The sequence below is a fragment of the uncultured Bradyrhizobium sp. genome, from assembly GCF_936928535.1.
Classification (GTDB): Bacteria; Pseudomonadota; Alphaproteobacteria; order Rhizobiales; family Xanthobacteraceae; genus Bradyrhizobium.
In genome coordinates, this window is sequence record NZ_CAKZHY010000096.1 from 115,039 (window position 1) to 167,366 (window position 52,328).

49 protein-coding genes and 2 pseudogenes (1 of these 51 running past the window's edge) are annotated in these 52,328 nt (G+C 63.8%); 28 read left to right on the top strand and 23 right to left on the bottom strand.

All coding sequences use genetic code 11. The features are described from left to right. The 3 genes from Q0687_RS19135 to Q0687_RS19145 all read right to left on the bottom strand — a co-directional run. Window positions 1-41, bottom strand: the start of a protein-coding gene (locus tag Q0687_RS19135; protein WP_298879760.1) for an ABC transporter permease. Its footprint begins 919 nt before the window's first position; only the first 41 of its 960 coding nucleotides appear in the window; it begins with the start codon at window positions 39-41; its stop codon lies off the left edge, out of view. Between the two features lies 1 nt (window position 42). Further along, window positions 43-1,023 (bottom strand): ABC transporter permease, encoded by a 981-nt coding sequence (locus tag Q0687_RS19140; protein ID WP_298879763.1) that lies wholly within the window; start codon window positions 1,021-1,023, stop codon window positions 43-45. Window positions 1,024-1,138: 115 nt separating this feature from the next. Further along, window positions 1,139-2,740: an ABC transporter substrate-binding protein gene (locus tag Q0687_RS19145; RefSeq protein ID WP_298879766.1), complete on the bottom strand. Its 1,602-nt coding sequence runs from the start codon at window positions 2,738-2,740 to the stop codon at window positions 1,139-1,141. Between the two features lie 373 nt (window positions 2,741-3,113). On the opposite strand from Q0687_RS19145, the gene Q0687_RS19150 reads away from it, so the two are divergent. The 6 genes from Q0687_RS19150 to Q0687_RS19175 all read left to right on the top strand — a co-directional run bounded on the left by Q0687_RS19150 (window position 3,114) and on the right by Q0687_RS19175 (window position 10,838). After that, window positions 3,114-3,371 (top strand): DUF6489 family protein, encoded by a 258-nt coding sequence (locus tag Q0687_RS19150; protein ID WP_188097842.1) that lies wholly within the window; start codon window positions 3,114-3,116, stop codon window positions 3,369-3,371. Further along, window positions 3,371-4,171: an alpha/beta hydrolase gene (locus tag Q0687_RS19155; protein WP_298879775.1), complete on the top strand. Its 801-nt coding sequence runs from the start codon at window positions 3,371-3,373 to the stop codon at window positions 4,169-4,171. The genes Q0687_RS19150 and Q0687_RS19155 overlap by 1 nt, the downstream gene beginning before the upstream one ends. 47 nt (window positions 4,172-4,218) lie before the next feature. Further along, window positions 4,219-5,769 carry a wax ester/triacylglycerol synthase family O-acyltransferase gene (locus tag Q0687_RS19160; protein WP_298879776.1) on the top strand — a complete coding sequence of 517 codons (1,551 nt, stop codon included), beginning with the start codon at window positions 4,219-4,221 and terminating at the stop codon, window positions 5,767-5,769. 18 nt (window positions 5,770-5,787) lie between these two features. Then, window positions 5,788-6,783 (top strand): alpha/beta hydrolase, encoded by a 996-nt coding sequence (locus Q0687_RS19165; protein WP_298879778.1) that lies wholly within the window; start codon window positions 5,788-5,790, stop codon window positions 6,781-6,783. A 113-nt stretch (window positions 6,784-6,896) separates the two neighbouring features. After that, a complete protein-coding gene (locus Q0687_RS19170; protein WP_298879781.1) occupies window positions 6,897-10,133 on the top strand; it encodes a cytochrome P450 in 3,237 nt (1,078 codons plus the stop codon). A gap of 30 nt (window positions 10,134-10,163) precedes the next feature. Next, entirely contained in the window at window positions 10,164-10,838 is a 675-nt protein-coding gene (locus Q0687_RS19175; RefSeq protein ID WP_298879784.1) for a spermidine synthase, read from the top strand. Here the strand turns inward: Q0687_RS19175 and Q0687_RS19180 are convergent. Continuing rightward, complete coding sequence (locus Q0687_RS19180; RefSeq protein ID WP_298879787.1) at window positions 10,835-11,299, bottom strand: nuclear transport factor 2 family protein; 465 nt, start codon at window positions 11,297-11,299, stop codon at window positions 10,835-10,837. The two genes, Q0687_RS19175 and Q0687_RS19180, sit on opposite strands and share 4 nt — an antisense overlap. Window positions 11,300-11,422: 123 nt before the next feature. After that, a complete protein-coding gene (locus tag Q0687_RS19185) occupies window positions 11,423-12,382 on the bottom strand; it encodes an alpha/beta hydrolase (protein ID WP_298879790.1) in 960 nt (319 codons plus the stop codon). Between the two features lie 130 nt (window positions 12,383-12,512). On the opposite strand from Q0687_RS19185, the gene Q0687_RS19190 reads away from it, so the two are divergent. From Q0687_RS19190 to paaX, 7 genes and pseudogenes are all read left to right on the top strand, one after another. Continuing rightward, window positions 12,513-12,890, top strand: a complete 378-nt coding sequence (locus Q0687_RS19190; protein ID WP_298879792.1) for a hypothetical protein — start codon at window positions 12,513-12,515, stop codon at window positions 12,888-12,890. Beyond that, window positions 12,887-13,969, top strand: a complete 1,083-nt coding sequence (locus tag Q0687_RS19195; RefSeq protein ID WP_298879795.1) for an alpha/beta fold hydrolase — start codon at window positions 12,887-12,889, stop codon at window positions 13,967-13,969. The genes Q0687_RS19190 and Q0687_RS19195 overlap by 4 nt, the downstream gene beginning before the upstream one ends. Continuing rightward, window positions 13,966-14,544 (top strand): annotated as a pseudogene (locus Q0687_RS19200) (GNAT family N-acetyltransferase); the annotation flags it as partial. The gene Q0687_RS19195 and the pseudogene Q0687_RS19200, both read left to right, overlap by 4 nt. 256 nt (window positions 14,545-14,800) lie before the next feature. Next, window positions 14,801-15,256 carry a phasin gene (locus Q0687_RS19205; protein ID WP_298879799.1) on the top strand — a complete coding sequence of 152 codons (456 nt, stop codon included), beginning with the start codon at window positions 14,801-14,803 and terminating at the stop codon, window positions 15,254-15,256. A 177-nt stretch (window positions 15,257-15,433) separates the two neighbouring features. After that, complete coding sequence (locus Q0687_RS19210) at window positions 15,434-16,720, top strand: DUF445 domain-containing protein (protein WP_298879802.1); 1,287 nt, start codon at window positions 15,434-15,436, stop codon at window positions 16,718-16,720. A 200-nt stretch (window positions 16,721-16,920) separates the two neighbouring features. Beyond that, the gene (locus Q0687_RS19215; RefSeq protein WP_298879804.1) at window positions 16,921-17,691 is read left to right on the top strand and encodes an alpha/beta hydrolase; all 771 of its coding nucleotides are present in this window, start codon (window positions 16,921-16,923) and stop codon (window positions 17,689-17,691) included. A gap of 214 nt (window positions 17,692-17,905) precedes the next feature. Further along, a complete protein-coding gene (gene paaX / locus Q0687_RS19220) occupies window positions 17,906-18,772 on the top strand; it encodes a phenylacetic acid degradation operon negative regulatory protein PaaX (protein WP_298879806.1) in 867 nt (288 codons plus the stop codon). Here paaX and Q0687_RS19225 read toward each other — a convergent pair. From Q0687_RS19225 to Q0687_RS19235, 3 genes and pseudogenes are all read right to left on the bottom strand, one after another. After that, window positions 18,769-18,987, bottom strand: a pseudogene (locus Q0687_RS19225) (IS5/IS1182 family transposase); the annotation flags it as partial. The gene paaX and the pseudogene Q0687_RS19225 sit on opposite strands and share 4 nt — an antisense overlap. 76 nt (window positions 18,988-19,063) lie before the next feature. Further along, window positions 19,064-20,077, bottom strand: coding sequence for a methyltransferase (locus Q0687_RS19230; RefSeq protein ID WP_298879808.1), 1,014 nt, complete (start codon window positions 20,075-20,077; stop codon window positions 19,064-19,066). Between the two features lie 8 nt (window positions 20,078-20,085). Further along, a complete protein-coding gene (locus tag Q0687_RS19235) occupies window positions 20,086-21,051 on the bottom strand; it encodes a tripartite tricarboxylate transporter substrate-binding protein (protein WP_298879810.1) in 966 nt (321 codons plus the stop codon). A gap of 129 nt (window positions 21,052-21,180) precedes the next feature. Here Q0687_RS19235 and Q0687_RS19240 point away from each other — a divergent pair, with 129 nt between their 5' ends. From Q0687_RS19240 to Q0687_RS19285, 10 genes are all read left to right on the top strand, one after another. Continuing rightward, entirely contained in the window at window positions 21,181-22,122 is a 942-nt protein-coding gene (locus Q0687_RS19240; RefSeq protein ID WP_298879813.1) for a LysR family transcriptional regulator, read from the top strand. Between the two features lie 341 nt (window positions 22,123-22,463). Next, window positions 22,464-23,456 (top strand): 1,2-phenylacetyl-CoA epoxidase subunit PaaA, encoded by a 993-nt coding sequence (gene paaA, locus Q0687_RS19245; protein WP_298879816.1) that lies wholly within the window; start codon window positions 22,464-22,466, stop codon window positions 23,454-23,456. Window positions 23,457-23,466: 10 nt separating this feature from the next. Further along, entirely contained in the window at window positions 23,467-23,754 is a 288-nt protein-coding gene (paaB, locus tag Q0687_RS19250; protein ID WP_008136594.1) for a 1,2-phenylacetyl-CoA epoxidase subunit PaaB, read from the top strand. 138 nt (window positions 23,755-23,892) lie between these two features. Continuing rightward, window positions 23,893-24,669: a 1,2-phenylacetyl-CoA epoxidase subunit PaaC gene (paaC, locus tag Q0687_RS19255; protein ID WP_298879876.1), complete on the top strand. Its 777-nt coding sequence runs from the start codon at window positions 23,893-23,895 to the stop codon at window positions 24,667-24,669. Continuing rightward, window positions 24,663-25,166: a 1,2-phenylacetyl-CoA epoxidase subunit PaaD gene (gene paaD, locus Q0687_RS19260; RefSeq protein ID WP_298879878.1), complete on the top strand. Its 504-nt coding sequence runs from the start codon at window positions 24,663-24,665 to the stop codon at window positions 25,164-25,166. Before paaC ends, paaD begins: the two co-directional genes overlap by 7 nt. Before the next feature lie 133 nt (window positions 25,167-25,299). Continuing rightward, window positions 25,300-26,382 (top strand): 1,2-phenylacetyl-CoA epoxidase subunit PaaE, encoded by a 1,083-nt coding sequence (gene paaE / locus Q0687_RS19265; RefSeq protein ID WP_298879880.1) that lies wholly within the window; start codon window positions 25,300-25,302, stop codon window positions 26,380-26,382. Between the two features lie 55 nt (window positions 26,383-26,437). After that, on the top strand, window positions 26,438-26,887 hold the full coding sequence (gene paaI, locus Q0687_RS19270; protein WP_298879882.1) for a hydroxyphenylacetyl-CoA thioesterase PaaI: 450 nt from the start codon (window positions 26,438-26,440) through the stop codon (window positions 26,885-26,887). 33 nt (window positions 26,888-26,920) lie between these two features. Then, complete coding sequence (gene paaK, locus Q0687_RS19275; protein WP_298879883.1) at window positions 26,921-28,252, top strand: phenylacetate--CoA ligase PaaK; 1,332 nt, start codon at window positions 26,921-26,923, stop codon at window positions 28,250-28,252. A gap of 237 nt (window positions 28,253-28,489) precedes the next feature. After that, complete coding sequence (locus Q0687_RS19280) at window positions 28,490-29,494, top strand: zinc-binding alcohol dehydrogenase family protein (RefSeq protein WP_298879934.1); 1,005 nt, start codon at window positions 28,490-28,492, stop codon at window positions 29,492-29,494. Between the two features lie 87 nt (window positions 29,495-29,581). Further along, window positions 29,582-30,637, top strand: coding sequence for a YeeE/YedE family protein (locus Q0687_RS19285; protein WP_298879885.1), 1,056 nt, complete (start codon window positions 29,582-29,584; stop codon window positions 30,635-30,637). On the opposite strand, the gene Q0687_RS19290 is transcribed toward Q0687_RS19285, so the two are convergent. Further along, window positions 30,616-31,533 carry a DMT family transporter gene (locus Q0687_RS19290; protein WP_298879887.1) on the bottom strand — a complete coding sequence of 306 codons (918 nt, stop codon included), beginning with the start codon at window positions 31,531-31,533 and terminating at the stop codon, window positions 30,616-30,618. The two genes, Q0687_RS19285 and Q0687_RS19290, sit on opposite strands and share 22 nt — an antisense overlap. 100 nt (window positions 31,534-31,633) lie before the next feature. Here Q0687_RS19290 and Q0687_RS19295 point away from each other — a divergent pair, with 100 nt between their 5' ends. After that, window positions 31,634-33,061 carry a PLP-dependent aminotransferase family protein gene (locus Q0687_RS19295; RefSeq protein WP_298879936.1) on the top strand — a complete coding sequence of 476 codons (1,428 nt, stop codon included), beginning with the start codon at window positions 31,634-31,636 and terminating at the stop codon, window positions 33,059-33,061. On the opposite strand, the gene Q0687_RS19300 is transcribed toward Q0687_RS19295, so the two are convergent. The 5 genes from Q0687_RS19300 to Q0687_RS19320 form a co-directional block, all read right to left on the bottom strand. Beyond that, entirely contained in the window at window positions 33,058-34,281 is a 1,224-nt protein-coding gene (locus Q0687_RS19300; protein WP_298879888.1) for a bifunctional alpha/beta hydrolase/OsmC family protein, read from the bottom strand. The genes Q0687_RS19295 and Q0687_RS19300 overlap by 4 nt on opposite strands. A gap of 24 nt (window positions 34,282-34,305) precedes the next feature. Continuing rightward, entirely contained in the window at window positions 34,306-34,965 is a 660-nt protein-coding gene (locus Q0687_RS19305; protein WP_298879889.1) for a sulfite oxidase-like oxidoreductase, read from the bottom strand. A gap of 17 nt (window positions 34,966-34,982) precedes the next feature. Then, window positions 34,983-36,305: an MFS transporter gene (locus tag Q0687_RS19310; RefSeq protein ID WP_298879891.1), complete on the bottom strand. Its 1,323-nt coding sequence runs from the start codon at window positions 36,303-36,305 to the stop codon at window positions 34,983-34,985. A 33-nt stretch (window positions 36,306-36,338) separates the two neighbouring features. Then, the gene (locus Q0687_RS19315) at window positions 36,339-37,559 is read right to left on the bottom strand and encodes a cytochrome P450 (RefSeq protein ID WP_298879893.1); all 1,221 of its coding nucleotides are present in this window, start codon (window positions 37,557-37,559) and stop codon (window positions 36,339-36,341) included. Between the two features lie 75 nt (window positions 37,560-37,634). Further along, window positions 37,635-37,844 carry a ferredoxin gene (locus tag Q0687_RS19320; protein WP_035710743.1) on the bottom strand — a complete coding sequence of 70 codons (210 nt, stop codon included), beginning with the start codon at window positions 37,842-37,844 and terminating at the stop codon, window positions 37,635-37,637. Between the two features lie 156 nt (window positions 37,845-38,000). Between Q0687_RS19320 and Q0687_RS19325 the strand changes: the two genes are divergently transcribed. Beyond that, a complete protein-coding gene (locus Q0687_RS19325; RefSeq protein ID WP_298879899.1) occupies window positions 38,001-38,648 on the top strand; it encodes a TetR/AcrR family transcriptional regulator in 648 nt (215 codons plus the stop codon). Here Q0687_RS19325 and Q0687_RS19330 read toward each other — a convergent pair. The 4 genes from Q0687_RS19330 to Q0687_RS19345 form a co-directional block, all read right to left on the bottom strand. After that, window positions 38,645-39,295 (bottom strand): aspartate/glutamate racemase family protein, encoded by a 651-nt coding sequence (locus Q0687_RS19330; protein WP_298879901.1) that lies wholly within the window; start codon window positions 39,293-39,295, stop codon window positions 38,645-38,647. The genes Q0687_RS19325 and Q0687_RS19330 overlap by 4 nt on opposite strands. Window positions 39,296-39,441: 146 nt before the next feature. Then, complete coding sequence (locus Q0687_RS19335; RefSeq protein ID WP_298879903.1) at window positions 39,442-40,455, bottom strand: amino acid ABC transporter substrate-binding protein; 1,014 nt, start codon at window positions 40,453-40,455, stop codon at window positions 39,442-39,444. Window positions 40,456-40,467: 12 nt separating this feature from the next. Further along, a complete protein-coding gene (locus tag Q0687_RS19340; RefSeq protein WP_298879905.1) occupies window positions 40,468-41,817 on the bottom strand; it encodes an aspartate aminotransferase family protein in 1,350 nt (449 codons plus the stop codon). Window positions 41,818-41,820: 3 nt separating this feature from the next. After that, window positions 41,821-42,693: a MurR/RpiR family transcriptional regulator gene (locus Q0687_RS19345; RefSeq protein ID WP_298879908.1), complete on the bottom strand. Its 873-nt coding sequence runs from the start codon at window positions 42,691-42,693 to the stop codon at window positions 41,821-41,823. 87 nt (window positions 42,694-42,780) lie between these two features. On the opposite strand from Q0687_RS19345, the gene Q0687_RS19350 reads away from it, so the two are divergent. Both Q0687_RS19350 and Q0687_RS19355 read left to right on the top strand, forming a co-directional pair. Further along, entirely contained in the window at window positions 42,781-43,968 is a 1,188-nt protein-coding gene (locus tag Q0687_RS19350) for an ABC transporter permease subunit (RefSeq protein ID WP_298879911.1), read from the top strand. A 2-nt stretch (window positions 43,969-43,970) separates the two neighbouring features. Then, a complete protein-coding gene (locus Q0687_RS19355; RefSeq protein WP_298879914.1) occupies window positions 43,971-45,077 on the top strand; it encodes an amino acid ABC transporter permease in 1,107 nt (368 codons plus the stop codon). A 163-nt stretch (window positions 45,078-45,240) separates the two neighbouring features. Here Q0687_RS19355 and Q0687_RS19360 read toward each other — a convergent pair whose 3' ends face one another. Together Q0687_RS19360 and Q0687_RS19365 are read right to left on the bottom strand one after the other, a co-directional pair. Further along, entirely contained in the window at window positions 45,241-46,659 is a 1,419-nt protein-coding gene (locus Q0687_RS19360; protein WP_298879917.1) for an amidase family protein, read from the bottom strand. Between the two features lie 118 nt (window positions 46,660-46,777). Next, complete coding sequence (locus Q0687_RS19365; protein WP_298879920.1) at window positions 46,778-47,554, bottom strand: SDR family oxidoreductase; 777 nt, start codon at window positions 47,552-47,554, stop codon at window positions 46,778-46,780. Window positions 47,555-47,710: 156 nt separating this feature from the next. Here Q0687_RS19365 and Q0687_RS19370 point away from each other — a divergent pair, with 156 nt between their 5' ends. Next, window positions 47,711-48,784 (top strand): tartrate dehydrogenase, encoded by a 1,074-nt coding sequence (locus Q0687_RS19370; RefSeq protein WP_298879922.1) that lies wholly within the window; start codon window positions 47,711-47,713, stop codon window positions 48,782-48,784. Window positions 48,785-48,988: 204 nt separating this feature from the next. Here the strand turns inward: Q0687_RS19370 and Q0687_RS19375 are convergent, their stop codons facing one another. Genes Q0687_RS19375 through Q0687_RS19385 form a run of 3 tightly spaced genes read right to left on the bottom strand, consistent with a single transcriptional unit; the run spans window position 48,989 to window position 52,248 of the window. Next, window positions 48,989-50,062: a malate/lactate/ureidoglycolate dehydrogenase gene (locus tag Q0687_RS19375; protein ID WP_298879924.1), complete on the bottom strand. Its 1,074-nt coding sequence runs from the start codon at window positions 50,060-50,062 to the stop codon at window positions 48,989-48,991. 11 nt (window positions 50,063-50,073) lie between these two features. Further along, window positions 50,074-50,985, bottom strand: coding sequence for an NAD(P)-dependent oxidoreductase (locus Q0687_RS19380; RefSeq protein ID WP_298879926.1), 912 nt, complete (start codon window positions 50,983-50,985; stop codon window positions 50,074-50,076). Between the two features lie 12 nt (window positions 50,986-50,997). Further along, window positions 50,998-52,248, bottom strand: a complete 1,251-nt coding sequence (locus Q0687_RS19385) for a Zn-dependent hydrolase (RefSeq protein WP_298879929.1) — start codon at window positions 52,246-52,248, stop codon at window positions 50,998-51,000. Window positions 52,249-52,328 lie beyond the last annotated feature (80 nt).

The window sequence follows — 52,328 nt, forward strand, 5'->3', positions numbered from 1 at the left end:
GCGCGCTTCTCAACCTTGTGGGGAACGACGGCCTCGCTCATCTCAATGTGCCCGGCTGACCGTCGAGCGCAGCCGCGGATCGACGATGGTGTAGAGGATATCAACCACGAGGTTGATGGTGACGAAGATCAGGGACACCATCATCAGATAGGCCGCCATGATCGGGATATCGACGTTCTGGACGGCCTGCACGAACAAGAGTCCCATGCCCGGCCACTGGAACACTGTTTCGGTGATGATTGCGAAAGCAATGACCGAGCCAAATTGCAGGCCTGCAACGGTGATCACGGGAATCAGCGTATTGCGCAGCGCGTGGCCGAAATGGATCGCCCGCGTGGTCAATCCACGCGCGCGGGCGAAGCGGATGTAGTCCGTCCGCAACACTTCCAGCATCTCCGCGCGGACGAGGCGCATGATCAACGTCATCTGGAACAGGCCAAGCGTGATCGACGGCATGATCAGTGCTTTCAGGCCTGACAAGGTCAGGAGTCCCGTCGTCCACCAGCCGATATGCACGACGTCGCCCCGCCCGAACGAGGGCAGCCAGCCGAGGGTCACCGAAAACAGATAGATCATGAGAATGCCGATCAGGAAGGTCGGCAGCGAGATGCCGATCAAGGAGACGGCCTGGAATATGTGCGTGAGCCAGCTGTCACGGCGAAGCGCCGAATAGACGCCCATCAGGATGCCGCAGACCATCGCGAAGATGGTGGCGCAAACCGCGAGCTCGAGCGTCGCGGGCATCCGCTCCATCAGCAGGTCGGTGACCGGCAGGCGGAACTGGTAGGACACGCCGAACTTGAACTGCGCGGCGTTGCCGATATAGCGGCCAAATTGCACGACCACGGGATCGTCGAGGCCGAGCGATTTGCGGATCGCGGCGCGTTCGGCGCCCGATGTATCCATCCCGACCATTTGGCTCACGGGATCGCCGGCGAACCGGAACATCGAGAATGCGATGACCCCGACGGCGATCATCACGCCGATGGCCTGGATGGCCCGGCGCAGTGTGAAAGCGAGCATCTGTTCCTTTCACATCTCTTCAGTAGCACGCATCATTGCGTTAGCCCGAAACAACAAGTCCCGGAAGCCATGTTTTAGAAGTATTGGCTTCCGGGACTCCACAAGATGTCGATACCTACTCGTCCTGCTTGGTCGCCCAGTAGAGCCTGACCATGTTGTCCGCACTCTGGGTCAGCTTCACCTTCTTCGAGACGCCCCAGGCGAGCGCCTGCTGGTGCAGCGGGACATAGGCCCAGTCCTTCATCGAAAGCTCGAAGGCCTGCTTGATCAGCAGATCGCGCTTGGTCGGGTCGGATTCCACGAGGACCTTGTCGGCAAGCGCGTCGAACTCCTTGTTGCAGTAACCGGCAAGATTGGCTTCGCCACGGTTCGGATCCTTCGGATCGTCCCGACAGCCCATGATGTCGTGAAGCACGTTCTGGGAGTCCAGCGTATCCGGGGTCCAGCCCAGCATGAACAGCGAGGTCTTGTAGCCGCCGGGCTTCAGCACCTTTGCGAAATACTGGGCCTTCGGCTGCGCCAGCAGGTCCACCTTGATGTTGATGCGGGCGAGCATGCCGACGATGGCCTGGCAGATCGCGGCATCATTCACGTAGCGATCGTTCGGGCAATCCATCGTCACCTCGAAACCGTCGGCATAGCCAGCGTCGGCGAGGAGCTTCTTGGCGGCGTCCGGATCGAACTTCGGCCGGGTGAAGTCCTTCGACATCGCGAAGATCTCCGGTGCGACCATCAATGCGGACGGCGTGGACAGGCCGCGCATGACGCGATTCTTGATCAGATCGATGTCGATCGCCCGGTAGACCGCTTCGCGGACGCGAACGTCCTTGAACGGGTTCTTGCCCTTGACGTTGGAGTAGAGCAGCTCGTCACGCGCCTGGTCCATGCCGACGAAGATGGTGCGGAGCTCGGGTCCCGTCAGCACCGTGGCGTTGGCGCTCGCTTTGACGCGCTCGATGTCCTGGACCGGAACCGGTTCGATCACGTCGACTTCGCCCGACAGCAGCGCCGCGACCCGCGTGGCCGGGTTTGCGATCGGTGTGAAGACGATCTCCTTCAGATTATGTTCCGGCTTGCCCCACCAGTTCGGATTGGCCTTGAACACGGTCTTTACGCCCGGCTGATGGCTCTCGATGATGAAGGGACCGGTGCCGTTTTCGTGGAGCGAAGCGTAGCTCGGAGTCGTCGCGGCCGCCGGCGTCGGTGCCACCGCATCGTTCGCCTCTGCCCATTTCTTGTCCATGATGTACCAGGTCGCCCACAGCGCCGTCAGGATCGGATTGGGCGAGGTCAGGACGAAATCGACGGTGTAGTCGTCGACCTTGACGACCTTGGCGTCGGCGGGGACGCGGCTCAGGAAGTTGGAGCCTTTTGCCCGCACGCGCTCGGCAGAGAACACCACATCGTCAGCGGTGAAGGGATCCCCATTGTGGAATTTCACGCCCTTGCGCAGGTGAAAGCGCCAGCGGGTCGGCTCCGGTGTCTCCCAGCTTTCGGCGAGCGCCGGGATGATCTTCAGGTCCTTGCCGCGGGCGACCAGGCCCTCATAGACATGACCGAGATGCGCGCTGGTAGTCGACTCGTTCAGCGTGTATGGGTCGAGCGATTTCAGCTCACCCTGATTGGCGTAGCGCAGCGTCTGGCTCGACGCCGGCGAGACCGCCAACGCCAGCACACCGGCGAGCGTCGCCGCAAACAAACTTCGTCCGACTGACATTCTTGACCCTCTCCACTCGCCCACACCGTAATTTTTGATTGTTCGGTGGGGTTGATCGATCCATGTTGCCCAGAGTTCTCGACCCGTGCAAGCGCCATTCCAGCAAGGAACGCGCCAAGTTGCACCGCTGTGCAGCAATGCTGACCAACAATTTAGGGGAGAGAGGCGCACCAGCGACATTGGACTTTCGACCTGTCAGGCCTCGAAATAAGGGTGGAAACGGCCCGCCAGCGCCCATTCGCGCGGATTATTTGATTGACCATGTCGGCCGATTGCGGAAGCCGCGCATCCGGTCCCGGTTCAGGTCGCTTGCGTCGCACGCCATGTCGCGGCGATACTGCGTGACGCCGCTCGAATCTCATCCGGAGGGGACATGAAGGTTAATATCGAAATCGACTGCACCCCCCTCGAGGCCCGCCAGTTCTTCGGATTGCCTGACGTGTCGCCGATGCAGGTTGCAGTGATGGACAAGCTCCAACAGCAGGTCTTGAGCAATATCGACAAGGTCTCGCCGGAATCGCTGATCCAGAGCTGGTTCACTTTCGATCCCAAGCTGGCGGAACGGTTTCAGGACATGTTTGTCACCATGGCCGGGCTCGGCGCCCCGCGCAGCGGCGACAAGAAGAAGTAATGCCCGACGCGCGCGACGGGGCGCCAGGCTCGGGCGGGCTTCGTCCGCCGGCCCTCGGCCTGCTGCTCGCCGAGGCGCGTGGCCTGTTCGAATTCAACGCCAGCGTGCTGCTGTCGCCGCTGCTGATGCGCGCGCCCAGGGGCGATGGCCATCCGGTGCTGACGCTGCCGGGCTTTCTCGCCAGCGATCTGTCGATGGCACCGATGCGGCGCTATCTCGGCGAACTCGGCTATGAAGCCCATGCTTGGCGGATGGGCCGCAACCTCGGCGGACTGGCGCGGATGCGCCAAGCCCTGCGCGCGCGTCTCACCGAGATTCACGCCGCAACCGGGCGCAAGGTCAGCCTGGTCGGATGGAGCCTCGGTGGCGTCTATGCCCGCGATCTCGCGCTGCAGGCGCCCGATCTGGTCCGCTATGTCATCACGCTCGGCAGCCCCTTTGCGAATGATGTACGGGCGACCAATGCGACCGCGCTGTACGAAGCGTTGTCCGGCGAGCGGGTCGAGGACTTTGCCGAACTGCGCGAGGCGATCGCCGGTGATCTGAAGGTGCCGGCGACGTCGATTTATTCGCGCGCCGATGGCGTTGTGAACTGGCGGACCTGTCTGCTGCGCCCCAACGAGCGGGCCGAGAATATCGAAGTGTATTTCGCTAGCCATATCGGTCTCGGGGTGAACCCCGCGGCGTTGTGGGCGGTGGCCGATCGCCTGGCGCAACCGGAGGGGGAGTTCTGGCCATTTGATCGGGCCGGGCCGTTTGCCATTGCATATGCCCCGCCGGAGCGGGCAATATCGACCTGACGAGAAGCGCCAGCAAGGCGCCAGTCGAGAGTTAAGCGGAGGGAACTATGGCTGACGGTAAGAAACTGTCGTCGCTGGACGCGTCATTTCTCTATCTGGAAACGCCCGAGATGCCGATGCACGTCGGCAGCATGGCGATCTTTCGCCTGCCTGACGACTACAAGGGCGACTTCTTCGAAGACTTCAAGGCGATGATCGTGTCGCGGCTGCACATCGCGCCGATCCTCAAGGCGCGCCTGGAGAAGGCGCCGCTCGACATCGATCATCCCTCCTGGGTCGAGGACGACCAGTTCGACATCGACCGTCACATCTTCCGCGCCAGCCTGCCGGCGCCGCGCGACCGCGCCACGCTCGAGCGCATCGTCGGCTGGATGCATGCCAAGCTGCTGAACCGCGCCCGCCCGCTCTGGGAGTTCTACGTGTTCGAGGGCATGAAGGACAATGAGGTCGGGCTCTACTCCAAGATGCACCATGCCGCCATCGACGGCGGCGCCGGCGCGGCCCTCACCAACATGATCTACGACATCTCGCCGATCCCGCGAAAGGTCGAGCCGCCGACCGGCGGGTCCAAGCCCGGGCAGGAGCCGCGCGACATCGCTGCCAACCTGCTCGATTCCTATCAGCAGCTCTTCAGCCAACCGCTCGAAGCTTCGACGGCCGCGAAGAACCTGCAATTGCCGCGCACCGGCAAGAGCGACATCGGGTCGATCCTGTTCGACAATGCGATGTACCAGATCGAGAGCGCGGTGCGCTTCGCCGGCAATATTCCGACCATGGTCAAGAGCGTCTCAGACGTGCTCGGCAAGATTTCCGATCCGAAGTCGCGCGAAAGCCTCGCCAGCATGGTGTCGCCGCCGACCATGCTCAACAAGACGATTTCGTCGGAGCGCAGTTTTGCCGGCGTGTCGATCTCTCTGTCGCGCTCGAAGGCGCTGGCCAAGCAGGCCGGCGGCAAGCTCAACGACGTTGTGCTGGCGCTCGCCTCGGGCGTGGTCCGCCGCTATCTGCTGCAATATGGCACGCTGCCGGCAAAGTCCCTGACCGCCGCCGTGCCGATCTCGCTGCGCGAGGAGGGCAACACCGAGGCCAATAACCAGGTGTTCGGCATGATCTGCTCGATCGCGACCAATATCGCGGATCCCAAGGCGCGGCTTGAGGCCATCATCGCGCAGTCGACCAAGTCCAAGGAGATGTCGCACCCGCTGCGGGCCTTGATGCCGCAGGTCTCCAACATCTCGATGCTAGGGGCGCCGATCATCGTCCAGATCCTAGCACTGCTCTATAGCCGCTCGGACCTGTCGGATGTGTTGCCGCCAGCTGCCAATATCACCGTCTCCAACGTGCCAGGGCCGCGGCAGACGCTCTACGCGGCCGGCGCCGAGCTGCTGCACATCTTCCCGGTGTCGATCTCGACGCATGGGCAGGCGCTCAATATCACCGTGCAGAGCTATCGCGACCAACTCGATTTCGGCTTCATCGTCGGCGCCAACATCATTCCGCATGTGCAGGTGATGTGCGACATGCTGCCGGAGGAGTTCGCCGCGCTCGAAGCGGCCTATGCGCCGCCTGCGTCCGACGTCAAGGGCGCGGCCGAATAGGAAGTCAGGATTCTTGCAATGATCGAAATGCCGCCGCTCAAGTTCGCTCAGACGAACGGAATTCGCATGGGCTATTACGAGGCAGGCCCGGTGACCGACAAGCCGCCGGTTGTCTTGTGCCATGGCTGGCCCGAGCTCGCCTTTTCCTGGCGTCACCAGATCAAGGCGCTGAGCGAGGCCGGCATCCGCGTGATCGCGCCGGACCAGCGCGGTTACGGCGCGACCGACCGGCCTGAGCCGGTCGAAGCCTATGACATGGAGCACCTGACCGGCGATCTCGTTGGGCTGCTCGATCATCTCAACATCGAGAAGGCGATTTTCGTCGGCCATGATTGGGGTGGCTTCGTCGTCTGGCAGATGCCGCTGCGGCACCCCACGCGTGTTGCCGGCGTCGTCGGTGTCAACACACCGCATTGGGACCGCGCGCCGATGGATCCGATCGCGCTGTTCCGCCAGCGCTTCGGCGACCAGATGTACATCGTTCAGTTCCAGGATCCGGCACGCGAGCCGGACAGGATCTTCGGCAGCCGCGTCGAGCAGACCTTTGATGCTTTCATGCGCAAGCCGCTGCCGCGGCCGGCGGAGAAATCAGGGGAGCCGCCGATCGCCGGCGTTGGCGCATCGTCGAAGACCAACCTGGCATTTCCTCAGATGATCGCGGCTTATGACGCCAAGGTCGATCCGCGCGCGCCGATCCTATCTGCCGACGAGAAAAAGGTGTTCGTCGATACTTTCACGCAGACCGGCTTCACCGGTGGCATCAACTGGTATCGCAATTTCACCCGCAATTGGGAGCGCTCGAAAGGTCTCGACCACCACATCAGCGTGCCGTCGCTGATGATCATGGCCGAGAACGATGCGGTGCTGCCGCCGTCGGCGGCTGACGGCATGGAAAAGCTGGTCGCTGACCTCGAGAAGTACCTGGTGAAGGACAGCGGCCATTGGACGCAGCAGGAGAAGCCGGGAGAGGTCAGCGCCATCTTGATCGAATGGCGTAAAAGGCGGTTTGGCTGACGACGCAGTCGTCATCCCGGGGCGACGCATAGCGTCGAAGCCGGGATCTCGAGATTCCGGGTCTGTTCCTTCGGACCATCCCGGAACGACGCAAGGCGGGGGGAAGCGTAGCAATGTCATCGAAGAACCGTCTGGACCCGATTCCGCAGCCGCCGACCAAGCCGGTGGTCGGCAACATGCTGTCGCTGGATTCGGCCGCGCCGGTGCAGCACCTGACTCGGCTCGCCAAGGAGCTGGGCCCGATCTTCTGGCTCGACATGATGGGCTCGCCGATCGTCGTCGTGTCCGGCCATGATCTCGTCGACGAGCTCTCCGACGAAAAGCGCTTCGACAAGACGGTGCGCGGTGCGCTGCGGCGCGTGCGTGCGGTGGGCGGCGACGGCCTGTTCACGGCGGACACCAAGGAGCCGAACTGGAGCAAGGCGCACAACATCCTGCTCCAACCGTTCGGCAACCGCGCCATGCAGTCCTACCATCCGAGCATGGTCGATATCGCCGACCAGCTCGTTCAGAAATGGGAGCGCCTGAACGCCGACGACGAGATCGACGTCGTCCATGACATGACCGCGCTGACGCTTGATACGATCGGGCTGTGCGGTTTCGAATACCGCTTCAACTCGTTCTATCGGGGTGACTATCACCCGTTCGTCGAGTCGCTGGTGCGCTCGCTAGAAACCATCATGATGACGCGCGGCCTGCCGTTCGAGCAGCTCTGGATGCAGAAGCGCCGCAAGACGCTCGGCGAAGACGTCGCCTTCATGAACAAGATGGTCGACGAGATCATCGCCGAGCGCCGCAAGAGCGCGGAAGGCATTGACGACAAGAAGGACATGCTGGCCGCGATGATGACCGGCGTCGACCGCTCCTCGGGCGAGCAGCTCGACGACGTCAACATCCGTTACCAGATCAACACGTTCCTGATCGCGGGTCACGAGACCACCAGCGGCCTGTTGTCCTACACGCTCTATGCACTGCTCAAGCATCCGGACATTCTCAGAAAGGCCTATGACGAGGTCGACCGCGTCTTCGGCCCCGATGTCAATGCCAAGCCGACCTACCAGCAGGTGACCCAACTCACCTACATCACGCAGATCCTGAAAGAGGCGCTGCGGCTGTGGCCGCCAGCGCCGGCCTACGGCATCTCGCCGCTCAACGACGAGACCATCGGCGGCGGCAAGTACAAGCTCCGGAAGGGCACATTCATCACCATCCTGGTGACGGCACTGCATCGCGACCCCAGCGTCTGGGGGCCGAATCCCGATGCTTTCGATCCCGAGAATTTCAGCAAGGAGGCCGAGGCCAAGCGGCCGATCAACGCCTGGAAGCCATTCGGTAACGGCCAACGCGCCTGCATCGGTCGAGGCTTCGCCATGCACGAGGCGGCGCTGGCGCTCGGCATGATCTTGCAGCGCTTCAAGCTGATCGATCATCAGCGCTATCAGATGCACTTGAAGGAAACGCTGACGATGAAGCCGGAGGGCTTCAAGATCAAGGTCCGTCCGCGTGCGGATCGCGAGCGCGGCGCCTATGGCGGCCCGGTCACGGCTGCCGCTTCTGCGCCAAGGGCACCGCGCCAGCCGACCACGCGGCCCGGTCACAACACGCCGATGCTGGTGCTGTATGGCTCCAATCTCGGCACCGCCGAGGAGCTTGCGACGCGCATGGCTGATCTTGCCGAGATCAACGGCTTTGCCGTGCATCTCGGCCCGCTCGACGACTACGTCGGCAAGCTGCCGCAGCAGGGCGGCGTGCTGATCATCTGCGCATCCTACAATGGCGCCCCGCCTGACAATGCGACGCAGTTCGTCAAATGGCTCGGCGAGGACCTGCCGAAGGATGCTTTCGCCGGTGTGCGCTACGCCGTGTTCGGCTGCGGCAACAGCGACTGGGCCGCGACCTATCAATCAGTACCGCGCTTCATCGACGAGCAACTGTCCAAGCATGGCGCACGCGCGGTCTATCCGCGCGGCGAGGGCGATGCGCGCAGCGATCTCGACGGCCAGTTCCAGAAATGGTTCCCGGCGGCCGCCCAGGTCGCCACCAAGGAGTTCGGTATCGACTGGAACTTCACCCGCACTGCGGAAGACGATCCGCTCTATGCGATCGAGCCTGTCGCGGTGGCCGCCGTCAACACCGTCGTCGCCCAGGGCGGCGCTGTCGCGATGAAAGTGCTGGCCAATGACGAGCTTCAGAACAAGTCCGGTGCAAATCCGTCCGAGCGCTCGACGCGCCATATCGAGGTGCAGCTTCCTGCCAACATCACCTACCGTGTCGGCGATCACCTAAGCGTCGTTCCGCGCAACGACCCGACACTGGTGGATTCGGTCGCCCGCCGCTTCGGGTTCCTGCCGGCCGACCAGATCAGGCTTCAGGTGGCCGAAGGCCGGCGCGCGCAATTGCCTGTCGGCAATGCCGTCTCGGTCGGTCGCCTGCTCAGCGAATTCGTCGAGCTGCAACAGGTCGCAACGCGCAAACAGATCCAGACTATGGCCGAGCATACTCGCTGCCCGGTGACCAAGCCGAAGCTGCTGGCCTTCGTCGGCGAGGAGTCTGAGCCACTGGAGCGTTATCGCTCCGAGATTCTGGCCAAGCGCAAATCGGTGTTCGACCTGCTGCTCGAATATCCAGCCTGCGAATTGCCGTTCCACGTCTATCTGGAAACGCTCTCGCTGCTGGCGCCGCGCTATTACTCGATCTCATCCTCGCCGTCGGTGGATCCGGCGCGTTGCAGCGTCACTGTCGGCGTGGTCGAAGGACCGGCGGCCTCAGGCCGCGGCACGTACAAGGGCATCTGCTCGAACTATCTCGCCAACCGGCGCGCGGGCGACACGGTCTACGCCACCGTGCGCGAAACCAAGGCCGGCTTCCGGCTGCCCGACGATCCCTCCATTCCGATCATCATGATCGGGCCGGGTACGGGGCTCGCGCCGTTCCGCGGCTTTCTCCAGGAGCGCGCCGCGCGCAAGGCGAAGGGCGCCAGCCTCGGACCGTCCGTGTTGTTTTTCGGCTGTCGCCATCCAGACCAGGACTTCCTGTATGCGGACGAGCTGAAGGCGCTGGCTGCGAGCGGCATCACCGAGCTCTTCACCGCCTTCTCGCGCGCGGATGGCCCGAAGACCTATGTGCAGCACGTGCTCGCCGCGCAGAAGGATAAGGTCTGGCCGCTGATCGAGCAGGGCGCGATCATCTATGTTTGCGGCGACGGCAGCAGGATGGAGCCTGACGTGAAGGCTGCGCTCGTTGCGATCTACCGCGAGAAGAGCGGTGGCGACGTGGCCGCGGGCGCACGCTGGATCGAGGAGATGGGCGCGAAGAACCGCTATGTGCTCGACGTCTGGGCAGGTGGGTGACCGCCGGCCCAATCGTGCTAAAGCTCTCGCATGATTCCCTGGGAAAAACTCGACACCGCCAAAATCCCCGGCTCCGACGAGGAACTCCGCCTGATGCGGCGGGGCAAGGAGTTTTCCATCAAGCTCGGCACCAACGAGCTGATGAACAATCGCCTGTCGGGCTCCGAAGCCGCGCTTGCGACGCTGGCGGCGAAGCAGATCGAGAAAGTCGCAAAACCGGCCGTGCTCATTGGCGGCCTCGGCATGGGTTTTACATTGCGCGCGTCGCTCGCCGTGCTTGGAGCCAAGGCGAAGATTGTGGTCTCCGAGCTGGTGCCGGCGGTCGTCACCTGGGCCCGCGGGCCGATGGCGGAAGTGTTCGGCGACAGTCTCGACGATGCCAGGGTGAGCGTCCGCGAGACCGATGTCGGTGAGATCATCCGGGCGAAGAGCTCGGCCTTTGACGCTATCCTGCTCGATGTCGACAACGGACCGGAAGGGCTGACCCGCAAGGGCAATGACGCGCTCTACAGTGCGAGCGGCCTCGCAGCGGCGAAGGCGGCGTTGCGGCCGGGCGGTGTGCTCGCCATCTGGTCATCGGGGCCGAACCCCGCCTTCACCAAGCGTCTCGGCCGCGCCGGCTTCGACGTCAACGAGATCAACGTCCGCGCCACCGGCAGGGGTGGCGGTGCGCGCCATGTGATCTGGATCGCGAAGAAAAGTTAGAACATCGTGTTGTTGTTCGCCGGATTGTCCGGGACCGGCTGAACCACGTCCCAATGCTCGACGATCTTGCCGTTCTCGAGCTTGAAGATATCGACGATCGCATTGCCCTTGGTGCCGGGTTCGCGAACTGCGTTGACGTGAAGGATGACGTAGTCGCCATCCACGAACGAGCGCTTGATCTCGCTGTGCGAGTTCGGAAACTTTTCGCGCAAGAAGCCGATGAACTTCCGGAAGCCCTCCGGTCCATCGGCCGCGTTCGGGTTGTGCTGGGTGTAGCGGTCGCCGACATAGGCGAGCGCGCCATCCGCGTCCTTCTGATTGAGACCCTTCTCGTAGAAGGCAAGCACGGCCTTGCGGTTCGCTTCTTCCTGGGCGCTACCTGCCATCGCGGCGCCGCCAGCGAGCGACAGCATGAGAACTGAAGCGGCGACCATTGTCGCCGACCGGGTGATGAGAAACATGAGAGCTCCGAGAGGCGGCAAGCCTCTGTGTTGCGAATGAGGAACGTCTCTATAGCTCTCGCGTCGGCTCGCGTTAAGAGAGTAACCGGCAGCTCACATGGTCACCGATAGGAGACCGTCGATCTACGCCGCCTTCGCCGCAGTGCCATGCGCGTGCTCGTCGATCGCGTCGATGATTTCGGGCCAGAACCGCATCGGCAGCGCGTGGCCCATGCCCGCGATCATCAACAGCTTTGCTCCCGGAATTGACTCCGCCGTATCCTTGCCGCCCTCGGGGCGGACGAGCGGATCGACGGTGCCGTGGATTACGAGCGTCGGCGTCTTCACGCCATGCAGCCGTTCCTTGCGACTGCCGGAGGCCAGCACGGCACGGAGCTGCCGGCCGACGCCGGCGGGATTGAGCCCGCGCGCGAAGACGCGTTCAGCCCGACCGGGATCGAGCGCTTCTTCCTCTGGAAACGAACCGGCGCGCAAGACCTTCCAGGTCTGGCCGAAACGCGTGATGAACTCTTCCTTGCTGCGCGGCGGCGGCGCCATCAGCATCGCGGCCGCCTCCCGCGTCGGCGGCGGCACGCGTGGATTGCCTGTCGTCGACATGATCGAGGTCAGCGAGCGCGCGCGCTGCGGAAACGACAATGTCAGCTCCTGCGCGATCATGCCGCCCATGGATGCTCCAACCAGATGCGCCGACTTGATGCCAAGCGCATCCATCAGACCGATCGTGTCCTTGGCCATGTCGATCAGCTTGTACGTCGCGGCAACCGGAATTCTGAGAAAGCGTAGCTTCAGCAGTTCGAGCGGCGTCAGGCGCTTGCCGCCGGTCAGATGGCTCGACTTCCCGATGTCGCGGTTGTCGAAGCGGATCACGCGAAACCCGCGGGCAGCGAGCTGCTCGCAGAACGCATCGTCCCAATGGACCATCTGCGCCCCGAGCCCCATGATCAGCAGCAGCGGCTCGGCATTGTCGTTGCCGAAAATCTCGTAGCAGATGTCGATGCCGTTGGCGCGGACGGTCTGGGGCGGCAGATGGGCGGAGGCGTTCACCGGCGTGTTCCCTTGTGGCAGGCAGGAATTGTATCGCATGGTTTGACGTCGCAAAGAAGCCGTGCGTGCGACATCGGCCTGTCGCTTAGCCGTTGACCGGCCCGTCGCAACGGTGTGGTATGGCGGCAAAAGAGGGGCGCAAGAAGCCCCCGTGACCTGGAGGACGCAGATGACCGACAAGATCACCGACCCTGTCGCCCTGTGGCAGAAGATGGTTGGCGAGATGGAGAAGGGCTTCAACTCCTTCGCCACCAAGGCGATGGAAACACCCGAATTCTCGCAGGCCATGAATCGCGCCGGCGGCGCTGCTGCAGGCGCTCAGAAGCAATTCGGCGATCTCATGGAGAAGTACCTGCTTTCGATGAACCTGCCGAGCCGCGAGCAGATGACCGGCATCGCCGAGCGTCTGCAGTCGATCGAGGGACAGCTCGGCGAGATCAGGTCGATGCTGAGCCAGATGTCGGCGTCAGGCGGATCGCCAATCGATGCCGCGCCGCGGCCGCCGCGCACGAAACGTCCGCCGTCCGAAGGCGGAGGGCCAAAATGAACGCGCCGACGGGACTTGATTTCGCAGCAATCCCGGAGCGCATCCAGGCCGAGGTGCAGCGCGCCATCCAGCGCAGCATCAAGGGCGTCGAATATTTCTCTAGTTCCGGTCCAACGCTCGGATCGACCCCGAAGGACGTGCTGCATTCGCGCGGCACCATGAACCTCTACCACTACCGGCCGATGTCGGACGAGATTTACCGCGTGCCGGTACTTATCGTGATGGCGACGACCAATCGCGGCTACATTCTCGATCTCGTGCCTGGCCAGAGCTTCATCGAGTTCCTGCTGAGGCGCGGCTACGACGTCTATATGCTCGACTGGAGCGCGCCGCGGCCGGAGGAGAAAAGCCTGCGGATGGAGGACTACGTCCTCGACTTCATTCCGGATTGCGTCCGCCGCGTGCAGGCCGATTCCGGCGAGCAGGACGTCTCGGTCGTCGGTTATTGCTTCGGCGGCGTGCTGTCGCTGCTCTACGGCTCGATCTTCCCGGACGGGCCGATGAAGAATTTGATCTGCTTCACGACGCCGATCGATTTTCGCGAGATGAAGCTGTTCTCCAATTTCTCCGACCGCCGCTATTTCGACGTCGACCGCCTCGTCGACAGCGTCGGCAACGTGCCGCCGGAGATGATCCTGTCCTCGTTCGAGATGCTGCGTCCGGCCTCGCGCACCGTGAGCCAGATCCAGCTGTGGGAAAACATCTGGAACGACGAGTTCGTGAAGTCGTACCGGATGTTCGATCGCTGGGCGACCGACACGCTGCCGCTGGCGGGCGAATATTTCCGCGATATCACCAAGGACCTGATGTGGGACAACAAGCTGTTCAACGACACCATGTCGGTGGGTGGCCGGGCGGCGAAGCTCGAAAACATCAAGGTGCCGATCCTGCACGCGGTGGCGGAGCACGATCACATCGTGCCGTATGATGCGGCAAAACATCTGATCGCGAAGATCGGCTCGGCGGACAAGGAAGAGGTGATGCTGAAGGGCGGTCACGTCTCCCTGGTCGCCGGCGCCAATGCGACCAAGCGGCTTTGGCCGAAACTGGATTCCTGGCTGGGGACAAGATCGACATGAGTGAGCAGCGTTCCTATCCGCGTCACGTCAAGACCGATGCGGGCGACATCGAGATCCGCCTGATGTCGCCCGCCGATGAAGCGGCCGTGCTCGCCTTCGGCAAGGGCCTGCCGAGCCATGACCTGCTGTTCCTGCCGCGCAACATCAGCGAGCCGAAGGTGCTGTCGGCTTGGGTCAAGGAGATCGAGCGCGGCGCGATCCAGAGCCTGCTCGCGGTGAAGGACGGCAGGGTCGTCGGCTGCGGCACCCTGGTGCGCGACCCCCATTCCTGGTCGCCTCATGTCGGCGAGATCCGCATGGTGGTGTCGCAGGACGTGCGCGGGAAGGGGGTCGGGAAGGCGCTGTCGCAGGAGACCTTCGCGCTCGCGCTTGGAGCGGGGCTGGAGAAGCTTTCGGTCCAGATGACGGTCGACCAGCAGGCGGCGATCGCGCTGTTCGAAAGCCTCGGCTTCAAGGCCGAGGCGCTGCTGCGGGATCACGTCCGGGACGTCGCCGGCAAGACCCACGACATCGTCGTGCTCGGCCACAACATCGCGCAGGTCCAGGCCCAGATGGAGGCCTATGGGCTCCCAGGCCGTCCAGCACTAAAAGCACCGTCCAGCACTAGAAGGGCCGTCCGGTGGCCAAAAACTGGAAAACAACCCCATGCACAGTAGGCGGGGGCCGAGAAGGCAGCTTTTTACCTCCCACCAACAGTGATCACGAATTCGTGATATCGCGATGCAACATGAATATTGCATCGCACAATTAACGATGCCATATAAGCCGTGCCCCGGGCCATCGAGGACGGGGTGAGCCCATAGCTCAACCAATGAGGATGGAGAGAACCCCATGACCACCGAAACCAACACCGCTTTCGAGGGCTTCAAAGACGCTTTCAAGAACATCCAGAACCTGGAAGTTCCCGAGGCTGCCCGCGAATTCGTCAAGAAGACCGCCAACACCGCCAAGGACCGTGCTGCCGAGGTGTTCGCTGGCTCCGAGCGCGTGACCGCCGCCGTCGAGAACGCGGTGACCGAGTCCGTCACTGAAGCCGGCAAGATCAGCCGCAACATCCAGCAGGCGATCTATGACGACGCCCAGGCGTTCTTCGCCGGTATCGACCAGCTCGCGTCCGCCAAGTCGTTCAGCGAAGCCGTCGAGATCCAGTCGAGCCTGCTCCGCGCCCGCGGCGAAACGTTCGTCTCGCGCGCCAAGGCGACCACCGACTATCTCGGCAAGCTTGCCGCCAACGGTGCGAAGTCCGCTCAGGACAACTTTGCCAAGGTCTACAACAAGACCGCCTGATCTGGCGCTCTGAGTTCAAACTGAAATTTGAGGCCCGCTTCGGCGGGCCTTTTGTTTTTCGCCGCCGCCGTCACCAACACTTGTCATTCCGGGGCGCCCGAAGGGCGAACCCGGAATCTCGAGATTCCGGGTTCGGTCCTGCGGACCGCCCCGGAATGACGTAATCTAGAATCTATCATGAACGCACCCGCCACCTTCTCCTTCGAGACCCCCGGCGATGCCGAGCGCGCGGCCGAGTTGCGCCGCGTCAAGGCGCTGGCGACGCTGGTGCTGGCCTCGACGCTTCTGCTGTTCATTGTCGCCAAGTGGCTGTTGCCCGTGCATCCCGTGTTCGGCTTCATCGCTGCCTTCGCGGAGGCCGCGACCATCGGCGGGCTGGCCGACTGGTATGCCGTGGTCGCGCTGTTCAAGCGGCCGCTCGGCCTGCCGATCCCGCATACCGCGATCATCCAGAGCAATCAGGCCCGCATCGCCGACAAGCTCGGCGAATTCATCCAGGTGCATTTCCTCGAGGCAGGTCCCGTTGAGGCCAAGCTGAACGAGATCGACTTCGGCTCGTTCGTTGCCGACTGGCTGCGCGATCGCAAGCGCAGCGATGATCTTGCGCGCTTTGCGCTGCGACTGCTGCCGGAGGCCGTGTCCGCGACGGAAAGCTCCGGCCTGATGACCTTCATCATCCGCCGCATGTCCTCGCAGATCCAGGCGGTCGACCTCGCGCCGCTCGCGGCCGGCACGCTGCGCGGCTTCGTCGCGGAGGGGCGGCACCAGATCCTGTTCGACGATCTGCTGCGCGTGATGCACGAGACGCTGACTCGAGGCGAGACCATGGCGATGATCCGCGAGAAGGTGCGCGCGGAATTGCCGACCCTGCTCAAACTCTATCGCGCCGACAAGTTTCTGCTGAACAAGATCGTCTCGTCCGCCACCGCGTTCTTCAACGAGGTGCGCAGCGATCCCAAGCATCCGTTCCGCGGCGAATTCGATCGCATGGTGCTGAGCTTCGTCGATCGGCTCGGCACCGACCAGGCCTATATCGACCGCATCGACGGCTTGAAGCGCGATCTGCTGGCGCGGCCCGAGCTTGCCGATCTCGCCCGCACCGTCTGGTCCAACACGCGCTCCTTCATCGAACGCAGTGCGTCCGGCGAAACGCAGGTTCTGCAGCATCATCTCGCCGGAATGTTCGTCTCGGCGGGCGATGCGCTCGCCGGCGATGCCGAGCTGCGCGGTGAAATCAACAAGGGTCTGGTCACGGTGCTGCACAGCTTCGTCGCCGACCAGAAAAGCGGTGTCTCGACCTTCATTTCCGATCAGGTCAAGGCGTGGGACATGGCGCAGCTGATTTCGCTGATCGAAATCAACATCGGGCGCGACCTGCAATACATCCGCTTCAACGGCTCGCTGATTGGCGGGCTCGCGGGGTTGGCGCTCTACTCCGTAGAATTCCTGCTCCGATTGTTGTGACTTTTCCATCACGGCCGTTAGCATTAACGCGCGGGCCTATTGTGGCCTTGCGTCTCTCCCGCTTGAATGTGCGGAACCGGCCGCCTAGCTGATTCATGTTGCGCTGCGGAACGATCAAGAAGCCGGCGTATTGGAATTCATGCCCATTGCCGGCATCGCGGCCGGCGGGCTCTTCAGGAATTCTTCCAAGGGGATCATTGATGACCGCTACTGCCCAGACGCTGCGTCCGCCGTCCCGTACTCTGATGTTCATGGAAGGGCGCGCGATCCACGAGTTCGGCGCATTCCTCGGCGCGCTGCCGCTGCTGAGCCTTGCGCCGCGCGGCGATGGGCATCCGGTGCTGGTGCTGCCGGGCCTGGTGGCCTCCGACGTCTCCACGCGTGCGCTGCGCGGCTTTCTGACCAGCAAGGGCTATGCGGTCAGCGGCTGGCGCCAGGGCCGCAATTACGGCCTGCGCGAGGGCGTGCAGCATGCGATGGTCGACCTGGTCGAGGAGCTCAGCGACAGGCACGGCCGCAAGATCAGCCTGGTGGGCTGGAGCCTTGGCGGTCTCTATGCCCGCCAGCTCGCCAAGATGATGCCCGAGCGCGTGCGCCAGGTGATCACACTCGGCAGCCCCTTTGCCGGTAATCCCCGGTCGACCAATGCATGGCGCGTCTATGAATGGGCGAGCGGGCGGAAGGCCGACGAGGTCGATCCGCGCTTCGGCGGCGATCTCGCCGTCCCGCCGCCGGTGCCGACCACCGCCATTTTCAGCCGCACCGACGGCGTCTGCGCCTGGCAGGGCTGCATGGAGAAGATGGGCGCGCAGACCGAGAGCATCGAGGTCGAGAGCAGTCATTGCGGCATGGGCCATCATCCCGCCGTCGTCTATGCCGTTGCCGACCGCCTCGCGCAGAAGGAGGGCCAGTGGCGCCCCTTCGATCGCAGCGGCTGGCGCAGCCTGGCCTATCCCGATCCGCACAGGTAGCGCGCTTTCTTACCTCGCCCCGCTTGCGGGGAGAGGTCGGATTGCGTCGAAGATGCAATCCGGGTGAGGGGGTACAGGTCTCACGAACATCTCACGTGCGGAGAGATGCCCCTCACCCCAACCCTCTCCCCGTAAGAACGGGGAGAGGGAGTAGACGAACCAGTCGTCGCCGCCTCCATTGTCGCGCCCGCACCAAACGCGCTAAGCCTGCCGCATGGCGCATCCGCTCTCCCGCATTGTCGACCAGCTCAAGCGTGAGCCGTCACGCACAGGCTCCATCGTCATCACCATGTTCGGTGATGCCATCGTGCCGCGCGGCAGTTCGGTGTGGCTCGGCACGCTGCTGGAATTCTTCGAGGGGCTGGACATCGATGCCGGTGTGGTGCGCACGGCGATGTCGCGCCTCGCCGCCGATGGCTGGCTGACGCGCGAGAAGGTTGGCCGCAACAGCTTTTATCGCCTCGCGGAGAAGGGGCGCGAGACGTTCGAAGCCGCCACGCGTCACATCTACGATCCGCCGCCATCCGACTGGACCGGTCGCTTCGAGCTGCTGCTGATCGGCAACGGCGAGGACCGCGACACCTCGCGCGAGGCGCTGCGCAATGCCGGCTTCGGCAGCCCGCTGCCGGGCGTGTGGGTCGCGCCATCAGGCGTTCCGGTGCCGGAGGAGGCCGCCGGTGCCATTCGCCTCGAGGTCTCGGCCGAGGACGACAGCGGCCGGCGCCTGCTCAGCGCGAGCTGGCCGCTGGAGCGCACCGCGGACGCCTATCTGAAGTTCATGAAGACCTTCGAGCCGCTGCGCGCCGCGCTCGCCCGCGGTTCGGAGCTGTCCGAGGCCGACGCTTTCACGGCGCGCATCCTCCTGATCCACTATTACCGCCGCGTCGTGCTGCGCGATCCGTTGCTGCCCGAAAGCCTGCTGCCGGCGGACTGGCCGGGCAGGGCAGCCCGCCGACTTTGCGGCGACATCTATCGCGCGCTGCTTGCTCCGTCGGAACAATGGCTTGATGGCCACGGAACCAATGAGAAAGGTCCGCTGCCGCCGGCGCGAAAGCTGCTCGAAAGGCGGTTCGGCCATTAGCTGGGGCGCGGGCTCATAAACGCAGCCAGCCATAGGCGGATAGATGCGAATTGGACGAAGGCAAGGTAGTTTCCTGCAAGCTTGTCGTAATGCGTCACCACCTGACCGCATTGCTTGATCCTGTTGAAGAACCGTTCGACGCGGTTGCGAGGGCGGTAGAGGTACGGGTTAAAGCAGATCGGATCGCTGCGGTTGCTTTTCGGCGGGATGTTGGCCCGCGCTTGAAATCACGGGACTGCCGCCAAGCGCAATGTTTCTCTCTCGGACGGTTCGGCGGCCGGCTTCCAAGTTTCAACAAAGCCGCGACTCGGTCAGATTAAAGCGGCCGGCGCGGACAACCGCGATGGGATGGAAGCCGCTCGCGGTCAGAAGCCGACCATATTCGCTGTCCGTCCGTTCCCGTCCGCCCGGACCGCGCAGCATGTTCACATCGCTCATCGCGCACGACCTGCCCGCGTCATCGGTACCGGGCAATTCCGGCATCGCACGTTCGACCAATAGCAGTCTGCCGTTTTGGGGAAGCGCTTTGCGGCAGTTTTTCAAAATGATGCGGCTGCGCTCATCATCCCAGTCGTGAACAACGCTTTTCAAGATGATCGCATCGACCACTACAGGTACCGCTTGAAAGAAATCGCCTGCAACAAAGTCGACGCGGTCCGAGATTCCGAGGCGCCCGAAGTGCTGGTTGGCGGCGTTGGCGCATCTCGGCAGATCGAAAACCGTTCCTCTCATGGTTGAATGTGCTCTCGCCACGGCGCCCATAAGCTCCCCGGAGCCGCCTCCGACGTCCATCAAGTGGGTGATAGTGCCGAAGTCGTAAGCCTGCAGCAGATCGTGTGTGACCAGCCGCGTCAGGTCTGTCATGGCTTCATTGAATATCCGCACCTGCTCTGGCGAGCGCGCCATTAAGTCGAAATTGTCGTCGACGTCCTGAAGTTGGGAAGCCGTCTTGCCCGACATGATTGAATCCAGAAGACCATCCCACCTTCTGGTCAGCATGGAACCTTCAAAAATCACCCAGTTCTTGAATGATCGTCCCGCAGCACCGTCGAGCCCCGCCCCCAGTTCGGTTAGCAAGTAGCGGCCTTCACCGACGCGAGAGCAAATGCCGACGGTCGAGAGAGCGACGAGCAAGCGGGCAAGTGCATCCCGATCCGTGTTGGTTCGGCTCGCAAGTTCGTCGACCGTTTGCGGTCCGTCGCGCAGCAACTCGGCGAGCCCCAGCCGGGCAGCGACATAGATCACTGCCGTCACGCGGTGCGATTGAACAAGATCCAGCAACTTTTCGCGGAGATCGGTGGTCATGTGCCGCTCTAGCCTTCGATCGGGAATCCTGACGCCTTGACGATCGGTCCCCAGCGTTCGAACTCAGCGCGCTGGATATGTTTAAGTTCGTCCGATGTCGTTCCTGTCGGTTCGCACCCCATGGCTTGAATCTTTGCACGCACTGTGGGGTCGCTCCCGATTGCAATGATCTCCTTTCCCACGTGTTCAACGAACTCATGCGAGGAATGCGCAGGCGCATAGAATGCGAACCACCCGGCTGCGTCGATATCGATCCCGCTCTCTTTCAGAGTTGCGGTCTGGGGCAGGAAGGAAGATCGCGCAGCGGCTGCGGTGGCGATGATGCGTATGCCACCGCCCCTGTGTTGCTCCAGGAGTTCAGAAACAAACGCCATATACATCGGGACCCGGCCGGCCAGCACATCTGGGAGGGCAGCAGGCGTACCCTTATAGGGCGTGTGGCGTAGGTTCAGGCCTGTGATCCGGCCAAACTCGCCGCAGATGAAATGAGGCGCTGTACCTGCTCCCGGCGAGCCGTACACGGCCTCTTCGGGATTGGCCTTCATCCAGTCGATGAGTTCGTGCACCGAATGGATGGGTAGCTTCCCGCTGACGGCCAGAGCGAGATCGACCGTCATCACCTGCGAAAGTGGCACGAAGTCGCGCTCTGCATCATATCCCAGGCTCTTGAAGAGATGCGGCTGAAGTGTGAACTGCGAAGCGGAAGCAAACAGCACTGCCTCCTCTCGCGGTGCGGCATTCTTGACCGCCTGAGCACCGATGCGCCCGCCGGCGCCAGCAAGGTTCTCTACAATCGCCACCTGGCCGAGCCTGGTATTAAGTTGCTCGGCAAACAGCCGGGCGATCGAATCTCCCGACCCGCCAGGCGCGAATGGAAACACGATCTTCAGCGGCGTGTCGGCAGCAATAAGGGGTAGCGGAAGAGCCAGAGCTGAAAACCCGGCGAATATGGCGCGACGCGAGAGAAGCTGCATGGCGTTCTCCATGTGCTTGGGACAGCCATGCGATGATCCGGCCGGCTTTCCATCTCGCTATTCTGGAGCAACAAAGCTATAACCCGAAATCGCATTTTCCTATCGGGCTATAACGTGAGGTGAATACCCATGCAGTGGCACGAAAGCATAGGCCGGCGCCTGCGCCTCAAGGATCTGCATACGCTGCAGACCGTCGCGGAGGTCGGCAGCATGGCCAAGGCGTCTCGCCGTCTCGGGTTGTCGCAGCCGGCGATTTCCAAAGCTATCACCGATATGGAGCATGCCGTCGGAGCTGCGCTGCTGGATCGCACTTCGCGCGGAGTTGAACTCACCGAATGCGGTCGTCTTCTTGTCGATCGCACGCGCGTCGTCTTCGACGAAATAAAGCTAGGTGTTGCGGAGGTCGTGCAAAGGTCGGATCCGGCGCAAGGGTTCGTTGCGATCGGTACAACCGAGCCGGTCACCGCTATCGTTACGGAAATTATCGAACATCTCGTCCGCAGATATCCGGGCATAAAGTATCATATCACGATAGGCGATCGGGATGCGCTGGAGCATGCTCTGCGCCAGAGAATGCTTGATCTGGCCATAACGCGATGGTCGCCGTTGCCGGCCGCCGATGATTTGTCCGCGGAGGTGCTCTTTAGATCCTCCCTTGCGGTGATGGCGGAGCGAAAGCATCCGCTCCTGCGATCGAGGAAGAAATTGAAACTCGCAGAACTAATGCAAGAGCAATGGACGCTCTCGCCGCCCGATACTTTTTTGGGACGTACCGGCGCCGAGCTATTTCGGCGACACAATCTGCCGCTTCCGCCAACCACCGTCACCACGATTTCAATCTACATGCGGTTGAATCTGTTGGCGAGCAGCCGGTTCATAACCCTATTGCCCATGCAGATACTCAGAATGCGATCGAGTAGCGCATGGCTGCGCGCGCTGAACGTCGATCTTGGCGATACATCCGCGCCGATAGCCTCGATCACCTTGAAGGGACGACGGGCCGGAGGTGCCGTTAAACTATTCCAAGAGGCCAGCCGGGATGTCTGTAAGGCGCTGGTTGGAGTGAACTGATTGGTCCGAGCGGACTGTTCATAAGCGGAACTGACGAATTTATGAGTACGCGTGCTAGGTCCGGGCGAGCTGCGCATTACATTGCCCTCGCCCTTTGTGAGAGAGGGCAGCTCCGCCGGCGGATGCGATCTCGCTAGGGTGAGAAGTTCTTCTCCACACGCATTCGATGATTGGTTGAGGTGCGCGGGGAGAACCCCTCATCCGCCTTGCCTTCGGCAAGGCACCTTCTCCCGCAGGGGGAGAAGCAAAGAGCGTCCCGAGCCTCGCATTTATGTTACAGAAATATCTTGCATGACGTAATTTTTGTTATATATTGCCTCTCAATAAACGGGAGGACGCGCATGTATACCCAGGCGCTGAACACGGCCGAGACCGACGATCGCGGTCTTGAGGATGCGGCCAAGGCCGCGCGGTTCCAGGCCCGCATTGATGCCGAGGAGCGGATCGAGCCGAACGACTGGATGCCGGCGGCGTATCGCAAGACGCTCACCCGCCAGATCTCCCAGCACGCTCACTCCGAAATCGTCGGCATGCTGCCCGAAGGCAACTGGATCACGCGCGCGCCGACCTTGCGCCGCAAGGCCGCGCTGCTCGCCAAGGTGCAGGACGAGTGCGGCCACGGGCTTTATCTTTACGCCGCCGCCGAGACGCTCGGCTCTTCGCGCGAAAAGCTGGTCGACGCGATGCTCGCCGGCAAGGCCAAGTACTCTTCGATCTTCAATTATCCGACGCTGACTTGGGCCGACATCGGCACGATCGGCTGGTTGGTCGACGGCGCCGCGATCATGAACCAGATCCCGCTGTGCCGCTGCTCCTACGGTCCCTATGCGCGCGCGATGATCCGCGTCTGCAAGGAGGAATCGTTCCACCAGCGCCAGGGCTACGAGATTATGATCACCCTGTGCCGCGGCTCGGACGAGCAGAAGGCGATGGCGCAGGACGCGTTGAACAGATGGTGGTGGCCGGTGCTGATGATGTTCGGCCCGCCTGATGCAACCAGCCAGCACAGCGACACCTCGACCAAGTGGAAGATCAAGCGCTTCTCCAATGACGAGCTGCGCCAGAAATTCGTCGATGCCACCGTGCCGCAGGCGCAGTATCTCGGCCTCACCATTCCCGATGCCGGCATGACCCAGGATGCGGACGGGCACTGGCGTTACAGCGAGATCGACTGGACCGAGTTCAAGCAGGTGCTCGCCGGCAACGGCCCCTGCAACCGCGACCGCATCGCCGCGCGCCGCAAGGCCCATGATGACGGAGCCTGGGTGCGCGAGGCCGCGGCCGCCTATGCCGCAAAGCGCGCGCAGCGTCAGACCGCCCAAGCCGCGGAATAGGGAGATCAATATGGCCACGCCGAACACGCCGCTGTGGGAAGTCTTCATTCGCAGTCGCAACGGGCTCGCGCACAAGCATGTCGGGTCGCTGCATGCGAGCGATGCCACCATGGCGCTGCAAGCCGCCCGTGACATCTACACCCGCCGCGGTGAGGGCCTCTCCATCTGGGTCGTGCCGTCCACCGCGATCACAGCGAGCGATCCCGCCGAGAAGGGCATGATGTTCGAGCCGGCGGAATCGAAGATCTACCGGCACCCGACCTTCTACGAGGTGCCGGAAGAAGTGGGGCATATGTAGCGCTCTTTCCCCTCATGGTGAGGAGCCGCGAAGCGGCGTCTCGAACCATGAAGGCCGTAACCTGCGGCCATCCTTCGAGACGGCGCTTCGCGCCTCCTCAGGATGAGGTCGGAACAAGTGGCAAGATGGATAGGATAGATGCCAGTCGCCAACATCCAGGTCTCCGAAACACCGCTAGTGCTCTACGCGCTGCGCCGGGCCGACGACGCGCTGATCCTCGGCCATCGGCTGTCGGAATGGTGCGGACACGCGCCGATGCTGGAAGAGGATATGGCGCTCTCCAACATCGCGCTCGATCTGATCGGTCAGGCGCGCGAGCTCTATAGCTACGCCGCCAGGGCCGAAGGCGGTGATAACGACGAGGACAAGCTCGCATACCTGCGCGATGTCAGGCAGTACCGCAATCTGCTGCTGGTCGAGCAGCCGAATGGCGACTTTGCCCAGACGCTGGTCCGGCAGTTCTTCTATTCGGCATTCGCGGATCTTTATTGGCGCGCGATGATGACCTCGCGCGATACGACGCTCGCCGCGATTGCCGCCAAGTCGGAGAAGGAGAGCGCGTATCATCTGCGGCATTCCTCGGAATGGATCATCCGGCTTGGCGACGGCACGGACGAGAGCCACGCCCGCGCGCAAGCCGCGATCAATCATCTCTGGGCCTTCACCGGCGAGATGTTCGCCGTCGATGACGGCGAACGTGCCCTTATCCATGCCGGTATCGCCGTCGATCCCGGCACGTTGCGCGGCCGTTGGCTGACGACGCTCTCCGACGTCGTCAGCGAAGCCACGCTCACGCTGCCGCAGAACGACTGGATGCAACAGGGCGGCCGCGCCGGCCGCCACAGCGAGCATCTCGGCCACCTCCTGTCCGAGCTGCAATCGATGCAGCGCACTTTCCCGGGGCAGACATGGTGAGCGTGCTGGAGCGCGACAGCGAGCTGCGCCAGCGCGCCTGGGACGCGGCGGCGAGCGTGGTCGATCCCGAGATTCCGGTGTTGACCATCGCCGACCTCGGTGTGCTGCGTGATGTCACCCTCGATGGCGATCACGTCGAGGTCGCGATCACCCCGACCTATTCGGGCTGCCCGGCGATGAACATGATCGCGCTGGAAATCGAGATCGCGCTGGAACGTGCCGGCTTCCGCCGTCCGAAGGTGCGGACCGTGCTGTCGCCAGCCTGGACGACGGACTGGATGAGCGAGGCGGGACGGCAGAAGCTGCGCGCTTACGGCATCGCGCCGCCGCAGGCTTCACAGTCGCGTCGCGCGCTCTTTGGCGAACAGACGGTGGCGTGCCCGCAATGCGGCTCTGAGAAGACCGAGCTGTTGTCCGAATTCGGCTCGACCTCTTGCAAGGCGCTCTGGCGATGCCAGGCCTGCCGCGAACCCTTCGACTATTTCAAGTGTCATTGAGTTGAACGAAATGCCAACCCCATCGTCATTGCGAGGAGCGAAGCGACGAAGCAATCCAGACTGTCTCCGCGGAGGGACTCTGGATTGCTTCGCTTCGCTCGCAATGACGACGTCCCAGATCTAGGGCAACCCGATGTCAGCAGCCGCACCGCGCTTTCACCGCCTGGCCGTCAACGACCTCCGCCGTGAGGCCTCGGACGCCGTCTCGATGACCTTCACCATTCCTCGCGAACTTGCCGACGACTATGCTTTCAGTCCCGGCCAGTACCTGACGCTGCGCACCACGCTTGATGGCGAGGAGGTGCGCCGTTCCTATTCGATCTGCTCCGGCCCCGATGACGGCGAGATCCGCATTGCCGTGAAGAAGGTCGACGGCGGCGCGTTTTCGAGCTGGGCTGCGGACGAGCTGAAACGCGGCGACGAGCTCGACGTGATGACGCCGACGGGCCGTTTTGGTGTGATCTCTCCGACTGAAGCCGGACGCATCCATGTCGGCTTTGCCGCAGGCTCCGGCATCACGCCCATCCTGTCGATCGTCAAGGGCGTGCTGGCGCGCGAGCCGGCCAGCCGCTTCTTCCTGTTCTACGGCAATCGCGCGACCGACAACATCATGTTCCTCGAGGCGCTGGAGGAATTGAAGGATCGCTTCATCGACCGCCTTTCGATCTTCCACGTCATCTCGGGTGAAGAGCAGGACATTCCGATCCTGCATGGCCGACTCGATGGCGACAAGGTGAGGGTGCTGTTGCGCTCGCTGGTCCCCGCCGAAAGCGTCGACCATGTCTTCATCTGCGGTCCGTCAGGCATGAGCGAAGACATCGAGGCGACCTGCCGCAACCTCGGCATCGCCGATGATCGTATCCACGTCGAGCGCTTCGTTTCGGAGTTTGGCGGCAAGCCGCGACCGAAAAAGATCGTGGCACCAGATGCGCCGCCCAAGGCGATCGCCTCGCTGATCATCGACGGCAAGCGCCGCGACGTGCCGGTCGCGGAGGACGAGGCGATCCTGGATGCCGCGCTGCGCGCCGGCGTGGACCTGCCATTCGCCTGCAAGGGCGGGATGTGCTCGACCTGCCGCGCAAAACTGGTCGAGGGCGAGGCGCCCATGGACATCAATTATTCGCTGGAGCCCTGGGAGCTGAAGGCAGGTTTCGTTCTCACCTGCCAGGCCAAGCCATCGTCGGAACGGGTGGTGGTCGATTACGACCACGTTTGACAGGCTTGGCTATCAAGCAGAACATCATGAGCAAGCAGTTCGCCGGGAGAAACGCGTGAACGTCAAAGCCGCCCTGTCGCCTGAAAATGTTGCCCGCGCCTGTGCCGATGCGATGTGGGCGGAGGACGATGCGTCCAAGGGTCTCGACATGGAGATCGTCGAGGTGGGCCCCGGCTTTGCGACGCTGGCCATGATGGTGCGGCCCGACATGGTCAACGGCCAGCGCATCGCTCATGGCGGCTTCATCTTCACGCTCGCCGATTCCGCCTTCGCCTTTGCCTGCAATTCGCATAATGACCGTGTCGTCGCGGCGCAGGGTCAGATCACCTTCATCAGACCAGGCAAGCTCGGCGACCGCCTCGTCGCCAAGGCGCGTGAAGTCACGCGCGGTGGGCGCTCCGGTATCTATGATGTGCGCGTCACCGCCGGTGATACCGTCATTGCCGAATTCCGTGGGCATTCGCGTGTCATTCCGGGCACGTGGCTGCCGACGCCAGATCAATAAAAGAGAAGAACACATCAATGTGGGGAAACGAGTATGGCTTCAACGAAGCTGAAGGACGGCGGCCGGACCTATAGGGCCGAGATGGATGCGCAGGAGCGCGCCTCCCGCGATGAGATCATGGCGCTGCAGACGCGGCGGCTGGCCTGGTCGCTGAAGCACGCCTACGACAACGTCGCGCATTATCGCAAGGCTTTCGACAAAGCCGGTGTGCACCCGTCCGATTTTCGCGAGCTGTCGGATCTCGCGAAATTCCCATTCACGCTGAAGACGGACCTGCGTGACAATTATCCCTTCAACATGTTCGCCGTGCCGCGCGAAAAGCTGGTGCGTGTGCATGCCTCCTCGGGCACAACGGGCAAGCCGATCGTCGTCGGCTATACGCAAGCCGACATCGAGACCTGGTCGGGGGTGATGGCGCGCTCGATCCGCGCCGCCGGTGGCCGCACCGGCATGATCATCCATAATGCCTACGGCTATGGCCTGTTCACCGGCGGGCTCGGTGTGCACTACGGTGCCGAGAAGCTCGGCTGCACGGTGGTGCCGATCTCCGGCGGCATGACCGAGCGGCAGGTGCAGCTCATCAACGACTTCCGGCCCGACATCATCACGGTGACGCCGAGCTACATGCTGGCGATCCTGGATGAGTTCAAGCGCCAGAAGCTCGATCCGCACCAATGCTCGCTCAAGGTCGGCATCTTCGGCGCCGAGCCCTGGACCAATGCGATGCGTGGCGAGATCGAGGACGCCTTCGACATGGACGCAACCGACATCTACGGCCTGTCCGAAGTGATCGGCCCCGGCGTCGCGCAGGAGTGCATCGAGACCAAGGACGGGTTGCACGTCTGGGAAGACCATTTCTACCCTGAAGTGATCGACCCCGAGACCGGCGCGGTGCTGCCTGACGGAGAGAAGGGCGAATTGGTCTTCACCTCGCTGACCAAGGAAGCGTTCCCCGTGATCCGCTATCGCACCCGCGACCTGACGCGGCTGCTGCCGGGCACCGCGCGGCCGGGCATGCGGCGGATGGAGAAGGTGACGGGCCGCTCGGACGACATGATCATCCTGCGCGGCGTCAATCTGTTCCCGACCCAGATCGAAGAGGTGCTGCTCGCGACCGACTGGTGCGGTGGTCACTTCATTCTCGAACTGACCCGCGAAGGGCGCATGGACGAGCTGACCATCATTGCCGAAGCCCGGCCCGAGAGCTGGGACGGTCGCGGGCTTGTCGACCATGCCGACCGGATATCGACCCACATCAAAAACACGATCGGCGTCAGCTCCAGGGTTCAGGTGGTCGCGCCCGCCACGCTGGAACGCTCGCTCGGCAAGGCCAAGCGGCTCTATGACAAGCGGCCCAAGGACTGACGGCTGATCCCGCGGCCTCAACTACCTCCCGTCATCCTGAGGCGCTCTCAGTGCGGTGCGCGGCACCGCACTGAGAGCCTCGAAGGATGAACGCCCCGCTGCAGCATCCGGGCCGTCGCCCTTCGAGGGCCGCTGAAGAAGCGGCCACCTCAGGGTGACGGTGCGCGCCACCATGAGCCGGTTGACTTGACCGCTTCCAAGGGCGACAAGGCCCGCGAGAAATCGCGGGCCTTTCCCATGTCGCCAGCCGAAACCAGGACCATCGAGGCACGCTGCGTTCGCCTCAATACCAAGGCCGAAAACGCAGCTGCCCTTGCTCCGACCATCGAGCGTCGCACGCTTACGCGTGGCGCGAACGATCTCTTGATCGAGGTGAAGGCCGCGGCCGTCAACCCGTCTGACGTCAAGGCGGCGACCGGGCTGATGCCCTATGCCGTGTTCCCGCGCACGCCGGGCCGCGATTACGCCGGCGTCGTGATCGACGGGCCCGCCGGCACCGTTGGCCGCGAGGTGTTCGGTTCGTCCGGCGATCTCGGCATCCGCCGCGATGGCACGCATGCGAGCCATCTCGTCGTGGAGGCCGACGCCGTGGTGGAGAAGCCGAAGGCGGTGTCCTGGGAGGAGGCCGCCGGCATCGGCGTGCCGTTCGTGACCGCCATGGAAGGGTTTCGCCGCGCCGGCATTCCGAAGGCGAGCGAAACGGTGCTGGTGTTCGGTGTCAACGGCAAGGTAGGCCAGGCCGCCGTGCAGATCGCGACCTGGCAGGGTGCGCGCGTGATGGGCGTGGTGCGCAAGGCGGAAGCTTATGAGGGCCACAGCAATGCGCCAATCGAGGTGATCGATGCGTCCGCCGTCGAAATCGCCACGCGTGTACGCGAACTCACCAGTGGCAAGGGCGTCGACATCGTCTTCAACACGGTCGGCGATCCCTATTTCCAGGCTGCGCACAAGTCGCTTGCGTTGCGCGGCCGCCAGATCCTGATCGCCGCGATCGACCGCATCGTGCAATTCAACATTCTCGAATTCTATCGCGGACAGCACACCTATGTCGGGATCGATACGCTCGGTCTGTCCTCGGCTGCGACGGGCGCTGTGCTGCGCGATCTCGGCCCTGGCTTTGCGAGCGGCCATTTGAAGCCATTCCCGATCAAGGCGGATGCGATCTATCCGCTCGAGCGCGCGAAAGAGGCCTATGTCGCTGTCGCAGGCTCCTCGCGTGACAGGGTCATCCTGAAGCCGTAACACACCATCATTGCGAGCGCAGCGAAGCAATCCAGACTGCGCTGCGCTCGCAATGACGGAGAATGGCGAGAGGCCTGAGAACATCAGATGGAACCGACCCAACTTGTCATCCTTGCCGGCCTCGTCATTGGCGTCGTCTATGGCTCCGTCGGCTTGCTGAGCGGCTTCTGCCTGATGAGCAGCATGCGCGGATGGCTGGCGAAAGGAGATGGGCGACTGGTGCGAACCTACGCGCTGGCGATGGCGGTTGCGATTGCCGCGAGCCAATTCCTTGCTGGCAGCGGCATGGTCGATCTCGGCAAGTCGATCTATCTGCAACAGACCTTTTCGGTGCCCGTGCTGTTCCTTGGCGGCTTGCTGTTCGGCTACGGCATGGTGCTCTCGAACGGCTGTGGCTCGCGCGCGCTGGTGCTGCTCGGCCGCGGCAATCTCCGCTCCTTCGTCGTGGTGATCGTGCTCGCCATCGCCGCGCAGATGACGCTCAAGGGCCTGATCGCGCCGGCGCGTATCGCGCTGGTTCAGGCCTCGCAGACCACCATCAGCGTGAATTCGTTGCCCTCGATGCTCGCGACGCTCGGTGCCACGGAGGCGGTTTCGCGCGCGTTGGCTGCGGCTGTGCTGGTCGTTGCCTTGATCCTGTTTGCCTTCGCCCATCCGGCATTCCGCCGTTCGCCGGGCCAGATCGCGGCCGGCGCCATCGTGGGCGTACTCGTTGCCGGCGGCTGGTACGTCACCGGCTATCTCGGTGCTGATGATTTCAATCCCGTCCCGGTGACGTCGCTGACCTTCATCGCGCCCATCGCCGATAGCCTGCAATATGCGATGCTCTCGACCGGCCTGACGCTGAACTTCGGCATCGCGACGGTCGGCGGCGTGTTCGCCGGCAGCCTGGTCACCGCGCTCGTCACTGGCCGGTTTCACCTCGAAGGTTATTCTTCGCCGCGTCACATGCTGCGCTCGGCCGGTGGTGCTGCGCTGATGGGGATCGGTGGCGTGATGGCGTTTGGCTGCTCGATCGGGCAGGGGCTCACCGGCGTCTCGACGCTTGCGGTCGGTTCGTTCATCGCAGTCGGCGGCATCCTGCTCGGCACGGCGGCGGGCCTGCGCGGCAACTTGCGCGTTCAGCCGCTCGCGGTCGCCTGACGGCGCAACATCCGGTCACCGAGAGTCGCAAGGCCAATCCCTGAAACGATCAGCGCGGCTGCGATGACGAGGCTGATGTCGATCGGCTCGCCCAGCAGGATCGCCGCGCTGGCGATGCCGACCAGCGGCGTCCCGGTGGTGCCGAGTGCCGTCGTCAGCGCCGAGATGCTCTTGTTGACCATCGACATCGCCCAATAGGCCAGCGCCGTCCCGATCAGGCCGGGATACAGGAACAGCAGCACCAGCTTCCACGACCATTCGGCGTGCGGCAGGCCATCGGTGATGACAGCCAGCGTCGTGAGCACGATCGTCGCGACCAGCACCTGCCAGATCAGGAGCTGGAGCGGAGAGCCGATCCAGCGATGCGCCCTGAGATAGATGATGTTGGCGGCCCAGGCGATCGCGGCGAGGATCACCATGCCGGCGCCGAGCAGGACGTTGCTGTTGGTCCAGTCGATCGAGGTCGGATTGAGGATGACGGCGAGGCCGACCAGGCCGAACAGGGCGCCGGCAAGCTTGGGCGCCGTCAGCGTGTCCTTGCCGAGGATGGGCGCTGCGATCGCGACCCAGAGCGGCGTGGTGTAGCCGAGCACGATGGCCTTGCTCGCCGGCAGATAGCGCACACCGGCAGCGACCAGGACGGAGAAGATCGTCATGTGCAGCAGGGCTACGCTGAGGACCACCGGAATGTCTCGCCGTTCCGGGACCACCAGGTTGTTGCTCAGCCCAAGGATCACGAACAATCCCGCCAGTGCGATCCAGCTCCGGATCGCCGAGGTCCACAGTGGCGGAAGGAACTGCACGAGCTGCTTCGTCATCGACCAGTTCACGCCCCAGGCCAGCACGACGATGAGGAACAGGCCGAGGGCGGCGCCGGCAGACAGGGAAGAGTTCATCGCAAGGTCCTTGAAGCGGCTCGACGGGCTGGATAGCATCCGCTCTGGCACCTGAAAAAGTGCCAGATTGGAAAGGAATGAGGTGCCAGTTTCGGACAGCATGATCTCCGGCCTGATCGACCTGAATCGCGACGACGAGCAGGGGCTGGTGGCGCAACTGACCCGCCAGCTTCGCGGCCTGATCGCGGCCGGCCGCATCGAAAGAGGCCGCGCGCTGCCCTCGAGCCGCCGGCTCGCCAGCGATCTCGGTGTCTCGCGCAACACGGTCACTTATGCGTTCGAGCAGCTGGCCGCGGAGGGATATGTTGCGGCCTCGCACGGACGTCGTCCTGTCGTGACCGTCGAGGGCGGCCGCATCGAAGGCGGAGGCCTTGCCGCATCGAACGCGCGTTCCGCGAGGCCCCAGCTCTCGCCCTGGGCCTGCAAGCTCAAAGAGACCGATTGGCCGATGTCCTATCAGGCGCCGCTCAAGCCGTTGCGGCCGGGGCACGGCGATTTCAGGGAGTTTCCGAACGAGGTCTGGGCGCGGTGCCTGCGCCGCAGCGCCGTGCGTGCGGCGAGGCGCGAGCTTGGTCCGGTCAACCGCACACGGCTGCGCGAGGCGCTGGCGCATTATTTGGCGACCAGCAGGGGCGTTCGCGCCGCGCCGGACCAGGTCATGATCCTGCCGAGTGCGCAGGCCGCCCTGACCTTGATTGCGGCTGTCCTCATCACGCCGGGCGACGGGGTCTGGGTCGAAGATCCCGGCTATCCCGGCGCCGCGGCCGCCTTCCGCGCGTCCGGCGCGCGCGTCACCGGCATCAGGCTGGACGAACAGGGCATGCAGCAAATGCCGGCAATGGCCGCTCCAAAACTCGTTTTCATGACGCCATCGCACCAGCATCCGACCGGACGGCTGATGTCGCTGGCCCGCCGCACCGCGTTTCTCGGATCAAGCCGGCCCGGCAGGACCTTCATCGTCGAGGACGATTACGATGGCGAATTCCATTACGACAGTCGCCCGGTGCCGTCGCTGCAAGGGCTCGATCCCCACGGCCGCGTGTTCTATGTCGGCACGTTCTCGAAGGCGATGACGTCGGATATAAGGCTTGGCTATCTCGTCGTGCCCGAAGCGCTGGTCAGCACGTTCGAGATCGCGCAGCGGCACATCGGGTTGATCGCGTCGAGCCACATCCAGGAAGCGCTCGCCGAGTTCATCGCCGACGGGCATTTTCTGGCACATCTGCGCCGGATGCGCCGGCTCTACCATCTCAGGCGCGATCATCTCGTCGATGCGATGGAACGACATCTCGGCGAGGTGCTGGCGGCCGAGGTGCCCTCGGGCGGCATCCAGCTCGTCGCGCGCCTCAAACGCGGGCGCGCCGATCAGGCGGCCGTGAAGCGCCTGGCCGACGCCGGCGTTGAAACGCGCGCCTTGTCGAGCCTGGCGCTCGGCAAGCCGCGCGATCACGGCCTGCTGCTCGGCTTTGCGGCCTGGCGCGAGAGCGAGATCAGTGCGGCGGTGCGAACGATGGCGGCGTGCTTCTAGTCCACGGCCCTGGTTACGATACGGATCTCCGAGGTCAGCGTCCGGTGCACCGGGCACTTGTCGGCGATCTCCATCAGCTTCTTGCGCTGCTCGGCATCGAGCGCGCCGTCGATCGCGATATCGCGCTCGATCTGGTCGAGCATTCCGTCGCGCGTCTCGCACTCGGCGCAGTCCTTGGCGTGGATCTTGGAATGCTTCAGCGTGACGGTGACGCGGTCGAGCGGCAACGATTTGCGATCGGCATAGAGGCGCATGGTCATGGAGGTGCAGGCGCCGAGACTAGCCAGCAGGAAATCATAGGGACCGGGGCCGGCATCCTCGCCGCCGGCAGGCTTCGGCTCGTCCGCCACCAGATGATGCGGACCCACGGTGATGAGCTGGTTGAACTTGCTCTTGCGGGTCTCCTGCACCACGACCTTTCGCGGTTCCCCCGCAATATCCGCCGCTTTCGCAGGCTTTGCCGTGTCGATGTATCGGCTCGCCCAGGCGGCAATCACGTCGGCCGCATAGAGCGCATCCGCCGGCTTCGTCAGCAGGTGATCGGCATGGTCGAGCGAGACGAAGCTCTTGGGATGCCTGGCCGCAACGAAGATTTTGGTCGCGTTGTCGATGCCGACGGTGTCGTCGACGGGCGACTGCATCACCAGAAGCGCCTTGTGCAGCTCGGTGATGTCCTTCATCAGCTCGTGCTCGACGACGTCGTCGAGGAATTCGCGCTTGATCCGGAATGGACGACCCGCAAGCGACACTTCGACCTCGCCCTTCGCGCGGATCGCATCCACATGTTCCCCGAACAGGCCGGTGACATGAGCCGGGTCGGATGGCGCTGCGATGGTGACGACAGCCTTCGCCTCTGGAATCTTGCCGGCGGCCGCCAGGATCGCCGCGCCGCCCAGGCTATGACCGATCAGGATCGACGGCGCCTTGCGGGTCGTGCGGAGATGATCGGCCGCGTGCACGAGATCGGCGATGTTCGAGGAAAAGGTCGAATTGGCGAAATCGCCTTCGCTGGAGCCGAGCCCGGTGAAGTCGAAGCGCAAGACCGCGATGCCCTTGGCGGCCAGCGCGACCGAGATGCGCTTGGCTGCCAGTGCGTCCTTGCCGCAGGTGAAGCAGTGCGCGAACAGCGCGTAGGCTGCAGGCTCGCCGTCCGGCAGCTCCAGCGCCGCTGCGAGCTGATGACCGCCTTCGCCCGTGAATTGGAAGCGTTCCGTCGGCATGGGCTTCCCCTTGTTTGTTCGAGTCTAGTCCCCTGAATAGCGTTGCTCGGCCCAGGGATCGCCGCGGCTATGATAGCCGCGAACTTCCCAAAACCCGGGCGCGTCCTCAGTCACGAATTCGATGGCCTGCAGCCATTTTGCGCTCTTCCAGAAATAGAGATGCGGCACGACGAGCCTGACAGGGCCGCCATGCTCGTCCGACAGCGGTTGGCCGGACCAGCTATGGGCGAGCAAGGCATCCTCGGCGGCAAAGTCCTCCAGCGCGAGGTTGGTGGTGTAGCCGTCATAGGAATGCAGCACCACGAAGTGCGCATCGTCGCGCGGCTGGCAGGCCGCCAGCAGCTCACGCGTCGCGAGCCCTTCCCACTGATTGTCGTAGCGCGACCAGGTCGTGACGCAATGAATGTCGGAGATGAACTGCGCCTGCTTCTGCGCGGCGAATTCGGCATATGTCCAGAATATGGGAGTCTCGACCGCGCCGTAGACGTCGAGCCGCCAACGCTCGCGCGACACCGGCGGCATCACGCCGAGATCGAGCACCGGCCAGTCCTTGGTCAGGTGCTGGCCCGGCGGCAGCCGCTGGTCCTCGGGGCGCGTGACCTTGCCGGTGAGGAAGCGGCCCTCGCGCGCCCATTTCTCCTTGGTGCGCGTCAGCTTGCTGTCGGATGGCGTTTCGTCGGCCATGATCTGCTCGAAGTCGGCTACTGGTGGCGATGCATCGCGGATTCACGCTTGGTGTCGCGCATGGTGGAATAGATGATCAGCGACAGGAAGATGACACTGGCGAGATAATAGTAGAACCACTGCTCATGCCCGATCGTCTTGAAATAAAGCGCGATGGCCGGCGCCGTGCCGCCGAAGATCGAGACGGTGATCGCATAGGGCAGGCCGACGCCCAGCGCGCGGACATTGGTCGGGAACAGCTCGGCCTTCACCACGGCGTTGATCGAGGTATAACCGGCAACGAACAGCCAGGCGCAGCAGATCAGGATGAAGGCCATGAAGGGCGATTTGGTCTCCTTCAGCGTCATCAGCAGCGGCACGGTCGCGAGCGTGCCGGCGACGCCGAAGAAGATCAGCAGCGGCTTGCGCCCGATCTTGTCGGAGATCGCGCCATAGATCGGCTGCAGGATGGTCGCGAAGATCAGCGTGCCGAAAATCACGAAGGTGGTCTGGTCCTCGGTCAGGCCCACCGAGAGCTTGACGAATGTCTGCATATAGGTGGTGAAGGTGTAGAACGCGGCGGTGCCGCCGGCGGTGAGGCCGACCACGAGCAGCAACTCGCGCGGATAGCGCAGCAGATTGGTGATCGACCCTGATGGTTTCACCACCTTCTTGGCTTCCTCGAAGGCTTCGGTCTCGTGCAGATTGCGCCGCATCACCGCGGCAAAGATCGCGAGTGCCGCACCGATCGCAAACGGAATGCGCCAGCCCCAGGCCTTCAGCTCATCGGGTGTGAGGAAGACCTTTTGCAGGAGCAGCAGCACGATGATCGCAGTCAGCTGGCCGCCGATCAGCGTGACGTACTGGAAGCTCGAATAGAAGCCGCGGTGCTTGGGATCGGCGACCTCGCTCAGATAAGTGGCGCTGGCGCCGTATTCGCCACCCAAGCTCAGGCCCTCGATGACGCGGGCGAGCGCCAGGATGACAGGCGCAGCGAAGCCGATCGTGGCATAGGTCGGCGTCAGCGCGATGATCAGCGAGCCGAAGCACATGAACACGACCGACAGGGTCAGCGAGATGCGGCGGCCGTAATGGTCGGCAAGGTAACCGAAGAACCAGCCGCCCAAGGGGCGCATCAGGAAGGTCGCCGCGAAGATCACGGCGGCGTTCAATTGTTGCACCACGGGATCGTTGCCGGGGAAGAAGGCCGGGGCGAAATAGAGCGCAAACGCCGTATAGGCGTAGAAGTCGTACCACTCGACGAGATTGCCGATGGAGCCGATGAAGATCGCCTTGATCCGCCGCTCGGCGTCGGCGATGTCGAAATGGTCGGAGGCCGGTTGGGTTAGTTGTTCTGTCACGTCCGGCCTCCCAGAAATCCATTGTCTGGGTGCCTACATCGCCTTTCCGAGCAGAAATGGCAACTGGCGGGGTCCGCGCACCGTGCCCTGCGACCAGGTCACGGTCCCGGCAGGATCGAGGGCGAAGTCCGGAATCCGCTTCAGCCATTCCTCGAGCGCAACCTGCATCTCCATCCGCGCCAGGTTGGAACCGACGCAGCGGTGGATGCCGAGGCCGAAGGCGGCATGGCGGTTCTCCCGGCGATCGATCACGACCTTGTCGGCATCCGGAAACATCTTGGGGTCCCGGTTGGCGGCCGGGAACGACAGCAGCACCATGTTGCCCGCCTTGACCGGACAGCCCGAAACCGTGGTTTCCTTGACCACCTCGCGCGCCATCGTCACAGGCGAATAGGCGCGCAGCAACTCCTCCACGGCGGTGGGAATCAGCTCCGGCTCGGCGATCAACCGCTCGCGGTCTACCGGCGTCCGGGCGAGATGCCACAGTGAGGAGCCGATCGCGCTCCACGTGGTGTCGATGCCGGCGATCAGAAGCAGCCGCAGCGAGCCCAGCACGTGCGACTCTTCCAGCGGCTGGCCTTCCTTGTCCTTGGCATTCATCAGATAGGAGATGAGGTCGTCGGTCGGCTTCGACCTGCGCTCTTCGATATGTGTCCTGAAATAGGCGCTCATCTCCTGAACCGCCTGGAGCAGCTTGGTCTCGTCCTTGATGCCGAGCTCCAGGATCATGTGGATCCAGGTGATGAACAGGTCGCTGTCGCTTTCGGGAATGCCGAGCATGTGGGCAATGGCCCGAACCGGGATGTACTTGCTGTAGCGCGCCGCAGCGTCGACCCTGCCGTCGGCGATGAAGCCGTCGATCAGCTCGTTGCAGATCGCCCGCATCCGCGGTTCCAGCTTCTTCATCGCATCCGGCGTGAAGGGCGGCAGCAGCAATTGCTTGGCCGGCTTGTGCACGGGCGGATCCGACGTGATCGGCGGGGCTGCGTTTCTGGCAACCTCGGGCCGGACATCGCGAACGATGATGCGGCGCGAGGAGAAATGCTCGGTGTCGTTGGCGATCTCGCGCACCGCCTCATAGGTCGTCGGCATGTAGCAGCCGAGAAAGCGCTCCGTGTGCACGAGCGGGCTCGCGGCGCGCAGCTCCTCCCAGATTGGAAACGGATCCTCCGTCCATTGCGGATCGGTGTGGTCGAAGTCGTTGACCCAGTCGGTCACGGGCGGATGAGCGGCGGGCTGGCTCACGTCGGACATCGGAAAAATCCCTTAGATATCGCTTGGGGTTCGTGTTCGCTGAAGGTACGCAAGGCGTGAGCGGGCAGGGCCGCGCTACTCCTCGATCACATCGATCGCGATTTCCGGGCAATTGGATTTGGCAAGCCAGGCCTTGTCTTCGAGGCCAGGCGGAACGGTGCCGTCGCCGACCTCGTGGGCGTTGCCGTATTCGTCGAGCTCGAACAATTCAGGCGCCAGCGCCTTGCAGCGTGCATGCCCCTGGCATTTGTCGGGATCGACGTGAACTTTCAGTCGTTCTGCCATTGCGGCTCCCTTGGTCTTATCCGCGAAGCCCGAAGGGCAGCGCGCGTTCCTCTTGTCAAATTTGTCCGCGGCATTTGCCGCTCATTCTAAGTTATATGCTATTACATTCGCGACAGGCTTCCCCTGTCAAGCGCAAACTTATAGGCTCGCCTGAACATGCGATCACAACTCGCCCGCAAGCCCGAGAATACATACCACCATGGCGATCTCCGTGACGCCCTGATCAAGGCCGCGTTGCGCGAGGCGGAGCAGGGCGGGGCGGAAGCGATCAGCATCAAGGCCCTGGCAAAGCAGCTCGGCGTCTCGCAGCCGGCGCCCTACCGCCATTTTGCGGACCGCGAGGCGTTGCTGACCGCAACGACGGCAGAGGCGTTCCGGCAGTTCACCACGATGTTGCGCGAAGCCATGACGAAGGCCTCGAAGCAATCGAAATTGTCCCGGCTGGCGCAGGCAACGCTCGACTTCGGCCTGCGCCGCAATGGTGTCTATCGCTTGATGTTCGCGTCCCGGACCGTCTCATGCGCCGCCAAGGGCAGTGAGCTGCATGAGGCCACGCGGGAAACTTTTGCGCTGGTGATCGAAGCGCTGGAGGCGCCCGCGGTCGGCTATTTGCGCGAGCGGCAGGCGCTCAAGATCTGGGCGGCGCTGCACGGCGTGGTGATGCTGGCCGAGCAGGGCCTGTTCACCGGCGAGGCGGCGCATGCCACGCGCGAGGAGCTGGTCGAAGATTTCGTCAACGAGACGAAGGCCGCGCTCGCGGTCGCGATCAAGGACGCGCGGCGCCAGAAAAAGGCCGGCGCCTAGGTTTTCGCTTTCAGCAGTCGCATCAACTTTTCGACCGCACTGTCCGGCGTTGTCACGACCGGGCGTCCCGTGGCTTCCGCGACCTGCGGCGCCGTTGCCGCGATGCTGAATTGGGCGAGCGCAATGACGTCGCAATCGCGCAGGTCTTTTGAGGCCTCGACAATTAGCCGGTCATGTGTGGCGCGGTCACCGCGATCGAGTGCGGCCAGCGCGCCTTCGGCGAGCTTCGGCACGATCTGGACGGAGGCCGGGAACTCCGGAGGCATCGACACCAGCGTCGGCGGGAAGGTGGAGAGCAGGCCGATGCGTTTGCCCATTGTCACCGCTCGCTCGATCATGGCTTCGTTCGGTTTCAGCACCGGCATCGGCGCGTGCGCCCGCGCGACGGCCCCGATGCAGGGGCCGAAGGCCGAGCAGGTGAAAAGGATCGCGTCCGCCCCGGTCGCTGCGGCGTAGTCGCCAAGGGCAAGAAAGCGCTCGGTCATGGCGTCGTTGAGCTTGCCGTCACGCGCCAGATCCGCCGACAGACTGTCGTCGAGCAGGTTCATCAGCCGCGCCTCCGGCCACGCCGCCGCGAACGCCGCCTCGATCGGCGCGATGGAGTGCTTGAGGGCGTGGATCAGGGCGATGCGAGGGGGTGTCGTCATGGAAGGGATTACCTGGGTCTCGTGCCCCGGACGCAGCGCAATGCATAGTATTGCGCTGCAGAGCCGGGGCCCATTCGTGATTGCTGGGTCCCGGCTCTGCGGAGCAAGCGTTTCACGCTGCACCGCGTCCGGGACACGAGAGATTTTTACTTGAACGGCACGGCGTACATCAAGCCGCCCTTGGTCCAGAGGCCGTTGAGGCCGCGCTCGAGCTTGAGTGGGCTCGCCTTGCCGACGTTGCGCTCGTAGATCTCACCGTAATTGCCGGTGGCCTTGAGCACTGTGACCAGCCATTTGTTGTCCAGCCCGAGTCGCGAGCCCAGGTCGCCGGAGACGCCGAGCAGCCGCTGGATGGCGGGCGTCTGCGACTTCGTCATTTCGTCGACATTGGCCTGGGTCACGCCGAGCTCCTCGGCTTCGATCAGGCCATAATGCAGCCAGGTGACGATATCGCTCCAGACCTCGTCACCGTTGCGGGTGAAGGGACCTAGCGGCTCCTTGCTGATGGTCTGCGGCAGCACGACGTAATCGGCCGGGTTCGGCGCCGCAGTGGTCACGGCACCGGCGAGCGCCGAGGCATCCTGGGTCATGGCGTCGCAGCGGCCGCCGAAGAAGGTCTGGTACATGGTGTCGACGCGGTCGAACACCAGCGGCTTCCAGTCGATGCCATTGGCGCGGCCGTAATCGCCGAGCGTGACCTCGTGCGTGGTGCCTTGCGCCACGCAAACGGTGGCGCCCTTGAGGTCCTTCAGCTCCTTCACGCCGAGGTCCTTCTTCACGACGAAGCCCTGGCCGTCGTAGAAGTTGATCGGTCCCTGACGGAGGCCCAGCGTGACGCCGCGCAGATATGTCTGCGTCGAGTTGCGGTAGAGCACGTCGATCTCGCCGGACTGCAGCGCCGTGAAGCGGTTCTGCGCCGTCAGCGAGACGTAGCGCACCTTGTTGGGATCGCCGAGCACGCCGGCCGCGAGCGCGCGGCAATAGTCGACGTCGAGGCCCTTGTAATTGCCCTGCGAGTCCGGCGCCGAGAAGCCGGCAAAGCCGGCGCTGACGCCGCACACCAGCGCGCCTCGGCTCTTGACCTGGTCAAGCGTCGCCGCCGACGCAGCAACTGTCGATGCGGCGAGCACGCCCGCTGCGATAACCAATTTCCTCATCATGCTACTCTCCCCTCAGTGATTGACACTACGCAACACGACGTCGACGGCCGTGCCGAGCTTGTCGACGATCTGATCGATCTCATTTGCCGAAGCGATATAGGGCGGTGCCAGCAGCACATGGTCGCCACGGACGCCGTCCACGGCGCCGCCGCCGGGATAGCATCCGAGCCCGTTGGCGAAGGCTTCCGCCTTGATCTTCTGGTTGAGCTTGAGCGCCGGATCGAACGACGTACGGCTGGCGCGGTCGGCGACCAGCTCGATCGCCCAGAACAGGCCGCGGCCCCTGATGTCGCCGACATGGCGATGATTGCCGAAGCGCTCGGTGAGCCGCTGCTCGAGCTGCTTGCCGCGCTGCTTGACTTGCTCGAGCAGATTGTCCTCGCGGATCACGTTCTGCACGGCAAGCGCTGCGGCGCAGGCGAGGGGATGCGCCAGATAGGTATGTCCATGCTGGAAAGCCCCGCTTCCCGCACGAATGGTGTCGATGATCCCTCCACTCGCGAGCATCGCACCGATCGGCTGGTAGCCGCCACCGAGACCTTTTGCGATCGCCTGGATGTCGGGCGCGACGCCTTCCTGCTCCCAGGCATGCGTGGTGCCGGTGCGGCCCATGCCGCACATGACCTCGTCGAGAATGAGCAACGCGCCGTGCCGGTCGCAGATCTCGCGCATCGCCTTGAAGTAGCCGTCCGGCGCCGTCACCGCGCCGGCAGTGGCGCCGACAACGGGCTCGGCAAGGAATGCGGCAACCGTGTTGGGGCCAAGCCGCTGAAACTCGGCTTCGAGCTCCGCGGCGAGGCGAGCCACGAATTGCGCATCGGATTCATCATCATGCTTCTCGTGATAGGCAAAGGCCGGCGTGACATGGCTGAAGGCGGCCGAGAGCAGCGGCGCGTAGGGCGCGCGGCGCCACGCATTGCCGCCGGCGGCGAGCGCGCCGAGCGTGTTGCCGTGATAGCTCTGCCGCCGCGCGATGAAATGCTGCCGCTGCGGCTCACCGCGCTCGATGAAGTATTGCCGCGCGAGCTTGATGCTGGCCTCGATCGCCTCCGATCCGCCACTGACGAAATAGGCATAGGCGAGGCCACCGGGCTCATGGCCAACCAGCGTCTCGGCGAGCGCCTCGGCTGGTTCCGAGGAGAAGAAGGAGGTGTGCGCATAAGCCAGGGTCGAGGCCTGCTTCACTATTGCCGCGATCACGCGCGGATGCTGATGGCCGAGGCAGGACACTGCCGCGCCGCCCGAGGCGTCGATCACGCGCCGCCCGTCCTCGGCAAAGAGATAGACGCCTTCGCCACCGATTGCCTTGGGCGGCATCTCGCGCAGCGAGCGGTGCAGCACGCGGCTGGTGCGGGTGCTCATGGATCAACCCTTCTCTGAGACATAGGTGGCGGCCGCAGCGAGCCGGGCCTCGGTATTTTCCAGGCGTTTCTTGGCGGCCGTGCCGCCGAGCGAGAACGTGACCGCGGCCAGCGATTGCGCAATCGCGAGCGCGCCGGTGAGGCTTGGGAAGAAGCCCGGCGAGGAAGCCGCCTCGAACAGCAGGACGTGGTCGGCGCCTTCGGCCATGGGCGCGGCCACGCTGTCCGCGATCGCGATCAGCGTCGCGCTGGCGTGATAGGCGGCCTGTGCAACGCGGACGCTGGCGTGGGTATAGGGACTGAAGCCGATCACGATCACGGCCTCGCCGGGGCGGATAGCGCCGAGATCGAGATCGTCGGGGCCGGAGGCGCCGACGATCTGCACCTGTTCGGGACGGAACAGTCGGAGCTCGTAGTTGAGCAATTCCGCGACGCTGCGGCAGCTGCGATAACCGGCGATCCAGGTCCGCTTTGCATCATACAGCGCGCGGGCCGCATCCGCGATCGCGTGGGCGGAGATGCGCGGCAAGCCCGCGGCTTCGGCCTCGAGCTTGTCGGTGATGAGTGCGACATCGGCGTCGGGACCGTGGCGGCGGCTCTTGGCGCGGGCCGAGAAGGGCGAGGCCTGGGACGGCCGTCGCGCCTCGGTCAGCGCGGCGCGCAATTCGTCCCAACCGGAATAGCCGATTGCCTTGGCAAGCCGCGTAAACGCGGCGGGATCGGCGCCGGCCTCCGCCGCGAGATCCCGCATCGAGCGGGTGGTGGCGTCGTAATCATTGGCCGCGACGAAACGTCCAACCTCCTGCAGGCGCAGGGGGAGCGATGGCAACGCAATGCGCAGTTCGCTCAAAGGCGAGGATTTCGCTGATACGGCCATGAAACATTTGTTGCACGGATACTATTTTGGTGCAACAGTTGATGCGCGCTGCCGGAAATCGCTGTTTTCAGGAAGGATTTTTGTGCTGTGACCTCAGATGATCCCAGGCCGCCGCCGCGCCGCGGCTTTTTCGGCGCGCTTGGGCCGAACGAGTTGAAGGGCCTGTTCTGGCAGGTGCTGGTGGTCGGCATTGCCGTCGCCGTCGTCGTCTTCCTCTGGTCCAACACCGTCACCAACCTCACGGCCCGCCGCATCACGACCGGCTTTGCCTTTCTCGGCCGCGAGGCCAGCATGCCGATTGCCGACAGCCTGCTCGCCTATAACCCGAGGGACAGCTACCTCTGGGCCTTCGTCGTCGGCGTTGCCAACACCCTGCGCGTCGCGGTGATCGGCATCGTGCTTGCGACCATTCTGGGGACGCTGATCGGCGTCTCGAGGCTGTCGGCGAACTGGCTGCTGTCGCGGCTTGCAGCCGTCTATGTCGAAGTCCTGCGCGACATCCCGCTGCTGCTTCAGCTGCTGTTCTGGTACGTTATGATGCAGGCGTTGCCAGCGGCGCGCGCGGCGTGGCGGCCGGTCGAAGGTGTGTTCCTGTCCAATCGCGGCCTGATCCTGCCGGCGATCCCAATCGGCGTGACGCAGCTCTGGGTGCTCGGCACGGCCGTGCTTGGCTTCGTTGCATTCCTTGTCATCAGGCGATGGCTGGTCAGCCAGCAGATGCGTGATGGCAAGCCGCGGCCGGCGTGGCCCTTCGCGCTCGGTCTGATTGTCGTGCTGCCAGCAGCGGTGTCGCTACTGCTCGACGTGTCCTGGACGATCGAATGGCCTCAGTTGCGCGGCTTCAACTTCGTCGGGGGGCTGACGTTGGCGCCGGAATATTTCGCGCTGCTGGTCGCGCTCGTCACCTACACCTCGGCCTTCATCGCCGAGATCGTGCGCAGCGGCATCCAGTCGGTGCCGCGCGGGCAGTGGGATGCCGCCAGTGCGCTCGGCCTGCGCCGCAGCTTTATGCTGCGGCAGATCATCCTGCCGCAGGCCTTGCGCGTGATCGTGCCGCCGATGACGAGCCAGTATCTCAATTTGACCAAGAACTCTTCGCTCTCGGTCGCGATCGGCTACCAGGACGTGGTCTCGGTCGCCAACACCACGCTGAACCAGACCGGTCAGGCAATCGAGGTGATCTCGCTGATCATGGCGGTCTTCCTCACCATCAGCCTTGGCATCAGCTTCTTCATGAACTGGTACAATGCGCGCCTCGCGCTGGCGGAGCGCTGAGCATGACCGCGATCACCGACATGCCCGACCTGCCGCGTGCCAGCCGCCGTCCGCAAATCGGCAACCCGGTGCTGCGCTGGCTCCGCACCAACCTGTTCTCGTCGATTCCCAACGGCATCCTGACAATCGTCCTGCTGGCGGTGCTGGCCAAGGGCGTGATCGGCTTCGTGCAATGGGGCATTGCCAACGCGGTCTGGCTCACGCCGGCCAATGATTCCAGCGCTTGCAAGGCGGTGCGCGGCCTGGGTGCCTGCTGGGCGATCATCCCGGAGAAGTATCGCTTCATCCTGTTCGGGACCTATCCCTTCGACGAGCAATGGCGTCCGGCGCTGGCGGTGCTGCTGTTCATCACGCTGTACTCTCTCTCGACCCGCCGCGCGCTGTGGCGACGCGAGCTCGCCTTCCTCTGGATCGGCGCGCTCGCGCTGATCAGCGTGCTGATGTGGGGTGGCGTGTTCGGCCTGTCGTTCGTCTCGCAGGACCGTTGGGGCGGCCTGCCTGTGACGCTGATCCTGGCGACATTCGGACTGGCATTCGGGTTTCCGCTCGGCATTTTGGTCGCGCTCGGCCGGCGCTCGAAGCTGCCGGCGATCCGCTCGCTGTCGGTGCTCTATGTCGAATTGATCCGCGGCGTGCCGTTGGTCAGCCTGCTGTTTATGGCGAGCGTGATGTTTCCGCTGTTCATGCCCGCGGGATTCAACATCGACAAGCTGCTGCGCGCGCAGATCGCGATCATCCTGTTCGCGGGCGCTTATCTTGCCGAAGTGATCCGTGGCGGTCTCCAGGCCGTGCCGCGCGGGCAGTATGAGGCCGCCGACGCGCTCGGGCTGTCCTATTGGCGCAAGCACCGGCTGGTGGTGTTGCCGCAGGCGATCCGTCACGTGATCCCGCCGCTGGTCAACACCTTCATCGCGTTCTTCAAGGACACCAGCCTGGTGCTGATCATCGGCATCTTCGACCTCTTGACCACGGCCAAGACCGCGATCATCGATCCGGCCTGGCAGCAGTTTTCGGTCGAGGTCTATATCTTCGTCGCCGCGATCTATTTCGTCTTCTGCTTCGCGATGTCGCGCTACAGCCGCAGCCTGGAGGCGACGAGCGGGAGGTGATCTTTCTTAATCTCGCCCCGCTTGCGGGGAGAGCTCGACACGCGAAGCGTGGCGGGTGAGGGGGTACAGGTCCGTCGGGAATCTCGCGTGGGGAGAGAGGCCCCTCACCCCAGCCCTCTCCCCGCAAGAGCGGGGCGAGGGAGCGCACCGAGTGCGCGACGCCCTACGCCTTCACCTTGGGATCAATCGGCGTCTGTCCGCGCAGGCCCAGAATATCCTCAAGCACCTTGGCGCCGGCGATCACCTGCGCATCGGCGCGCGGGGCGCCGACGACCTGCACACCCACCGGCAAGCCAGAGGCGGTGAAGCCGCAAGGCAGCGATAGCGACGGGCAGCAGGCCAGCGTGATGGCGTAGACGATGCCGAGCCATTCGACGTAATTGTCGAACCGCTTGCCGGCGCATTCGGCGACATAGCGATTCTCGATCGGGAAGGGCGGCACGATCGTGGTCGGCGTCAACAGCAGGTCGTACGTCTTGAAGAACTCGATGGCGCGCGCGGTCATGCCGACACGCTGCGCTTCGGCGCGTGCGAGCTGATCGACCGTCAGCTTGAGGCCTTCCTCGATGTTCCAGATCACCTCGGGCTTGAGCAGGTCGCGCTTGGTGCGCAGCAGGTTGGCCTTGGTGATCGCGAAGTCGAAGGCGCGCAGCACATGGAAGCACTCATGCGCCTCGCGCCAATCCGGATGCGCCTCCTCGACGATCGCGCCGGCCTCCGCGAAACGTTCGGCGGCCTTCTGCGTGATTGCCTTCACTTCGGGATCGACCGGGGTGATGCCGAGATTGGGCGAATAGGCGATGCGCTTCGGCTTCCTGCTTGATTGTGCCGCCGACAGGAACGAGGTCGCAGGCGTCGGCAGCGACAGCGGATCCTCCGCATGGTCGCCGCTCATGGCGTCCAGCAGCAGCGCGAGATCCTCGACATTGCGGGCCATCGGGCCGACGACGCCGAGATTGCGATCGATGCCCGACTTGGGCGTATGCGCGACGCGGCCGATGCTCGGCCGCATGCCGACCACGCCGCAGAAGGAAGCGGGGCTGCGTAAGGAACCGCCCATGTCGGAGCCCTGGGCGAGCCAGGCCATGCCGGTCGCAAGCGCCACCGCGGCGCCGCCAGACGAGCCGGCCGCCGACTTCGAAACATCCCAGGGATTGAGCGTCGCACCGAACACCTCGTTGAAGGTGTTGGCACCGGCGCCGAATTCCGGCGTGTTGGATTTGGCATAGACCACCGCGCCATTGGCTTCGAGATTCTCGACCATGAGGTCTGAGGTCGCGGGGATATTGTCCTTGAAGATCGGCGAGCCCTGGGTGTTCAGCACGCCTGCGACATCAGTCAGATCCTTGATCGGCACCGGCAGGCCGGCAAGCAGCCCGCGCGCGCCGGCCGGCTTCTGCATCAGCGCTCTTGCGTGGGTCCGCGCGCGATCGAAGCACAGGGTGGGGAGCGCATTGACCTTGCCGTCGACCTCCTTGACGCGCTTCTCCACCACGTCAAGCAGCTCGAGTGGAGAGACATCGCCTGAGCGCAGCTTATCGACGACAGTGCAGGCGGTTTCGCGGATCAGGTCTTGAGACAATTAATTTACTCCCGTGCTAATCGTGTTCGTCATTGCGAGCGCAGCGAAGCAATCCAGTCTGTCACTGCGAATGCATTCCTGGATTGCTTCGCTGCGCTCGCAATGACGTGAATAGAATCTAACCCCAGCCGGCGCTGATGCCGCCGTCGACCGTATAGATCACGCCCGACGTATAGCCCGCGCGATCCGACGCCAGGAACGCCATGAGGTCGCCGATCTCGCGCGCATGCGCAGGCCGGCCGAGTGGCAGGCCCTTCTGGAATTCCTTGTAACGATTCTCATCGCCGAACTGGTGCTTGGCCCGTGTCTTCAGCAGGGTGACGTGGCGGTCGGTGCCGACGGGGCCCGGGTTGATGCCGACCACGCGGATATTGTCGGCAAGGCTCTTGCCTCCGAGCGCGCGGGTAAAGGCCATCAGCGCGGCATTGCCGGCGCTGCCGCAGATGTAATTGGCGTCGAACTTCTCGCCGGCCGCACCGATGTCGTTGACGATGACGCCGCCGCCTCTGGCTTTCATCTGCGCGTAGACCTGCCGCGTCAGGTTGATATAGCCGAACACTTTCAATTCCCAGGCGTGGCGCCATGTGGCTTCGTCGATCTTGTCGATGGAGCCGCCGGGGATATCGCCGGCATTGTTGACGAGCACGTCGATGTCGGCGGCGTCCTTGGCGAGCCGGGCGACGTCCTCGGCCTTGCGCAGATCCACGACGCTGGTCGTGGCGTCGATCTGATGCGCGGAGCGCAGGCGGTCGGCCAGCGCCTTGAGCTGATCGGCGCTGCGGGCAGCGAGCAGGAGGTTTGCGCCTTCCTCGGCAAACGCCTCGGCGGCGGCGGCGCCAATGCCCTTGGACGCGCCGGTGATCAGGACGCGCTTGCCACGCAGATGCAGATCCATGAGGGGTACTCGCGGAAGAGGAACAAGGATGAAATCAGTAGGCGCTCGTTTGCGCCATGGTCAACATTGCAGTGCAGCGTTGCACTGCTGCCGACTTTGGTCCATTGCAGTGCGGTCAAAAGGCGGCGCCTGCAGGACCAACCAAGGACGTTCTCGATGAGCAAGAAGCAATACCGGATCGCAGTCATTCCCGGCGACGGCATCGGCAAGGAAGTGATGCCCGAGGGCCTGCGCGTTCTGGAGGCCGCGGCCAAGAAGCACGGCGTGTCGCTGCATTTCGATCACTACGACTTCTCGTCTTACGACTATTACGAGAAGCACGGCCAGATGATGCCCGATGACTGGAAAGAAAAGATCGGCAAGCACGACGCGATCTATTTCGGCGCGGTGGGCTGGCCGGCCAAGATTCCGGATCACGTCTCGCTGTGGGGTTCGCTGATCAAGTTTCGCCGCGAGTTCGACCAGTATGTGAATTTGCGCCCGGTGCGGTTGATGCCCGGCGTGCCGTCGCCGCTGGCCGGCCGCAAGCCCGGCGATATCGATTTCTGGGTGGTGCGCGAGAACACCGAGGGCGAATATTCCTCCGTCGGCGGCCGCATGTTCCCGGACACCGACCGCGAGTTTGTCACGCAGCAGACGGTGATGACCCGTACCGGCGTTGACCGCATCCTGAAATTCGCCTTCGAGCTCGCGCAGTCGCGGCCGAAGAAGCATCTGACCTCGGCGACCAAGTCGAACGGCATCTCCATCACCATGCCCTATTGGGACGAGCGCGTGGAGGCGATGGCCAAGAGATTTCCGGGCGTGAAGTGGGACAAGTACCACATCGACATTCTCACCGCGAACTTCGTGCTGCATCCGGACTGGTTCGACGTCGTGGTCGGCTCCAACCTGTTCGGCGACATCCTCTCCGACCTCGGCCCGGCCTGCACCGGCACCATCGGCATCGCGCCGTCTGGCAACATCAATCCCGAGGGCGATTTCCCCTCGGTGTTCGAGCCGGTGCACGGCTCGGCGCCTGACATCGCAGGGCAGGGCATCGCCAACCCGATCGGCATGATCTGGTCGGGCGCGATGATGTTCGAGCATCTCGGCGAGAAGGAAGCCGGCAAGTCGATCGTCGAGGCGATCGAGCGTACGCTGGCGGAGCGTACGTTGCGCACCAAGGATCTCGGTGGCAACGCCGACACGACGGCTTGCGGCAAGGCCGTTGCGGACATGGTGGACTAAGGCGAGCCCGCGCAACAGACTCCGGTGTCGTCCCGGCCTAGTGCGCAATTGCGCACGGGAGCCGGGACCCAAACGTCGCAGCCGTTGTTGTTGCGCGAGAAGGTCATTGCCTGTCTTCGCCAAACGCCTGCTGCGGCGTATGGGTCCCGGATCAGCGCTTCGCTTGTCCGGGACGACACCGTTTGTGATTGCTTCGTGCCGAGACTAGCCCGCGATCTTCTCGATCGCTGCCTGATCCAGGTCGAACTTCTTCCCGGCCTCGAGAATCTCCTGCCAGGTGGTCGGATCGACCGGGATGCCTTCGGCGAGGCGCTTCTTCCTGGTCTCACGCTCGGGCTCGCCGGCGATCTTCACCTTGTCGACGCCGGGTGCGGGGGGCGATCCTGTGTGCCAGGCAACGAAGCTTTCGACCTCGCGTGCCAGGTTTTCCGCAGTGCCGAGCTTGGTCGGATCGATGACGATCGAGAGCATGCCGTTGAGGACGTTGTACTTGCCGTCGGACGGGCCCTTGACCACCTGCCCGCCGGAAAGCGCGCCGCCGAGGATTTCGCACACCAGCGCCAGCCCCGAACCCTTGTGCTCGCCGAACGGCAGGATGGCGCCGTACGGCGGGATCACGGTGTAGCGCGGGTTGACGGTCGGCTTGCCCTCGTTGTCGATGATGGTGCCGGGCTCGAGCTCGACACCCTTGTTGTGGGCAACGCGGGTCTTGCCCTGTGCGATCCGGCTGGTGGCGAAGTCGAGCACGATCGGCTCCTTGCCCCTGCGCGGGATTCCGACGCAGAACGGGTTGGTGCCGTGGCGCGGATCGCTGCCGCCCCAGGGCGCCACGATCGGGCGCGAGATCACGTTGACGAAGTGGATCGAGACCAGCCCGTGGCCAATGCATTGCTCGGCCCAGTGGCCGATGCGGCCGATATGGTGCGAGTTGGAGAGGCCAACGAGGCACACGCCGTTGCTTTTGGCACGCTCGGCCGCCAGCTCCATCGCTTCATGGCCGATCACCTGACCATAGCCGGTGAGGCCGTCGAGGGTGAGAAGCGGACCGGTGTCGAGCACGATCTTGACGTGCGCGTTCACGGCGAGGCCGCCGTTCACGATGCTCTGGACATAGCGCGGGATCATGCCGACGCCGTGGGAGTCATGTCCCCTGAGATTGGCCTCGACCAGATTGGTGGAGACGAGCTCGGCTTCGCGGTCCGAGGAGCCGCCCGCCTTGACGATGGCGCGGATGGCATTGGTGAGCGGCTCTGCCTTGATGGTGCGATAGTCGGCCATTGTTGTTGCTCTTATCCCTTCACGATCCGGCGGCAATGAACCCACGCCGCTTCAATCAGGTTTTCACTCGCCTCGGGCGTACGGAACGCCGAATGCGCGGACAGCGTCACGTTCGGAATCCTGGTCAGCGGATGGTCTGCCGGCAGTGGCTCGATGTTGAAGACGTCGAGGCCGGCGTGACGGATATGACCGGACTTCAGCGCATCGATCATCGCCTGCTCGTCGACGATGGCGCCGCGCGCGGTGTTGATGAAGACGACGCCCGGCTTCATCTTTGCGATCTTTTCGCGCGTGATCATGCCTCGCGTTTCGTCATTGAGCAGCAGGTGCAGCGACACGACGTCGCTCCGCGCCAGCAGCGTGTCGAGATCGGTGAATTCGACGCCCGGATGGCTCTTGGGCGAGCGGTTCCAGGCGATCACCTTCATGCCGCTGCCGGATGCGATGCGCGCGACTTCGGCGGCGATGCCGCCAAAGCCGATCAGGCCGAGCGTCTTGCTGGTGAGCTGCATGCCGTCTTCGCGCAGCCAGTTGCCGGCGCGCATCTCGCGGTCCATCATCGCGATGACGCGGGCCGAGGCCCACATCAGCGCGATCGCGGATTCAGCCACGGCCGTATCGCCATAGCCCTTGATCAGGTGCACGGAGATGCCGAGCTCGGCGAGCTCCTCCGGGTTCATGTAGCTGCGTGCGCCGGTGCCGAGGAACACCACGTGCTTGAGGCCCGTGCACTTCCTGGCGACCTCGGTCGGAAGCGCCGTGTGGTCCACGATTGCGATTTCGGCGCCGTCGAGAATCTCAGGATATTGCTCGGGCTTGATATCGGGATCCCTGTGGATGCGAACCTTGGGATCACCAGATTTCTCAAGCCGCTCCATGATGACGGCGAGCGCCTCGTTGGCGTCGACGAAAACTCCGCGCATGGCTCTCTCCGATCAGGATGCGACGCCGGCGATCGCCAGCACGGTGTGCATCAGCACGTTGGTGCCCGCGGCGCAGTCGGGCTGCGTCGCGTCTTCCAGCTCGTTGTGGCTGATGCCGTCCTTGCAGGGCACGAACACCATCGCCGCCGGCATGACGGTGTTGAGGTTGCAGGCGTCGTGACCGGCGCCCGAGGTGATGCGGCGGGAGGAATAGCCGAGCGTCTTGGCTGCGTTTTCGACCGCTGCGATCAGCTTGGGATCGAAATGCGTCGGTGCCTTGCGCCAGACGAGATCGATCTTGACGTCAACCTTGCGGCGCGCGGCGATGTCCGCGATGGCTGCGCGTAGGTCGCGATCGAGCGCATCCATGATCGCGCCATCCGCGCTGCGGCAATCCATGGTGAAGGCGATCTCGCCGGGAATGACATTGCGCGAGGGATTCGCGATCACGGCTTCGCCGATGGTGCCAACCGCGTTCGGCCCATGCTTCTTCGCAATGGCTTCCATCGCCAGCACGATCTCCGACAGCGTCGCCAGCGCATCGCGCCGCAGCGGCATTGGGGTCGAGCCCGCATGGCTCTCGAAGCCGGAAATCTTGCCGTCGTACCACAGCACGCCCTGTCCGGAATCGACCACGCCGATGGTCTTGCCTTCAGCTTCGAGGATCGGTCCTTGCTCGATGTGCAACTCGACGAAGCAGCCGAGCTTCTGGAAGCCGACCGGCTTGTCGCCGCGATAGCCGATGCTGTCGAGCGCCTGGCCGACGGACGTGCCTTCGCTGTCCTTGCGGGAGAGGATATTGTCGGTGGTGAAATCGCCGACGTAAGCGGCGGAGGCCATCATCGCCGGCGCGAAGCGCGAGCCTTCTTCGTTGGTCCAGTTGACGATGCAGATCGGCGTTTCGGTCTCGATGCCGGCGTCGTTTAGCGTGCGTATCACTTCGAGCGCGCCGAGCGTGCCCAGAATGCCGTCATATTTGCCGCCGGTCGGCTGGGTGTCGAGGTGCGAGCCGATGCCGACGGGCAGTTTCGACATGTCGCGTCCCTTGCGCAAACCGAATTGCGAGCCGAGCGCGTCGGTGTGCACTTCGAGGCCGGCCTCCTCACAGGCCTTCCGGAACCAGTCACGCACCTGCTTGTCTTCGCTGCTCAAGGTCAGCCGCCGCACACCGCCTTTGGCGGTCGCGCCGAATTGCGCGGTCTCGTGGATGGAGCCCCAGAGGCGGGCGGAATCGATCTGCAGATTGGTCGCGGCTCGGCTCATTGCGTTCGATCCATGTCAGCTGTCATTCCGGGGCTCGCGAAGCGAGAACCCGGAATCTCGAGATTCCGGGTTCGGCTCTT

Excerpts from the sequence above, each read along its gene's own strand:
- Q0687_RS19140 (WP_298879763.1), bottom strand. The coding sequence starts at position 1,023 with ATGCTCGCTTTCACACTGCGCCGGGCCATCCAGGCCATCGGCGTGATG.
- Q0687_RS19145 (WP_298879766.1), bottom strand. The coding sequence starts at position 2,740 with ATGTCAGTCGGACGAAGTTTGTTTGCGGCGACGCTCGCCGGTGTGCTG.
- Q0687_RS19150 (WP_188097842.1), top strand. The coding sequence starts at position 3,114 with ATGAAGGTTAATATCGAAATCGACTGCACCCCCCTCGAGGCCCGCCAG.
- Q0687_RS19155 (WP_298879775.1), top strand. The coding sequence starts at position 3,371 with ATGCCCGACGCGCGCGACGGGGCGCCAGGCTCGGGCGGGCTTCGTCCG.
- Q0687_RS19160 (WP_298879776.1), top strand. The coding sequence starts at position 4,219 with ATGGCTGACGGTAAGAAACTGTCGTCGCTGGACGCGTCATTTCTCTAT.
- Q0687_RS19165 (WP_298879778.1), top strand. The coding sequence starts at position 5,788 with ATGATCGAAATGCCGCCGCTCAAGTTCGCTCAGACGAACGGAATTCGC.
- Q0687_RS19170 (WP_298879781.1), top strand. The coding sequence starts at position 6,897 with ATGTCATCGAAGAACCGTCTGGACCCGATTCCGCAGCCGCCGACCAAG.
- Q0687_RS19175 (WP_298879784.1), top strand. The coding sequence starts at position 10,164 with ATGATTCCCTGGGAAAAACTCGACACCGCCAAAATCCCCGGCTCCGAC.
- Q0687_RS19180 (WP_298879787.1), bottom strand. The coding sequence starts at position 11,299 with ATGTTTCTCATCACCCGGTCGGCGACAATGGTCGCCGCTTCAGTTCTC.
- Q0687_RS19185 (WP_298879790.1), bottom strand. The coding sequence starts at position 12,382 with ATGCGATACAATTCCTGCCTGCCACAAGGGAACACGCCGGTGAACGCC.
- Q0687_RS19190 (WP_298879792.1), top strand. The coding sequence starts at position 12,513 with ATGACCGACAAGATCACCGACCCTGTCGCCCTGTGGCAGAAGATGGTT.
- Q0687_RS19195 (WP_298879795.1), top strand. The coding sequence starts at position 12,887 with ATGAACGCGCCGACGGGACTTGATTTCGCAGCAATCCCGGAGCGCATC.
- Q0687_RS19205 (WP_298879799.1), top strand. The coding sequence starts at position 14,801 with ATGACCACCGAAACCAACACCGCTTTCGAGGGCTTCAAAGACGCTTTC.
- Q0687_RS19210 (WP_298879802.1), top strand. The coding sequence starts at position 15,434 with ATGAACGCACCCGCCACCTTCTCCTTCGAGACCCCCGGCGATGCCGAG.
- Q0687_RS19215 (WP_298879804.1), top strand. The coding sequence starts at position 16,921 with ATGACCGCTACTGCCCAGACGCTGCGTCCGCCGTCCCGTACTCTGATG.
- paaX (WP_298879806.1), top strand. The coding sequence starts at position 17,906 with ATGGCGCATCCGCTCTCCCGCATTGTCGACCAGCTCAAGCGTGAGCCG.
- Q0687_RS19230 (WP_298879808.1), bottom strand. The coding sequence starts at position 20,077 with ATGACCACCGATCTCCGCGAAAAGTTGCTGGATCTTGTTCAATCGCAC.
- Q0687_RS19235 (WP_298879810.1), bottom strand. The coding sequence starts at position 21,051 with ATGCAGCTTCTCTCGCGTCGCGCCATATTCGCCGGGTTTTCAGCTCTG.
- Q0687_RS19240 (WP_298879813.1), top strand. The coding sequence starts at position 21,181 with ATGCAGTGGCACGAAAGCATAGGCCGGCGCCTGCGCCTCAAGGATCTG.
- paaA (WP_298879816.1), top strand. The coding sequence starts at position 22,464 with ATGTATACCCAGGCGCTGAACACGGCCGAGACCGACGATCGCGGTCTT.
- paaB (WP_008136594.1), top strand. The coding sequence starts at position 23,467 with ATGGCCACGCCGAACACGCCGCTGTGGGAAGTCTTCATTCGCAGTCGC.
- paaC (WP_298879876.1), top strand. The coding sequence starts at position 23,893 with ATGCCAGTCGCCAACATCCAGGTCTCCGAAACACCGCTAGTGCTCTAC.
- paaD (WP_298879878.1), top strand. The coding sequence starts at position 24,663 with ATGGTGAGCGTGCTGGAGCGCGACAGCGAGCTGCGCCAGCGCGCCTGG.
- paaE (WP_298879880.1), top strand. The coding sequence starts at position 25,300 with ATGTCAGCAGCCGCACCGCGCTTTCACCGCCTGGCCGTCAACGACCTC.
- paaK (WP_298879883.1), top strand. The coding sequence starts at position 26,921 with ATGGCTTCAACGAAGCTGAAGGACGGCGGCCGGACCTATAGGGCCGAG.
- Q0687_RS19280 (WP_298879934.1), top strand. The coding sequence starts at position 28,490 with ATGTCGCCAGCCGAAACCAGGACCATCGAGGCACGCTGCGTTCGCCTC.
- Q0687_RS19285 (WP_298879885.1), top strand. The coding sequence starts at position 29,582 with ATGGAACCGACCCAACTTGTCATCCTTGCCGGCCTCGTCATTGGCGTC.
- Q0687_RS19290 (WP_298879887.1), bottom strand. The coding sequence starts at position 31,533 with ATGAACTCTTCCCTGTCTGCCGGCGCCGCCCTCGGCCTGTTCCTCATC.
- Q0687_RS19295 (WP_298879936.1), top strand. The coding sequence starts at position 31,634 with ATGATCTCCGGCCTGATCGACCTGAATCGCGACGACGAGCAGGGGCTG.
- Q0687_RS19300 (WP_298879888.1), bottom strand. The coding sequence starts at position 34,281 with ATGCCGACGGAACGCTTCCAATTCACGGGCGAAGGCGGTCATCAGCTC.
- Q0687_RS19305 (WP_298879889.1), bottom strand. The coding sequence starts at position 34,965 with ATGGCCGACGAAACGCCATCCGACAGCAAGCTGACGCGCACCAAGGAG.
- Q0687_RS19315 (WP_298879893.1), bottom strand. The coding sequence starts at position 37,559 with ATGTCCGACGTGAGCCAGCCCGCCGCTCATCCGCCCGTGACCGACTGG.
- Q0687_RS19320 (WP_035710743.1), bottom strand. The coding sequence starts at position 37,844 with ATGGCAGAACGACTGAAAGTTCACGTCGATCCCGACAAATGCCAGGGG.
- Q0687_RS19325 (WP_298879899.1), top strand. The coding sequence starts at position 38,001 with ATGCGATCACAACTCGCCCGCAAGCCCGAGAATACATACCACCATGGC.
- Q0687_RS19330 (WP_298879901.1), bottom strand. The coding sequence starts at position 39,295 with ATGACGACACCCCCTCGCATCGCCCTGATCCACGCCCTCAAGCACTCC.
- Q0687_RS19335 (WP_298879903.1), bottom strand. The coding sequence starts at position 40,455 with ATGATGAGGAAATTGGTTATCGCAGCGGGCGTGCTCGCCGCATCGACA.
- Q0687_RS19340 (WP_298879905.1), bottom strand. The coding sequence starts at position 41,817 with ATGAGCACCCGCACCAGCCGCGTGCTGCACCGCTCGCTGCGCGAGATG.
- Q0687_RS19345 (WP_298879908.1), bottom strand. The coding sequence starts at position 42,693 with ATGGCCGTATCAGCGAAATCCTCGCCTTTGAGCGAACTGCGCATTGCG.
- Q0687_RS19355 (WP_298879914.1), top strand. The coding sequence starts at position 43,971 with ATGACCGCGATCACCGACATGCCCGACCTGCCGCGTGCCAGCCGCCGT.
- Q0687_RS19365 (WP_298879920.1), bottom strand. The coding sequence starts at position 47,554 with ATGGATCTGCATCTGCGTGGCAAGCGCGTCCTGATCACCGGCGCGTCC.
- Q0687_RS19370 (WP_298879922.1), top strand. The coding sequence starts at position 47,711 with ATGAGCAAGAAGCAATACCGGATCGCAGTCATTCCCGGCGACGGCATC.
- Q0687_RS19375 (WP_298879924.1), bottom strand. The coding sequence starts at position 50,062 with ATGGCCGACTATCGCACCATCAAGGCAGAGCCGCTCACCAATGCCATC.
- Q0687_RS19380 (WP_298879926.1), bottom strand. The coding sequence starts at position 50,985 with ATGCGCGGAGTTTTCGTCGACGCCAACGAGGCGCTCGCCGTCATCATG.
- Q0687_RS19385 (WP_298879929.1), bottom strand. The coding sequence starts at position 52,248 with ATGAGCCGAGCCGCGACCAATCTGCAGATCGATTCCGCCCGCCTCTGG.